At 68.0% G+C, this 54,368-nt stretch carries 60 protein-coding genes and 1 tRNA gene (1 of these 61 running past the window's edge); 31 read left to right on the forward strand and 30 right to left on the reverse strand.

The genetic code is table 11. The features are described from left to right. The first annotated feature begins 57 nt into the window (after nt 1-57). Nucleotides 58-480, forward strand: coding sequence for a holo-ACP synthase (locus tag ACFXN1_RS35395; RefSeq protein ID WP_354834180.1), 423 nt, complete (start codon nt 58-60; stop codon nt 478-480). Nucleotides 481-501: 21 nt separating this feature from the next. On the opposite strand, the gene ACFXN1_RS35400 is transcribed toward ACFXN1_RS35395, so the two are convergent. Next, nucleotides 502-1,140 (reverse strand): TetR/AcrR family transcriptional regulator, encoded by a 639-nt coding sequence (locus tag ACFXN1_RS35400; protein WP_230329926.1) that lies wholly within the window; start codon nt 1,138-1,140, stop codon nt 502-504. Between the two features lie 292 nt (nt 1,141-1,432). Here ACFXN1_RS35400 and ACFXN1_RS35405 point away from each other — a divergent pair, with 292 nt between their 5' ends. Then, nucleotides 1,433-2,752 carry a hypothetical protein gene (locus ACFXN1_RS35405; RefSeq protein WP_379436837.1) on the forward strand — a complete coding sequence of 440 codons (1,320 nt, stop codon included), beginning with the start codon at nt 1,433-1,435 and terminating at the stop codon, nt 2,750-2,752. Nucleotides 2,753-2,813: 61 nt separating this feature from the next. On the opposite strand, the gene bcp is transcribed toward ACFXN1_RS35405, so the two are convergent. Then, a complete protein-coding gene (gene bcp / locus ACFXN1_RS35410; RefSeq protein ID WP_357010875.1) occupies nt 2,814-3,287 on the reverse strand; it encodes a thioredoxin-dependent thiol peroxidase in 474 nt (157 codons plus the stop codon). A gap of 140 nt (nt 3,288-3,427) precedes the next feature. Here bcp and ACFXN1_RS35415 point away from each other — a divergent pair, with 140 nt between their 5' ends. Beyond that, the gene (locus tag ACFXN1_RS35415; protein ID WP_354834192.1) at nt 3,428-3,652 is read left to right on the forward strand and encodes a DUF3618 domain-containing protein; all 225 of its coding nucleotides are present in this window, start codon (nt 3,428-3,430) and stop codon (nt 3,650-3,652) included. A 185-nt stretch (nt 3,653-3,837) separates the two neighbouring features. On the opposite strand, the gene ACFXN1_RS35420 is transcribed toward ACFXN1_RS35415, so the two are convergent. Beyond that, nucleotides 3,838-4,140 carry an excalibur calcium-binding domain-containing protein gene (locus ACFXN1_RS35420; RefSeq protein ID WP_364621204.1) on the reverse strand — a complete coding sequence of 101 codons (303 nt, stop codon included), beginning with the start codon at nt 4,138-4,140 and terminating at the stop codon, nt 3,838-3,840. Nucleotides 4,141-4,530: 390 nt separating this feature from the next. Here ACFXN1_RS35420 and ACFXN1_RS35425 point away from each other — a divergent pair, with 390 nt between their 5' ends. Further along, nucleotides 4,531-4,995, forward strand: coding sequence for a MarR family winged helix-turn-helix transcriptional regulator (locus ACFXN1_RS35425; RefSeq protein ID WP_379436839.1), 465 nt, complete (start codon nt 4,531-4,533; stop codon nt 4,993-4,995). Here ACFXN1_RS35425 and ACFXN1_RS35430 read toward each other — a convergent pair. Beyond that, nucleotides 4,992-6,038, reverse strand: a complete 1,047-nt coding sequence (locus tag ACFXN1_RS35430; RefSeq protein ID WP_379436840.1) for a crotonase/enoyl-CoA hydratase family protein — start codon at nt 6,036-6,038, stop codon at nt 4,992-4,994. The two genes, ACFXN1_RS35425 and ACFXN1_RS35430, sit on opposite strands and share 4 nt — an antisense overlap. Nucleotides 6,039-6,090: 52 nt before the next feature. Beyond that, complete coding sequence (locus tag ACFXN1_RS35435) at nt 6,091-6,405, reverse strand: hypothetical protein (RefSeq protein ID WP_357010865.1); 315 nt, start codon at nt 6,403-6,405, stop codon at nt 6,091-6,093. A gap of 165 nt (nt 6,406-6,570) precedes the next feature. Between ACFXN1_RS35435 and ACFXN1_RS35440 the strand changes: the two genes are divergently transcribed. Beyond that, a complete protein-coding gene (locus ACFXN1_RS35440; RefSeq protein ID WP_379436842.1) occupies nt 6,571-7,428 on the forward strand; it encodes a GNAT family N-acetyltransferase in 858 nt (285 codons plus the stop codon). A gap of 16 nt (nt 7,429-7,444) precedes the next feature. Here the strand turns inward: ACFXN1_RS35440 and ACFXN1_RS35445 are convergent, their stop codons facing one another. Continuing rightward, nucleotides 7,445-7,891: a MarR family winged helix-turn-helix transcriptional regulator gene (locus tag ACFXN1_RS35445; protein ID WP_379400848.1), complete on the reverse strand. Its 447-nt coding sequence runs from the start codon at nt 7,889-7,891 to the stop codon at nt 7,445-7,447. Between the two features lie 78 nt (nt 7,892-7,969). On the opposite strand from ACFXN1_RS35445, the gene ACFXN1_RS35450 reads away from it, so the two are divergent. After that, nucleotides 7,970-8,344, forward strand: coding sequence for a cupin domain-containing protein (locus ACFXN1_RS35450; RefSeq protein WP_379400849.1), 375 nt, complete (start codon nt 7,970-7,972; stop codon nt 8,342-8,344). Nucleotides 8,345-8,431: 87 nt separating this feature from the next. Continuing rightward, nucleotides 8,432-9,253: a thioesterase family protein gene (locus ACFXN1_RS35455; RefSeq protein ID WP_379436844.1), complete on the forward strand. Its 822-nt coding sequence runs from the start codon at nt 8,432-8,434 to the stop codon at nt 9,251-9,253. A gap of 122 nt (nt 9,254-9,375) precedes the next feature. Here ACFXN1_RS35455 and ACFXN1_RS35460 read toward each other — a convergent pair whose 3' ends face one another. Then, entirely contained in the window at nt 9,376-10,287 is a 912-nt protein-coding gene (locus ACFXN1_RS35460) for a LysR family transcriptional regulator (protein WP_379436846.1), read from the reverse strand. 61 nt (nt 10,288-10,348) lie between these two features. Between ACFXN1_RS35460 and ACFXN1_RS35465 the strand changes: the two genes are divergently transcribed. After that, nucleotides 10,349-10,699 (forward strand): DoxX family protein, encoded by a 351-nt coding sequence (locus ACFXN1_RS35465; RefSeq protein ID WP_379400852.1) that lies wholly within the window; start codon nt 10,349-10,351, stop codon nt 10,697-10,699. A gap of 81 nt (nt 10,700-10,780) precedes the next feature. Here the strand turns inward: ACFXN1_RS35465 and ACFXN1_RS35470 are convergent, their stop codons facing one another. Beyond that, nucleotides 10,781-11,641 carry an EI24 domain-containing protein gene (locus tag ACFXN1_RS35470; RefSeq protein ID WP_379436847.1) on the reverse strand — a complete coding sequence of 287 codons (861 nt, stop codon included), beginning with the start codon at nt 11,639-11,641 and terminating at the stop codon, nt 10,781-10,783. A 114-nt stretch (nt 11,642-11,755) separates the two neighbouring features. Between ACFXN1_RS35470 and ACFXN1_RS35475 the strand changes: the two genes are divergently transcribed. Then, nucleotides 11,756-11,938 (forward strand): hypothetical protein, encoded by a 183-nt coding sequence (locus ACFXN1_RS35475; protein ID WP_379400854.1) that lies wholly within the window; start codon nt 11,756-11,758, stop codon nt 11,936-11,938. A gap of 418 nt (nt 11,939-12,356) precedes the next feature. Here ACFXN1_RS35475 and ACFXN1_RS35480 read toward each other — a convergent pair whose 3' ends face one another. Both ACFXN1_RS35480 and ACFXN1_RS35485 read right to left on the reverse strand, forming a co-directional pair. Next, complete coding sequence (locus tag ACFXN1_RS35480; protein WP_379388808.1) at nt 12,357-12,566, reverse strand: cold-shock protein; 210 nt, start codon at nt 12,564-12,566, stop codon at nt 12,357-12,359. 168 nt (nt 12,567-12,734) lie between these two features. After that, a complete protein-coding gene (locus tag ACFXN1_RS35485; RefSeq protein ID WP_379436849.1) occupies nt 12,735-13,277 on the reverse strand; it encodes a DUF5994 family protein in 543 nt (180 codons plus the stop codon). 238 nt (nt 13,278-13,515) lie between these two features. Between ACFXN1_RS35485 and ACFXN1_RS35490 the strand changes: the two genes are divergently transcribed. From ACFXN1_RS35490 to ACFXN1_RS35500, 3 genes are all read left to right on the forward strand, one after another. After that, nucleotides 13,516-13,953 carry a DUF5994 family protein gene (locus ACFXN1_RS35490; RefSeq protein ID WP_379436850.1) on the forward strand — a complete coding sequence of 146 codons (438 nt, stop codon included), beginning with the start codon at nt 13,516-13,518 and terminating at the stop codon, nt 13,951-13,953. 147 nt (nt 13,954-14,100) lie between these two features. Next, nucleotides 14,101-14,550 (forward strand): DUF5994 family protein, encoded by a 450-nt coding sequence (locus ACFXN1_RS35495; protein WP_379436852.1) that lies wholly within the window; start codon nt 14,101-14,103, stop codon nt 14,548-14,550. A 133-nt stretch (nt 14,551-14,683) separates the two neighbouring features. Beyond that, nucleotides 14,684-15,418, forward strand: coding sequence for a TetR/AcrR family transcriptional regulator C-terminal domain-containing protein (locus ACFXN1_RS35500; RefSeq protein WP_379400859.1), 735 nt, complete (start codon nt 14,684-14,686; stop codon nt 15,416-15,418). On the opposite strand, the gene ACFXN1_RS35505 is transcribed toward ACFXN1_RS35500, so the two are convergent. Both ACFXN1_RS35505 and ACFXN1_RS35510 read right to left on the reverse strand, forming a co-directional pair. Further along, nucleotides 15,387-15,824: a DUF5994 family protein gene (locus tag ACFXN1_RS35505; protein ID WP_379436853.1), complete on the reverse strand. Its 438-nt coding sequence runs from the start codon at nt 15,822-15,824 to the stop codon at nt 15,387-15,389. The two genes, ACFXN1_RS35500 and ACFXN1_RS35505, sit on opposite strands and share 32 nt — an antisense overlap. Next, the gene (locus tag ACFXN1_RS35510; RefSeq protein WP_379436855.1) at nt 15,821-16,567 is read right to left on the reverse strand and encodes a TetR/AcrR family transcriptional regulator C-terminal domain-containing protein; all 747 of its coding nucleotides are present in this window, start codon (nt 16,565-16,567) and stop codon (nt 15,821-15,823) included. The genes ACFXN1_RS35505 and ACFXN1_RS35510 overlap by 4 nt, the downstream gene beginning before the upstream one ends. Before the next feature lie 158 nt (nt 16,568-16,725). On the opposite strand from ACFXN1_RS35510, the gene ACFXN1_RS35515 reads away from it, so the two are divergent. The 5 genes from ACFXN1_RS35515 (at nt 16,726) to ACFXN1_RS35535 (ending at nt 21,242) form a co-directional block, all read left to right on the forward strand. Then, entirely contained in the window at nt 16,726-17,982 is a 1,257-nt protein-coding gene (locus ACFXN1_RS35515; protein WP_379436856.1) for a fatty acid desaturase family protein, read from the forward strand. Nucleotides 17,983-18,480: 498 nt separating this feature from the next. After that, nucleotides 18,481-19,128 (forward strand): NUDIX hydrolase, encoded by a 648-nt coding sequence (locus ACFXN1_RS35520; RefSeq protein ID WP_379400863.1) that lies wholly within the window; start codon nt 18,481-18,483, stop codon nt 19,126-19,128. A 25-nt stretch (nt 19,129-19,153) separates the two neighbouring features. After that, nucleotides 19,154-19,276: a hypothetical protein gene (locus tag ACFXN1_RS35525; protein ID WP_379436858.1), complete on the forward strand. Its 123-nt coding sequence runs from the start codon at nt 19,154-19,156 to the stop codon at nt 19,274-19,276. Nucleotides 19,277-19,366: 90 nt separating this feature from the next. After that, nucleotides 19,367-20,239 carry an SGNH/GDSL hydrolase family protein gene (locus ACFXN1_RS35530; RefSeq protein WP_379436859.1) on the forward strand — a complete coding sequence of 291 codons (873 nt, stop codon included), beginning with the start codon at nt 19,367-19,369 and terminating at the stop codon, nt 20,237-20,239. A gap of 169 nt (nt 20,240-20,408) precedes the next feature. Further along, the gene (locus tag ACFXN1_RS35535) at nt 20,409-21,242 is read left to right on the forward strand and encodes an SAM-dependent methyltransferase (RefSeq protein WP_379436861.1); all 834 of its coding nucleotides are present in this window, start codon (nt 20,409-20,411) and stop codon (nt 21,240-21,242) included. A gap of 17 nt (nt 21,243-21,259) precedes the next feature. Here the strand turns inward: ACFXN1_RS35535 and ACFXN1_RS35540 are convergent, their stop codons facing one another. Then, nucleotides 21,260-22,525, reverse strand: a complete 1,266-nt coding sequence (locus ACFXN1_RS35540) for a PucR family transcriptional regulator (protein WP_379436862.1) — start codon at nt 22,523-22,525, stop codon at nt 21,260-21,262. A 261-nt stretch (nt 22,526-22,786) separates the two neighbouring features. Between ACFXN1_RS35540 and ACFXN1_RS35545 the strand changes: the two genes are divergently transcribed. Both ACFXN1_RS35545 and ACFXN1_RS35550 read left to right on the forward strand, forming a co-directional pair. Next, nucleotides 22,787-24,124, forward strand: a complete 1,338-nt coding sequence (locus tag ACFXN1_RS35545; RefSeq protein WP_379463780.1) for a cytochrome P450 — start codon at nt 22,787-22,789, stop codon at nt 24,122-24,124. Between the two features lie 24 nt (nt 24,125-24,148). Next, nucleotides 24,149-25,558 carry a wax ester/triacylglycerol synthase family O-acyltransferase gene (locus ACFXN1_RS35550; RefSeq protein WP_379436865.1) on the forward strand — a complete coding sequence of 470 codons (1,410 nt, stop codon included), beginning with the start codon at nt 24,149-24,151 and terminating at the stop codon, nt 25,556-25,558. A gap of 99 nt (nt 25,559-25,657) precedes the next feature. On the opposite strand, the gene ACFXN1_RS35555 is transcribed toward ACFXN1_RS35550, so the two are convergent. Genes ACFXN1_RS35555 through ACFXN1_RS35570 form a run of 4 tightly spaced genes read right to left on the reverse strand, consistent with a single transcriptional unit; the run spans nt 25,658 to nt 30,349 of the window. Continuing rightward, entirely contained in the window at nt 25,658-26,680 is a 1,023-nt protein-coding gene (locus ACFXN1_RS35555; protein ID WP_379400869.1) for an NAD-dependent epimerase/dehydratase family protein, read from the reverse strand. Further along, on the reverse strand, nt 26,677-28,395 hold the full coding sequence (locus ACFXN1_RS35560) for a fatty acid CoA ligase family protein (protein ID WP_379436866.1): 1,719 nt from the start codon (nt 28,393-28,395) through the stop codon (nt 26,677-26,679). Before ACFXN1_RS35560 ends, ACFXN1_RS35555 begins: the two co-directional genes overlap by 4 nt. Then, nucleotides 28,392-29,312 carry a hypothetical protein gene (locus ACFXN1_RS35565; RefSeq protein ID WP_379436867.1) on the reverse strand — a complete coding sequence of 307 codons (921 nt, stop codon included), beginning with the start codon at nt 29,310-29,312 and terminating at the stop codon, nt 28,392-28,394. The genes ACFXN1_RS35560 and ACFXN1_RS35565 overlap by 4 nt, the downstream gene beginning before the upstream one ends. Next, nucleotides 29,309-30,349 (reverse strand): 3-oxoacyl-ACP synthase III family protein, encoded by a 1,041-nt coding sequence (locus ACFXN1_RS35570; RefSeq protein WP_379436869.1) that lies wholly within the window; start codon nt 30,347-30,349, stop codon nt 29,309-29,311. The genes ACFXN1_RS35565 and ACFXN1_RS35570 overlap by 4 nt, the downstream gene beginning before the upstream one ends. Nucleotides 30,350-30,741: 392 nt before the next feature. On the opposite strand from ACFXN1_RS35570, the gene ACFXN1_RS35575 reads away from it, so the two are divergent. The 3 genes from ACFXN1_RS35575 to ACFXN1_RS35585 are packed head-to-tail and all read left to right on the forward strand — an operon-like array spanning nt 30,742 to nt 35,834. Then, nucleotides 30,742-32,115: a cytochrome P450 gene (locus ACFXN1_RS35575; protein ID WP_379463781.1), complete on the forward strand. Its 1,374-nt coding sequence runs from the start codon at nt 30,742-30,744 to the stop codon at nt 32,113-32,115. 2 nt (nt 32,116-32,117) lie between these two features. Next, nucleotides 32,118-34,310 carry an MMPL family transporter gene (locus ACFXN1_RS35580; RefSeq protein WP_379436872.1) on the forward strand — a complete coding sequence of 731 codons (2,193 nt, stop codon included), beginning with the start codon at nt 32,118-32,120 and terminating at the stop codon, nt 34,308-34,310. A 48-nt stretch (nt 34,311-34,358) separates the two neighbouring features. Then, nucleotides 34,359-35,834, forward strand: coding sequence for a flavin-containing monooxygenase (locus ACFXN1_RS35585; RefSeq protein WP_379436873.1), 1,476 nt, complete (start codon nt 34,359-34,361; stop codon nt 35,832-35,834). A 114-nt stretch (nt 35,835-35,948) separates the two neighbouring features. Here ACFXN1_RS35585 and ACFXN1_RS35590 read toward each other — a convergent pair whose 3' ends face one another. Continuing rightward, entirely contained in the window at nt 35,949-37,409 is a 1,461-nt protein-coding gene (locus ACFXN1_RS35590; protein WP_379436875.1) for an FAD-dependent oxidoreductase, read from the reverse strand. Further along, nucleotides 37,394-37,549 carry a hypothetical protein gene (locus ACFXN1_RS35595; RefSeq protein ID WP_379436876.1) on the reverse strand — a complete coding sequence of 52 codons (156 nt, stop codon included), beginning with the start codon at nt 37,547-37,549 and terminating at the stop codon, nt 37,394-37,396. The genes ACFXN1_RS35590 and ACFXN1_RS35595 overlap by 16 nt, the downstream gene beginning before the upstream one ends. 458 nt (nt 37,550-38,007) lie before the next feature. Between ACFXN1_RS35595 and ppgK the strand changes: the two genes are divergently transcribed. Continuing rightward, nucleotides 38,008-38,847: a polyphosphate--glucose phosphotransferase gene (gene ppgK / locus ACFXN1_RS35600; protein ID WP_379436878.1), complete on the forward strand. Its 840-nt coding sequence runs from the start codon at nt 38,008-38,010 to the stop codon at nt 38,845-38,847. Between the two features lie 230 nt (nt 38,848-39,077). Here ppgK and ACFXN1_RS35605 read toward each other — a convergent pair. Further along, nucleotides 39,078-39,153, reverse strand: a tRNA-Lys gene (locus ACFXN1_RS35605). A gap of 328 nt (nt 39,154-39,481) precedes the next feature. Here ACFXN1_RS35605 and ACFXN1_RS35610 point away from each other — a divergent pair. Further along, entirely contained in the window at nt 39,482-40,684 is a 1,203-nt protein-coding gene (locus tag ACFXN1_RS35610; protein ID WP_379436879.1) for an Ig-like domain-containing protein, read from the forward strand. 94 nt (nt 40,685-40,778) lie between these two features. Here ACFXN1_RS35610 and ACFXN1_RS35615 read toward each other — a convergent pair whose 3' ends face one another. Both ACFXN1_RS35615 and ACFXN1_RS35620 read right to left on the reverse strand, forming a co-directional pair. After that, the gene (locus tag ACFXN1_RS35615) at nt 40,779-41,171 is read right to left on the reverse strand and encodes a hypothetical protein (protein WP_379388761.1); all 393 of its coding nucleotides are present in this window, start codon (nt 41,169-41,171) and stop codon (nt 40,779-40,781) included. A gap of 135 nt (nt 41,172-41,306) precedes the next feature. Next, the gene (locus ACFXN1_RS35620) at nt 41,307-41,954 is read right to left on the reverse strand and encodes a cyclase family protein (RefSeq protein ID WP_379436881.1); all 648 of its coding nucleotides are present in this window, start codon (nt 41,952-41,954) and stop codon (nt 41,307-41,309) included. A 111-nt stretch (nt 41,955-42,065) separates the two neighbouring features. Here ACFXN1_RS35620 and ACFXN1_RS35625 point away from each other — a divergent pair, with 111 nt between their 5' ends. Beyond that, the gene (locus ACFXN1_RS35625; RefSeq protein WP_379436882.1) at nt 42,066-42,770 is read left to right on the forward strand and encodes a hypothetical protein; all 705 of its coding nucleotides are present in this window, start codon (nt 42,066-42,068) and stop codon (nt 42,768-42,770) included. Nucleotides 42,771-42,821: 51 nt separating this feature from the next. Here ACFXN1_RS35625 and ACFXN1_RS35630 read toward each other — a convergent pair whose 3' ends face one another. Further along, nucleotides 42,822-43,655 carry a class I SAM-dependent methyltransferase gene (locus ACFXN1_RS35630; protein ID WP_379436884.1) on the reverse strand — a complete coding sequence of 278 codons (834 nt, stop codon included), beginning with the start codon at nt 43,653-43,655 and terminating at the stop codon, nt 42,822-42,824. A gap of 86 nt (nt 43,656-43,741) precedes the next feature. On the opposite strand from ACFXN1_RS35630, the gene ACFXN1_RS35635 reads away from it, so the two are divergent. Beyond that, nucleotides 43,742-44,164: a helix-turn-helix domain-containing protein gene (locus ACFXN1_RS35635; protein WP_379400883.1), complete on the forward strand. Its 423-nt coding sequence runs from the start codon at nt 43,742-43,744 to the stop codon at nt 44,162-44,164. 50 nt (nt 44,165-44,214) lie between these two features. Here the strand turns inward: ACFXN1_RS35635 and ACFXN1_RS35640 are convergent, their stop codons facing one another. After that, complete coding sequence (locus ACFXN1_RS35640; protein ID WP_364621118.1) at nt 44,215-44,697, reverse strand: MarR family transcriptional regulator; 483 nt, start codon at nt 44,695-44,697, stop codon at nt 44,215-44,217. Nucleotides 44,698-44,802: 105 nt separating this feature from the next. Here ACFXN1_RS35640 and ACFXN1_RS35645 point away from each other — a divergent pair, with 105 nt between their 5' ends. The 4 genes from ACFXN1_RS35645 to ACFXN1_RS35660 all read left to right on the forward strand — a co-directional run bounded on the left by ACFXN1_RS35645 (nt 44,803) and on the right by ACFXN1_RS35660 (nt 47,553). Then, nucleotides 44,803-45,423, forward strand: a complete 621-nt coding sequence (locus ACFXN1_RS35645) for a DUF4386 domain-containing protein (RefSeq protein WP_379436885.1) — start codon at nt 44,803-44,805, stop codon at nt 45,421-45,423. After that, on the forward strand, nt 45,392-45,649 hold the full coding sequence (locus tag ACFXN1_RS35650; RefSeq protein ID WP_379436887.1) for an SDR family oxidoreductase: 258 nt from the start codon (nt 45,392-45,394) through the stop codon (nt 45,647-45,649). The genes ACFXN1_RS35645 and ACFXN1_RS35650 overlap by 32 nt, the downstream gene beginning before the upstream one ends. Before the next feature lie 132 nt (nt 45,650-45,781). Then, nucleotides 45,782-46,648: an RNA polymerase sigma factor SigI gene (sigI, locus tag ACFXN1_RS35655; protein WP_379436888.1), complete on the forward strand. Its 867-nt coding sequence runs from the start codon at nt 45,782-45,784 to the stop codon at nt 46,646-46,648. Nucleotides 46,649-46,683: 35 nt separating this feature from the next. Next, entirely contained in the window at nt 46,684-47,553 is an 870-nt protein-coding gene (locus ACFXN1_RS35660) for a hypothetical protein (protein ID WP_379436890.1), read from the forward strand. A 26-nt stretch (nt 47,554-47,579) separates the two neighbouring features. Here the strand turns inward: ACFXN1_RS35660 and bla are convergent, their stop codons facing one another. Beyond that, entirely contained in the window at nt 47,580-48,449 is an 870-nt protein-coding gene (bla, locus tag ACFXN1_RS35665) for a class A beta-lactamase (protein WP_379436891.1), read from the reverse strand. Nucleotides 48,450-48,585: 136 nt separating this feature from the next. Next, the gene (locus ACFXN1_RS35670; RefSeq protein ID WP_379436893.1) at nt 48,586-50,364 is read right to left on the reverse strand and encodes a penicillin-binding transpeptidase domain-containing protein; all 1,779 of its coding nucleotides are present in this window, start codon (nt 50,362-50,364) and stop codon (nt 48,586-48,588) included. 154 nt (nt 50,365-50,518) lie between these two features. Between ACFXN1_RS35670 and ACFXN1_RS35675 the strand changes: the two genes are divergently transcribed. Then, nucleotides 50,519-51,424 carry a serine hydrolase gene (locus ACFXN1_RS35675; RefSeq protein WP_379436894.1) on the forward strand — a complete coding sequence of 302 codons (906 nt, stop codon included), beginning with the start codon at nt 50,519-50,521 and terminating at the stop codon, nt 51,422-51,424. On the opposite strand, the gene ACFXN1_RS35680 is transcribed toward ACFXN1_RS35675, so the two are convergent. The 4 genes from ACFXN1_RS35680 to ACFXN1_RS35695 form a co-directional block, all read right to left on the reverse strand. After that, nucleotides 51,373-52,326: a LysR family transcriptional regulator gene (locus ACFXN1_RS35680; RefSeq protein ID WP_379400891.1), complete on the reverse strand. Its 954-nt coding sequence runs from the start codon at nt 52,324-52,326 to the stop codon at nt 51,373-51,375. The two genes, ACFXN1_RS35675 and ACFXN1_RS35680, sit on opposite strands and share 52 nt — an antisense overlap. A 33-nt stretch (nt 52,327-52,359) precedes the next feature. Next, on the reverse strand, nt 52,360-53,211 hold the full coding sequence (locus ACFXN1_RS35685; RefSeq protein WP_379400977.1) for a thioesterase family protein: 852 nt from the start codon (nt 53,209-53,211) through the stop codon (nt 52,360-52,362). A gap of 142 nt (nt 53,212-53,353) precedes the next feature. After that, complete coding sequence (locus tag ACFXN1_RS35690; protein WP_379400892.1) at nt 53,354-53,836, reverse strand: adenosine-specific kinase; 483 nt, start codon at nt 53,834-53,836, stop codon at nt 53,354-53,356. A 110-nt stretch (nt 53,837-53,946) separates the two neighbouring features. Then, on the reverse strand, nt 53,947-54,368 hold the end of the coding sequence (locus tag ACFXN1_RS35695; RefSeq protein WP_379400893.1) for an amino acid permease. It continues 1,087 nt past the right edge of the window; only the last 422 of its 1,509 coding nucleotides appear in the window; its start codon lies off the right edge, out of view — the gene reads right to left on this strand; it ends in the stop codon at nt 53,947-53,949.

The following is a 54,368-nucleotide window of genomic DNA, read 5'->3' on the forward strand; positions in this document are numbered from 1 at the left end:
CTTGTATGTTCGCAGCCAATTCGACTGCACGCACAAGGAATCTAGGAGTCCCGCACTGTGACGATCCTGGGTATCGGCCTGGACTTGGTCACCATCTCCGAGTTCGCCGAACAACTGGAACGCACCGGAACCACCATGCTCCGGGAGAGTTTCACCGCTGGGGAACGGCGCTACTGCCAAAGCAAGGGCACCGACCCGGCCCGGAGTTACGCCATCCGGTGGGCCGCCAAGGAGGCGGTCATCAAGGCGTGGGCGACCTCTCGCTTCGCCCGCAGCCCGCAGATCGGGGACAACCCGTACCCGTTGATCGAGGTCGTGAACGACGCCTGGGGACGGCCCAGCATCAAATTGCACGGGCTGGCAGCGGAATTCCTGCCCCGGGTGCGAGTTCACCTGTCGCTCACCCACGATGGCGACACCGCCGCCGCCATGGTGGTGCTGGAGGATCCGGGCGAACTGGCCGATCTGATGCGCGACTGATCCGCAGGGGGAGGGTCGCGGTTACTCCGGATCGAAGGTGGTGCGCTGCCCGCCGGAGCGCGATTCCTTTTCCGCGATCAGCAGATACGCCACCATGAGGCGCTTGAGCTCGGCGACGGCGTCCTCATGGCTGAGCCCGTCCTGCACCGAGAAGTTCAGCATCGAGTACACGACGTGCACCAGCACCTGCGCCATCATGGAGCGGCGGCCGCGCGGGGTGCGCGGCATGAGCGGGCGCAGCATCTGCGAAACCGCTTCGGCGAACTCCTTTTCGTGGATCGCGCCGGTCGCGCGCGTGGACGGGGTGGACTGCATGGCCAGCCACACCTCGCGCCGCGACGGGTCGGTCATCCACAGATCGGCCAGGTGATCGACCAGCTGCGTCATGTGCCGCAGCCAGTCCATGGACGGGATCTCGCCGTGGAAATCGGCCAGTTCCTGCGAAACCGCTACCAGGTCTTGGCGATTCAGCTCGCAGACGATGACGTACTTGTTGGCGAAGAACTGGTAGAGGGTGCCGATCGGCACTTCGGCGCGGGCCGCGACCTCTTCGCAGGTGAACGATTCGAAGCCGACCTCGACGAGTAATTCCCGGGATGCCTGCAGCAGGGCGTCGAACTTGCGTTTTGATCGTTCCTGCGTCGGGCGGCGACGGGGCATCAGCTCCTGTGGATCGTCCTGCAGCTCCAACGCAGGGTCCGGTCGTCGCGTCGACCCGGTTCCCGTGCGTGCTTCCACGATGAACAGCCTACGGGTAGCGACACGCGCATGACACGCTGCGGTACTTCGTGTGTCATCGCATCCCACCCATCCACGCCGCGTTCGGCTCCGAAGACCCATCGCAGCTGCCTCCCAGCTGCGGATCTCTGCCGGCGCATATCGACTGTCCGTTCGCCAGTACGTCGACGTTGGAAGGCTGATTGTGGTTGCTTCTACCCCTGTTCGTTCCGCGGTGACCATCGGCGTCGCCACCGAGCGCGGCACGGTGCGCGCGGTGGCCCTCACCGAAGACGGCGACAAGGTGTCCGAGCGTGTGGTGCTCGAGCGTGTCGAACCGATCACCGGAGATACGAAGGCCGACTTGGCGGTCGCGGTGGAAGTGGCGCTGGAGGACATCGCCGACCGGATCGGTACGGGCCGTGAGATTCTCGGCGCGGCGGTCGCCTATCGGGATGCCGCCGAGCGCCGCGCGATCGTCACCAAGCTGGCCGCCGGCTCCTGGCGCGACGCCTCCCTGGTGTCGGCCAAGGCCGCGCATCTCGCGATGGCGCGCGCCATGACCTGGGTGGATGAATTCGAGGATCTCGCCATCTGCGAGGTGGTGCCCGGCTTCCAGGCCTTCTCGCTCATCTCGCCCGAGCGCAGCCGGGTGCTCGCCGCGGTGACGCTCACCGGCGGCGCGGCCACCGAGGAGGCCATGCGCACAGCCGTCACCGCCGCCTGGGACCAGTTCGACGCGGCGGGTGTGAAGCCGGACGCGGTGGTGCTGATCGGTTCGGCCGCAACCGAACCCGCGGTGGTGGCCGCCCTGGAGTCGGGCTTCGGCGCACCGGTCATCCCGTGCTCGGTGGCGGCGGCCGCACCGGCCATCGGCGCGGCCCTGGCCGCCCTGCCCGAGGCCGAGTTCGCGGGCGAGGCCGCCGACCGCATCCGCCGCGCCCGCGGTACCGCGGCCCTGTTCGCGGCGGCCAGCGTGCTGGCGGGCGGTCTGGTGGCGGGCGGGATCTATACCTCGGGCAGTGATTCCAAGAAGGTTCCGGCCCCGATGCTCATCGATTCCCGGGTCTCCGCCGACCCGCGCAACGGTGCCGAGCATCCGGCCGGCGAGGCACCGGCGCCCGCCGGAACCGACATCGGATCCGGCGGTCCCTTCGTCGACGGGCTGCCGGTCGGCCCGGTCGATCCGACGGATGGGGTTACGCCGAACAACTACGGTCAGCCCGCGTACGGTCAGCCCACACCCGAACTGCAGCCCAGCGATATGGTGACCATCGATCCGGCCACGCTCAACTGGGGTCCGCGCGGCGACGACCCGCGGACCGGCGGAAAACCCAGGCCGCTGATCAAGGCCCGCCCGGAGCCGGAGGTCGCCTCGAATTCGGGGTCGATCATCCCGGCCCCGACCCACGCGGTCGGCGCACCCACCGAATCCGGGCTGTTCCCGGGCGAACTCGCGCCCCCGCCGTTGGACACGACCGAGTTCTCTTCCTGGTGGGACAACCACTGGCGCATGATGCTCCAGTGGGCCGCACAGGCGTTGCCGAAGGTGTAGCGGCTTCCCTTTCCCGAGAAATCCCGGCCCGAATCAGGGCCGGGATTCCGGGTTTTCGCGGTCAGACCGACAGGTCGCGGCGCAGCTTGGCGACGTGCCCGGTGGCCTTCACGTTGTACTGCGCGACCTCGATCTTCCCGTTCTCGTCGACCAGGAAGGTGGACCGGATAACGCCGGTGACCTTCTTGCCGTACATCATCTTCTCGCCGAACGCGCCGTAGGCGGACAGCACCTCCTTGTCCGGGTCGGACAGCAGCGGGAAGGTGAGCTGCTCGGTGTCGCGGAACTTGGCGAGCTTGGCCGGCTTGTCGGGGGAGATGCCGACGACCTCGAGGCCGGCGCCTTCGAGATCGGCCAGGTTGTCGCGGAAATCGCAGGCCTGCTTGGTGCAGCCGGGCGTGCTGGCGGCCGGGTAGAAGTAGACGATCACCTTGCGCCCGCGGTAGTCCGACAGCGAGACGTCCTTGCCGTCGGCGTCGGGCAGGGTGAAGGCGGGCGCGGTGTCGCCGGGACTGAGTCGGTGATTCTCGGTCATGCCGCCACGCTAGTCGACGGGCTCGAGCCGGTGTTGGCGATACACTCCTGAACAGGTCGGCTCGCATGCGCCTGTGTCGCGCGAACGGCCCCGAGACGACAATGCCGCCTTCCAGCGCGGTTTCCAGACAGGAGTGTGACGTGGCGAGAGATACCGAGGCGATCGAGCGGGAGATCGAGGCAGCACGCAACCGGCTCGCGAGCACCCTCGATGAACTCGCGGTCCGCGCCGATCCCCAGCGGCTGGCCGACAATGCCAAGCGGTCGGTCCTGGCGAAGCTGAACGAGCCCAAGATCAAATACAGCCTCATCGGCGCCGGCGCCCTGGTCGCGACCCTCGTCGTGGTCAAGATCTTCCGCCGCTGAGCAGCGCCGGCTCTCGGACACTCAGGGGTCACCCCTGAATCCCGAACCCGAATATGGCCCGGTCCAACAGGACCGGGCCATATTCGTATCGCTGGGTCCCCAATGCCATGCGGCCCGGTCCGAAAGGACCGGGCCGCATTGGCTTTTGGGGTTTCAGGGGCGTGTCCCTGAGAGCCCGAGAGTTGTCAGACGGTGGGGCAAGCCATTCCGGTGCCGTCCGGGTCCAGGTGCGGGCTGTAGCCGGGCTGGCCGCGGAACAGCGGCGCCACGCCGGCCGCGCGGGCCTGGTCGCAGTTCTCGTAGACGGGTCCGCCGGCCGAACCGGTCTGGGACAGGCCCGCCGAGCCGGTGGCGGCGGAGCCGGTGTCGATGGCGGAGGAACCGGTGCCGGAGGAACCGGTGGGGACGTCGGCGAGGGCGACGGTCTGGGCTGCGATGGTCGTCAGTCCTGCGACGCTGGCGGTGACGAGAAGCCGGCGAACGTTCATGTATTCCTCAATGTCGGCGCAATAGGGGTGGCAACTGGCCCGGTTCGGCGCGGATGTGCCACCGCCGCCGCAAGCGCTTGCGGCGCGGTGACCGGTCCGGGCTCGGCGTCGAGTTTTCTGGCGCAACGTTGCATTGTCAACCGGATGGGCTATTCATCCAGGTGAATTAGGGGATTTGCCCCGAATGCCGGAACCTCTTCTGCCGGTGGGTGTCTCATTCGCCCCGGTCGGAAATGCGCTCGCGCATTGACGATTTCCGCCAGAACTACGCAAATTGGACGGTCAGTACTGTACGGCAGAACGATGCTCGATGGCCGCGCGGATTCGCCGTGAAGTTCCTGAGTATCTTCTTGGTGTCCGTGTCAACTATTCGCCGATACTATGGATGCCATGACACGCTGGCTGACCGATGCGGAACAGACGACCTGGCAGGCCTACATTCGCATGCGGCAACGCCTGGACGCCGCCCTCGCCGCCGGGCTGGCCCAGGACGGACTGTCGACCTCCGACTACGAGGTGCTGGTCGCGCTGTCCGCGGCCGGTGGCCAGCTGCGCGCCAAAGAACTCGGCGTGGAGATCTGCTGGGACAAGAGCCGCCTGTCCAAGCATCTGTCGCGGATGGCGACCCGCGGCCTGGTCGATCGCTGCCAGGCCGTCGACGACGCCCGCGGCCGGGAGGTGCGGCTGACCGATGCCGGACGCCGGGCGCTCGAGGCCGCCGCCCCCAATCACGTGGAGCTGGTGCGGCGGCTGTTCATCGACGAGATGACCGCCGAGGAGGCGGCCGCGCTGCGCTCGCTGGCCGAACGGGTCGTCGCCGAGGTCGAGCGCACCGACGTGGAGGGCATCGCCTAGTCCTCGGGCCGCTCGAACTGGGCGCGCTTCCAGTCGCCGAACGGTTCGTCGCGCTCACGGACGGCCTCGCGGAAACCGGCGGTGGCCGAACGCAATTGGAAGGCGTAACCCTCGCGGGTGTGCCGCGAGATGCCATCGAACACGGTGCTGACCATGCCGGAGTTCGCCACGCCCTGATTGAGCAGCGCACTGTTGAGCGCCAGCTTCGCCATCACCAGCTGATTGATCGGCACCCGCGAAATGCGTTCCAGCAGTTCCTCGGTGCGTTCGTCCAGCTCGGCGGACGGCGGTGCCTCGATGGCCAGGCCCCACTCCAGCGCCTGCTTGCCGCTGAGGCTGTCGCCGGTGAACAGCAGTCGCTTGGCGCGCTGGTCGCCGACCCGGTGCGCCCACATGCCCGCGGCCGGAATACCCCAGGTCCGGGTGGGCGGGTAGCCGAAGCGGGCGTCCTCGGCGCAGATGATCTGGTCGGCGAACAGTGCGATATCGGTGCCGCCGGCGATGGCGAAGCCGTGCACCTTGGCGACGGTCGGCTTGTTGGCGTGCAGCAGGCTGGCGAAGCCGCGGTTGAAACGCGACATCATGGCGTAGTCGACCATGGGATCCCAAGTGCCCCAGGGATTGTGATTGCGCGCCTGCACGACCGGGTCGAGCACGGTGCCCTCGGTCGGCTGGGCGCCCTCGGCCGGGGCAACGGTGCCGGCCTCGTGATTGTACTCGGCGAAGATCGACAGGTCGTAGCCGCCACAGAAGCCCTTGCCGCGCCCGCTCACCACGATGACGTGCACGCGCGGATCCAGATCGGCCCGCTCGACGGCGGCGGCCAGCTCGATCGGGGTGTCGGCGGTGATGGCATTGCCGCGTTCGGGCCGGTTGAAGGTGATGCGGGCGATGCGGCCGGTCACCTCGTAGGTCAGCGTGCGGCCGGTGTATTCGTTCACCGGTTCCGGGCGGCCCGCGAACAGCGAGTCGTCACCGCCGGTCAGATCGTCGCGCCAGGCAGCCGGGCGGGTGCCGGAGTGGTTCTCGTAGTCGGGGGACACTCAAGCAGTGAACCCCGGTTCATTTCTTGCTGTCAAGGGTTTCCGGGTGTTCCTACTCCCAGGGTTTGACCGGCGGTTTCACCCAGAGGATCTTCTCGTCCAACCGCTCCCGGCGAGCCTGCGGATGCCCCGGATTGCGCTCGGCCCAGGCGTCCTTCTCGCCGAGCAGCCCGGCCACCACCTGCCAGGTCTCATCGGTGCTGGGCGGATTGGTGTCGGCCGCCCGCGCGAGCTTGCGCCGTTGTGCGGCGGGCAGTTCCAGCAGTTCGGGTCCGCTGATGCCGCGCGCCCAGAGATAGGCCGCCAGCCGCCGGGCCTTCTCCTCCCGGCTGCGGCTGGCGTGATCGGAGTGTGCGTAGTCGGCCATATCTTCCTCGAACTCCGCGCAACCCCGCAGGTCGCGGGCCATGTCTCCTCGACCCTACCGGAGCGCCGGGGCCGGCTCGCCGGGCGCTCCGCCGGGATCGAGGGCAAGCCCGCCGTGTCCTCGAATCTCCGGGAGTCACAGAGCTTTTGCGGTTACCGTGGTCGCATGCCGGATGCCGTGCGTATCGATGGTCTGGTCATTGCCCGCGCCACCCCGGCGGAATGGGCCACCGTGGTGGAGTGGGCTGCCGCCGAGGGGTGGAACCCGGGGCTGCGTGATGTCACCGCGTTCTTCGCGCAGGATCCCGACGGGTTCCTGCTCGGGCGGGTGAACGGGGAGCCCGCCACCGCGGTCTCGGTGGTCAACTATGGCGACGACTACGCGTTCTTGGGTTTCTATCTGGTGCGCCCGGACCTGCGCGGGCGCGGGTTCGGCCTGGCCACCTGGGAAGCCGGGCTGAAGCACGCGGGGGAGCGGGTCGTCGGGCTCGACGGAGTTCCCGCGCAGCAGGACAACTATCGGCGCAGCGGGTTCGAACTCGCCTACAGCAGTGCGCGATTCGTGGGCGTGCCGCGCCTGCCGCTGCCGGATGACACGGTCACCGCGCTCGCGCCGGCGGATTTCGCGGCGCTGCAACCGTACGACTCGGCGTGCTATCCCGCGGATCGGCCGGTGTTCCTCAGCGCCTGGCTCGCCGAGCCGGGGCATCGGACCTTCGCCCGCATTGTCGACGGCACGGTCACCGGCTACGCCACCCTGCGTCCGGCCCGGGATTCGCTACGGGTGGGCCCACTGTTCGCCGACACCCCCGGCGACGCGCATCAGCTGCTGGCCGCGCTCGCCGCCCACGCGGCGGGTATGCCGCTGGCGGTGGATGTCCCGCTCGTCAACGAGCCCGCGGTGCGGTTGATGGAGGCGGCCGGGTTGACCCCGAGCTTCGAGACCGCGCGGATGTACACCGGGCCCGTCCGGGCGTATCACCGGGAGCGGGTCTACGGTGCGACCTCCCTCGAACTCGGCTGAGCGGTAGTGGAATTCGTCACCAGGCCGACGGGCGCACCCGGCCGGGCGTGACGACTCGCGTGAGGGCATTGCGCAGTTCGACCGTGGCCGCCGGTCCCAGCGTGGCGGCCCACCGCTCGGTGAAGCGGGCCGCGGCGGCGTCGGCGGCGCGGGTGCACGCCCACCCGCGTTCGGTGAGTGTGACGAGCTTGGCGCGCGCGTCGTGCGGATGCGGATTGCGTTGCGCGTAGCCCTTTTTGACGAGTTCCTCGACCAGCTGGCTGGCGGCCTGCTTGGTCACCCCGAGATGGTCGGCGATCTCGCCGACCGTCGCGCCGTTCGGCGCCATGCGCACGAAGGCGAAGCCGTGGGTGGGCCGGATGTCGGTGAATCCGGCCGCGACGCACCCGGCGTTGATGGCGTCGGTGACCTCCGCGGCGGCCGCGAGCAGTAGCAGCGGCAGGTCCTGTGCGTATCCGGGCATGTCTGGAATCTTGGCACTTGACAAAGAAGTCAACAAACTTGACTATATAGTCAAGCCGCTTGACCAAGGGAGATGGCAATGCCTGTAATCCACGCCGCCGACGCCCAGTCCCACGAGATGCACGGCTCCCGCTTCACCCCGCTGGTCCGCCCCAGCACCGGCAGCAGCGAACTGTGCCTGTGGCGGCTGGAGGTCGCGCCCGGCACCCAGGGTGTCCCGCACCGCGTGCTCCGTGAGGAGGCGTTCGTCCTGCTCGCGGGCTCGATCACGCTGACCATCGACGGCGAGGCCGCGCGGCTGGCACCCGGTGACGCGGCGGTGGCTCCGGCCGGATCCACCATCCGCCTGGACAATCCGGATGACCGGACCGCCGAAGTGCTCGTCAACGCGCCCGTCGGTTTCACCGGCGAGCTGCTCGACGGCACCGTCGTCAATCCGCCGTGGGTGAACTGATCATCCGCTGATTGGGACGTGGGTCTTCCCTCCCGTTTCTGCAACGTGTTCTAATTCGGGAGCTCATCAACCGGTAGGGGAGGCACCATGGCCGCGTTCTTCACCCACGAGAACGGTCGCTTCACGGCGACTCGTATGGCGGTCAGCGCCTGGTCGTCGGGACAACTCGCGGGCACCGCCGTCTGCGGCCTGCTGGCCCACGAACTCGAAACGCACCGCCCCGGACCCGATTTCGTGCCCGCCCGCTTCACCGTCGACCTGTTCAGTCCGGTCCTGAACGAGCCCATCGAACTGCGCAGCTCGATCGTCCGCGACGGCAATCGAATCCGGGTGGCCGATGCCGCCATCATCCAGCACGATCGCGTGCGTGCCCGCGCCACCGTGCAATTCCTGGTCGCCACCGCCGAGCCGCCGGGCCGGATCTGGCAGCCCGCCCAGGACCTCCCCGCCCCCGCGGCCCGGCTCGACGGCCCCGAGGGCAGCCCGCCGCTGTTCAAGTCCGGATCCTTCGACTGGACCCACGATTTCGCCTCCGGCGTCAATCCGCACCGGAAGGCGGCCTGGAACAACGTCCCGTCCCTCATCGAGGGCGTGCCCATCACCCCGTTCGAGCGCGCGGCCTTCGTGAGCGACTCCACCAACCTCGTCTGCAACTGGGGCACCGAGGGCATCGGCTACATCAACACCGATGTCACCATGACGCTGTCCCGCCTTCCCGAGGGGGTGGAACTGGGTCTTCAAGCCCGAGACCACGTCTCCTCGAACGGCATTGCCGTCTCCACGGCGACTCTCTACGACCGCAGTGGCGAGCTCGGCGTCTGCACCATCACCGCGCTGTCCAATGCCGGCCGTCAGGTCGATATGGCCGCCTTCGCCGAAGCTCAGGCCTTCCCCGCCTCCGCCAACTGACCGGTCCGGGTCGATGTGCGTTGGCGCACATCAGCGCCCGAACGAGCCGACCGGGTCCGATCCGACTCGGCTCCAAGGGAATACGGTTCGGGCCCGGCAATCCGCCGGGCCTGAGCCGGTTTTCACGCGGTGCTCGCGGGCGGCGTCTGCCGGTGATCGAGGCAGCTGCGGACGAAGTCCTGTACGACCGGATCGGTGTCCGCGCCGGGCCGCCAGGCCACGCCGGCCCGGCTCGGGCTCACCCCGCTGACCGGGCGGTAGACGATGCCGGGACGCGTGTAGAAGCGTGCCGCGGATTCGGGCGCGAGGGCGATCCCGTCACCGTTGGCGATGCAGATCAGCCAATCGTCGGGGTGTTCGGTGACCGCGCCGATCCGCACCGGATGTCCGTCGCGCTCGTCGGCCGCCAGCCAATAGTCGCGCCACGCACCTGTTTCCGGCGGGGCCGCCACGAACGGCTCGTCCCATAGTTCACGGAACGGGATCACTTCGCGGGTGGCGAGCGGGTGCGAGGCGCGTAGCGCGACCCAACGCGGTTCGGTCAGCAGCAACTCCACCCGGAACCGCTCCTGACCGGGAAATGGCAACCGCAGCAACGCGACATCGACCTCTCCGGCGGCCAGCCCCGCAGTCGGGTTCGACCAGGCCGCCTGGCGCATCTCGATACGCCATTCCGGACGGCGGCGGACGAAATCCGCGATGATGAGCTGGGTGGCCTCATTGGCTCCGCCCGCGATGAACCCGACCCGCAGCACGCGCGCCGCCGCGCTCGCGGCGCTCATCGTCTCGGTCAGCGCCCGATCCCAGCTGGTCAGTACCTCCGGCGCCCACTGTGCGAGCGCCCGCCCCGATTCCGTCAGTGCCATACCGGATTTCGACCGCGTGAACAGCCGCACCCCGAGCTGGTTCTCCAACTGCTTGATCTGCTTGGTCAGCGCCGGCTGCGACACGAACAACCCCTCTGCCGCGCGGGTCAGATTCCCTTCCCGGGCCACCGCCGCGAAATACCTCAGCAACCGCGTGTCCACATCCATGCCATCAGGTTATAGATGCAGGTATTGGACGCGGAAAGTCGCAGTCGGCCAGCATCGTTGGGTGTCCATCGCCTATCTGGTAATCACCCTCGTCACGATCGCAATCAACGGTGGAATGGCCGTCGCCGACTTCGCCCGGGCAAAGTTCGTCCTGGCCAATTCGGCCGAGGTGAACTTCCCCGCGTCCTGGATCCCCCTTGCCGGCACTGCGAAAGCGGCCGGCGCCCTCGGCCTCCTACTCGGCCTCCTCGGCGCCCGCCCCCTCGGCATCGCCGCCGCCCTCGGCCTGGTCCTCTACTTCATCGCCGCAATCGTCGTCCACATCCGCGCCCGGGTGCTCCACAACATCGCTTTCCCTGCAATGTACTTCGCCTTCGCCGCAGCATCCCTGACCTTCGCCCTCGCCCGATAACGCCATCCCGACTCCGGCGTTGCGCGCAGCCGGCTTCCGAGTCAGGTCGAACACCTGCGCGGCCGCTGCGAGTCGGTTCGCTCAGACGTCAGTGTGGTTTTCGGCGAGGCGGTTCGGTTCATGGAGTAGTTCGCGGGTCAGGAGAGTGGCGCCCGCGACGGCACCCGGCATGAGGAATACCGCGACCAGCGGCACCAGAAAGGCCAGCCCGAGGGGAACGCCGAAGCCCCATGCCAAGCCTTTGCGGGCGCGGAGCAGAGCCAGCTGCTCGCGCAGGTGAACCGTGCGTCGCTGGAGTGCAACCGAGGTGAGCTCCTGCGTGAGGAAGAACCCGGTGACGAACACCGCGACAACCGGAATCACAGTCTGACCGACGACGGGGACGAACCCCAGCACGAACAACAGCACAGCCCACACCATGGCCCGCACCAGAATCCGAACACTGTCACGAACCGACACCCACAACTCCAGCCACCAGGAAAGCCCAGACTCCGGCGCAATCCCATCCGGCGAGACCGACCGATCAACCCGCTGCGAGACCACGTCATAGAAGGGCGCCCCGATCACCAAAGTCACGGCGGTGAACGTCAGTACGGCAGCCAACACCGCAAGCGCGACCAGCGCGATGCTCAACGCCCCGCGAAACAACCCCGCCCACGGACTCGGCCAGTGATCCGCAAACGGCGTCACTGTCTCGGTCAGATCTCCACCCCACGCCATCACCGCGATCAACGCCCCCACGTACAACACCAACGTCACCAGCGCCGGCACGATCCCGAACCCGAACTCCCGCGGCCGCCGAGCCACCCACCGCTGCCCCCGCACAAAATATGTGAACCCAGCCCCGAAATCGCGCATCCCCGAACGATACTGGCGCCGCCCTCGATTCCCGCCCGCCTGCCGCGGCAAACGATTGAACCACCGTCGTTGGTTTCCATCCATTCAGCCGCGGCGAATCCGGCGACGTCGCCTGCCGGCCCGTGCGAGGATCACAGACGGCTTGGCGCTCAATGACTTCGACAGGATCGATATGACCCAGACTTCGGCAGGATCGAAATGACGCGAAACCAGCTGTCTGCCGTCCAATCACTGGCGGTGGTTGGATTTCTGCTTTTGATTCTCGGGGTCGCGACCTTCTCGCTGGCGTACACCGCCGCCGCCGAGGTCTTCGGCGGCCTGGGGATCATCTCGATGATCGGGGCCGCGATCACTTGGGCGACCCTCAAACCCCCGAAGTAGCACCCCGTCATACCCAACTGCAGCACGAGGGATCCACCAAGCCGATAGTGGCCCTCGGCGCGGACCCCAGCGGCTGCGCCCCGCCGACCCGGGTGTGGGGCTGGACATAGTTGATGGCGGCCGGGTGCGCGCACCGTTATGGTGTTCCTGCGACGTGGGGAAGTTCCTGGATCTATAGCTGGGGGCCGAGTTGAGTTCCTCCGCGTCGTCCAAATACTCAGCAAACCTTCGATCGCACAGGTCGGGGGCTTGATTCATGTGCGGGCACAACCGATGAAGGGCTGCGTTCCGCAGTGGCGGAGCCCCGGCAGATCTTCTCTCCAGTGTGCTCGTCGGTTCGGTCGTGGGTGATCGGCAACCCGAACCTCTGGAATGCCGCGAACATGGCGTTGCCGGCCACGCCCGCGGCCGGGAACTACTACCCCGTCACGACCACGACGTTTTCTGCCTGTGGTCCTTTCGCCCCCTGCACCACGTCGTACTCGACCCGGTCGTTCTCCTGCAGCGACTTGTACCCAGTGGACTGGATCGCGCTGAAGTGGACGAATACGTCCGGTCCACCCGCATCCTGCGTAATGAACCCGAATCCCTTGTCGGCGTTGAAGAATTTCACAGTGCCTGTTGCCATTGGCCGGCCCCTTCACATCGGACGAGTGGACCGCTCGAGCCTACCGGCCAACTCGTACCTGCACCGGCCGGACACGGCGAAGTGGCGGCCCTTCGCATCGCCGTCGGCCGCTGCAGCGTCCCGGCTCGAGCGCGATTCCGCCAGTGACCCGCAGTTTGCTCGTGGGCATCAGTTCGGTGATGTGGTGTGATCGGCCCAGTGGAGGGCCGCGGCCTTCCTTCCGGCGCGTTCCCGGCGGCGGCGAATGCCGAGTCGGAGTAGTCCGTCCACGGTCGGGTTGCTGTTCGCCGCGGCCGCGGAGTCCATCGCCGAGCACGCGTCGCTCGGAGCGGTCTCGGGCGGCACCACCAGCAGGACGAGCCTGCGGTGGCGCGGCGTGCCGGTCAGTTCGACCGTGTGCGCCGGGGTGTAGCCGTGCCAGTCCAGCCGTACCGGCTGCCCGGCGACGGTGAGCGGGCCGGTGGGTGTGTCCCAGTCGATCAGGTAGTACTCCACTCGCAGGACCGAGCCGAGGCGCGCCGCGAGGATGGTGATCAGGCCGGGGAGCTCGGTGACGAGATCGCCGGTGTAGGGCCACCAGGCTCCGTCGACGTACCCGGTCTTCGGGGCTGCGGGTTTCAGCAACACGCGTGGAGTGGGTTCACCCAGCCCTGGTCGGCCGTCGATATCGGCGCGGGTCGGCTGTGGTGTGCGGGTCATTTGCGTCGTCATGGTGTGACGTCGTCCTGTCTCGGCCTCGAACGGGCCGGTTCTCCGAGAATCAGCTGCCGAAACGGTCTGGATACGACCGGATGCGATACACCGCCGATGTGATCAGCCTACGCCGAACACCGTCGGTCTGATTTGTAGACCTACATCGTTGACACCATCGCATGACCGGCGTCTACTGGAGGTACGAATACGGCGTGGCCGGGGGCCGGCTCCCGGGCGCTGAATCAGGAGTTCTGCCATGAAACAGCTGCGCATCCACCGTCATCTCGCCCACCATCGCGCCGGGCCCGGGTACACGCCCCGCCTCGAACTGAGGCCGAAGGACCGGCCCGCGGAATACCTCGACGGTGCGTGGTGGCCCCGATCCACGGACCTCGTCACCGAACTGCCCGATCTGCTGGCGGTACTCGCGGTCCGGCTGGGCCCGGTACACCGCATTGTCTACGACCAGCGGAGCTGGCTGCCCGCGCCCGGACGCATCGCCATCGACGGCGTGCAGATCCAACTCGACGCCTTTTCCTTCGAGCTGGGCAACACCATGTACGTCCTCAGCGGCGCTGACGACATGCTCGTCCTGCAAGTGATCGCATCGACCGCCGATCCGGATATCGCGCACACCACGCTGAGGGCGGCCGTCGCCCGGCGTCCCCGGCCGGGCGTGCACGACATCGAGTGATCGACGCCCACGCGGCTGCGCGCGAATCACCTGGCAACGCAGAGGAATCCGCATTGTCGCCGAGGGCGAATCGCTGGCGTCCGCGGCACCGTACGCCCCGTCCCGTGAACGCCTCGACGGCCACCCTCCGGAAGCAGGCCCTAACTCATGATCCCCTTTGTAGGTGCGAGACGCCCGTTCATCGGTCCCGTCTCCGATCGCGTCCAGCCTTTCCCAGCGCCGACCCGCACGCCCCGGCTGATGTTGCGGGAGCGCGGCGCCGCCAGCGGCGACGTCGACGGCGCATGGTGGCCCTGGACCGCCAACCTCACTGCCGAACTGCACGATCTGATCAGCGCCGTCACTCCGCGCATGGGGTCGATAGCCCGCATCGGATTCGACTGGAATGCACGGAGTCTGGCCCAACGCCGCATCGATCACGACGACGGCGTCGAGCTGCGCGGCCCCGGTATCGACCAGCCGCCCACCGTCATGCGACTGATCGGAACGGACGGCAGCCAACTGACCCTCCTCGTCATCCCGTTCGACACCCCGGTCCATCGCGCCGACGAGCAGATGCGGCAGGCGGCGCGGTGTAGAGCACCCTCGCGCCGGTAATCCGCGGAGATACCGCCGACCTGGACCGAAGCGCGCGCCCGCCGCTCGGAGGCGCGGTTTGCGTCGCAATGTCAACGGTGTCTGTCTACGATCGGGCGATCGGATACTCCGATGGGAATGGAGGATCTCCCGCATGGCCGAACGCCCTGCCGGTCGCAAGCCCACCCGATCCGCGAACCGGCAGTCGGATCCGAGCATCGTCGCCCGCGGTGGCGGCACGGTCACCCGGGCTGTGGTGTTGACCGCAGCGCTCGAGCTGATCGATCGTGACGGCGTCGACGGGTTGTCGATGCGACGCCTGGCCGAAGCTGTGGGGCGTGATCCGATGGTCATATACCGGCACGTGGCGAGCAAGGCCGCGGTGCTCGACGGCGTCGCCGAGATCGTGTTCGCACAGCTGTCGGTCGATACCGAGGACACCGATTGGATCGGCCAATTACGGGTCGTCGCACGGGATTTCCGTCAGCTGGCATTAGCTCATCCGCGGGTGGTTCCGCTGCTGGTGACCCGGCCACTGGCCACCCCGCTGGGCCTGCGCCCGGCGTCGGTGGTTCGTCCCCTGGAGGACATCCTCGAACTGCTCACCCGCGCAGGGTTTTCCGGCGCCGACGCGCTGCATGTCTACCGCGCCCTGTTCGGATTTCTCTACGGGCATGTGCTCAACGAGCTGCAGGAGATCGTGGAGCGACCCGAGGAGACCGACGAGGTGCTGCGCCTGGGACTGTATCGCCTTCCGCTCGCGGAGTTCCCGCTGGTGCGGGGACTCGCGCCGGTCCTGGCCGCCTACGACGGCGCCGCCGAGCTCGAACGCGGCCTCGATATCCTGCTGACCGGTCTCACTGCGACGCTGCCCGATCCCAGGCGTTGACATCCGCCTGCGCCCCGCCCTCGGATTCCCAACGCTGTTGTACGGCGACCATGTCGATGTCCTCGACCGGGGTGATGACACGAAGGATGAGCCGGGTGCCGATGTCGGCACCGTGAACCTCGAGGATGCGGGCGGGCATGCGCCGGTAGCCATCGAGCCGCACCTGCCGCCCGTCGAAGTCGAGTGTGCTCGGTGCGGCGGCCCATTCGCAGAGGTGGTGGATCACTCGATGGATCGGACCGAGCCGACGGGTGAGCGCTGTGAGCAGGTCCGGAAGCTCGGTGGCGAGGTCGCGACTGTGCGGCCACCAGAATCCGTCGACGGCCCCGGTGCCGCCGGTGTCGAGCGCGAGCCGCAGCTGGTGGGCCGGCCCTGCCGGTCGATCTGCGTTGTGTTGCGGTGTCATCCTCCACGCTTCCTTCCCGGCCGGGTCGCGGCCGCGGACATGGTGGTGGTGAGGCCGGTGAGCAGGATGTCGAGGCCGCGTTCGAGCTCGGTCGCGCCGTCGTAACCGGCCAGGTCCGAGGCGAGACCGCGCAGCAGGGGGAATTCGCCGATCGGGAGGTGATACAGACCCAGGCGCAGCAGATCGTCGGTCTCCTCGGGGTGTTCGACGAGTTCCTGGAGTTCGTTGAGGATGTGCCCGTTCAGGAATCCGAACAGCGCCCGATAAATGTGCAGCGCGTCGGCGCTGCTGAAGTCGGCTCGGGTGAGCAATTCGAGGATGTGTTCCAGCGGCCGCAGGGTGCCCAGGGGCCGTAGTGCCAGTGGCGTGGCCAGGGGAAGGGTGACCAGCAGCGACACGGTGTTCGGGTGAGCGACGGCAAGCTTGCGGAAATCGCGTGCGACACTGCGTAATTGGTGGCGCCAGTCGGAGTCGGTGGGGTCGACGGTCAACTGTGCGAGCACGAGCTCGGCGACCCCGTCGAGAAGTGCGGCCTTGTTCGCGGCATGTCGGTAGAGGACCATCGGGTCCCGGCCGAGCGCCTGCCCGAGACGTCGCATCGAGAGCCGCTCGACGCTGTCGCGGTCGATGATCTCGAGCGCGGCGGTCAGCATCGCGTCTCGGGTCAGGGGGTCGTTCCGGGTGTTCGTCCGATTCGCCGGGTGGGCGTGGGCGCCGGTCGGGCCGGCTCTGGTTCGATTCATCGCTTCAGCGCCTCTGCATCGGAGTGGAATACCTACGCTGTCATTCTACGTCGTAGACATAGTCTGTAGTAGCAATCTAAGCTGGAAGAAGACCGGCATCGTCGCAAGGTTGATGGCTTGTCCGAGGCAGCTGCCCCGGCGAACAGGGGGCATGGCGAATGGCGATTACGCAGGTCGCGGTCTACGCGCACTTGACCGCGGCGGATGTCGAGGCGCTCAGCCGGGAGCTCGACGCGATCCGCCGCGACATCGAGGAGCGGCTCGGCGCCCGAGACGCGGCCTACATCCGTCGGACAATCGCGTTTCAACGCATCCTCGACCTGGGATCACGTCTCGTCATCTCCTGTAGCAGAACGAATCTCGGCGTGGCGCTGGGTGTCGTGGCACTGGCGGGCGCGAAGAGTATCGAGAACATGGAGATCGGCCACAATGTGTGCCACGGCCAATGGGACTGGATGAACGATCCGGAAATCCATTCCAGCACATGGGAGTGGGACATGGCCGGTGTGTCGTCGCAGTGGCGGTACTCGCACAACTACCGCCATCACGTGTTCACGAATGTGCTCGGCGTCGACGACGATATCGGCTTCGGCGTGATGCGGGTGACTCGCGACCAGCCGTGGCGGGCGCGACTGCTGGTGCAGCCCCTGCAAAACCTTTTTCTAGCAGTAACTTTCGAGTGGGGGATCGCCCTGCATGGCCTGTACTCCGAACGTGATCGCGCGGCGACCGGAGCCGAGAAGGCTACGCACACCAGGGAGTTGATCCGCAAGATCGGCCGGCAGACGGGGAAGGACTATCTGCTCTTCCCGGCGCTGAGCGGACGGCGCTGGCGTCGCACCCTCGCCGCGAACACGGCCGCCAACACGTTGCGCAATCTGTGGGCCTATGTCGTGATTTTCTGCGGTCATTTCCCCGATGGCGCAGAGAAGTTCACGTCCGCCGCGATCGAGCACGAGACCAAGCCGGAATGGTATCTGCGGCAGATGCTGGGCACCGCGAACTTCGATGCCGGACCGGTGCTGGCCTTTCTGAGCGGGCACCTGTCCCACCAGATCGAACATCACCTGTTTCCCGACCTGCCCAGCAACCGCTATCCCGAGATCGCTCAGCGGGTCCGCGCCCTCTGCGACAAATACGACCTGCCCTACACCACCGGGCCACTGCCGCGGCAGTACCTGCTTGCTCTGCGCACGATCAACAAGCTCGCCCTTCCGGACGCCTTCCTGACCGCCACCTCCGATGACGCTCCCGAGACCTGCTCGGAAAGAAGATTCGGCTCGCTCCCCGAGCACGGTGTCGATTCGTCCCCGGGCCGCCGCGGGCTTCGCACCGCACTCGCGGAACGGACCCGTCGCCGCCCGTATCGGAGCGGCGCGAGCGGGACGCGCAGCTACCCCCGGGGCGCGGTGTGATGACAGCGTCGGTACGCGGATATCCCTTCCGCAGTGGGAGATTCGTCCCGCCCGGAACTTCCGGCAATAGCGCCCGGCGGCGAGGCGGACGGGTAGGCTCGACCGTACGCCGGGCCGCTCGCGGATCGCATCGATGCGGGCAGTCGGATCATCCCGAACATGCGGCGGCCGGATCGGATCCCATACATGGGTGTATGCGGTATAGCGAGACCGAAATCGCTTGTCGTGCAAGCTATGTATCGCATTCGAGAGGTTTCCATGTCCGAAGATCTTCTCGGTTCTCGCCCGTCGGCGACGAGGCCGAGGTGCGACCCGCCGCCAGGAATCCGGGTCGGCGATCGCGATGTCGGCCGGTGCTCGCGACCGTCCACGAAATCGTCAGGGTCGGCTGAGCCCGGTTCGCGCGGAGCTCCTGAATCGCCGATCGCCTCGTAGACCTGATCGCGAGTCCGGGAACGGGCGTTGACGATGGGCGGCGGGGCGATCTAGGTTCGGCAGATGCCGGTCGACGAGGACAGCAGCGGGTACCGCTGGAGCGATGTGCCCGCGGACCGGTTACGGCAGGAAATGACCGAGGCGTTGGGTGCGTTTCCTCGTCGAGCCGTCGATCCTGACGGCCGCAAGCCCGCCGCGGTCGTGATCGCGATAGTCGATCACGGTGGGGAACAAGGATTTTGGCTGACCGAGCGGTCGTCGGGGCTGCGGGCTCACGCCGGGCAATTGGCCTTGCCCGGTGGCAGGCTGGATCCGGGGGAGGACTCGGAAACGGCGGCATTGCGCGAGCTGCACGAGGAATTGGGAATCGCTCTGCCCAGATCGGCGGTGCTCGGGCTGCTCGACGATTACCCGACCCGTTCCGGCTATGTGATGACCCCCGTGGTCGCGTGGGTCGGCGACGCATCGGCTCTCACCCCCAACCCCGCCGAAGTGGCTGCGGTGCACTGGATTCCACTGTCCGACCTCGATGTCACCCCTCGCTTCGCCCCGGTCCCCGGTTCCGACCGCCCCACCATCCAGCTACCCCTGCTGGGCGGCCACCTGCACGCCCCCGCTGCCGCGATCCTCCACCAGTTCCGCGAGGTCGCCATGCACCGCCGCCCCACCCGCGTCGACCATATGGACCAGCCCCGTTTCGCCTGGGAATGAGCGGAATCGATCGGACCCAACCGATGTGGCCATCATTATTACGGCAGCGCTGCCATCGTGGGCGCTGGCCAACGCCCACCGCGCGGTCGGCCTGGCGGCCTTCGCCGAAAGGCAAGCCTTCCGCGCCTCCGCAAAACTGAACCGGTGATAACGATTCGGTCGCTTGACCTATCGGTTGCCGGGTCATCTCGTACGGTCTGTGGCTATTCGCCCGAGCTCGACCGCGAGGATCTATATCGTGAATCTGAAATACTGCTTGTCCACTGTTGCGATCGTCGCTGCGGGGACCCTCGTCAGTATCGCCCCCGCTACCGCCGACGCCGGCACGAAGTATGTGGCGCTGGGGGATTCGTACGCGGCGGGAGTCGGGATCTCCAACATCCTCGACAAGACCTGCTCACGCTCCGATCGCAACTACGCCCACCTGTTCGCGGCGGCACGCGGTTACAGCCTCACCGATGTCACGTGTGGCGGCGCGACGACCGACTCGGTGACCAGCACCCAGCTCTCCGCCGTCACCGCCGACACCAATCTGGTCACCCTGGGTGTCGGCGGCAACGACATCGGCTTCACCGACATCGTGAAGGACTGTGTGACGGCGGGAACCCTGGGCACGGGATCCGGGACGGGCAGCGCCGTACTCCAAAATCTCGGAACGGGAATCGCCAGCGGTAGTGCCGAGGCGCTGCTGGGGTGCAAGAACAAGTACGACGCCTCGATGCCGACCCGGCTGTCGCAGGCCTCGGCCAGGGTCGCGAAACTGGTGTCCGACATCAAGACCCGAGCCCCGCAGGCGCGGGTCGTCCTGGTCGGTTACCCGCACATCCTGCCCGACAACGCGGCCCTGTGCGCCGGGCGGCAGCCGGTGCTGCCCGCCGATGTCGACTGGGCGCGTGACACCGTCGTCGGCGGATTGAACACCATGCTGCGTTCCCAGGCCGGCACCGAGTACTTCAGCACCTACGAGATCTACAGCGGTCACGATGTCTGCGAGGAGATCCCGGACCGCTGGGTCAACGGCACCTCGGTCGACAATGGCGAAGGCGCGCAATTCCATCCGAATCAGTACGGGCACGCGGCCACCGCGCAGAAGATGGCAGCCACGCTCTGATAGCCTGCGCCGGGGCCTCCCTCGTCCCCTCCCCGCCGCCCGGGCCGCAGCGCCCGGGCTGCCGTGATCGTCGATGGCAAAAAGCAATTCGAGCAGACCCGGGTCAGGGCGGTGAGCTCGGATCTACGATGATCGAGGTCGAGGGTTGGATGCATCGAGGGGAGCGCGGATGTCCGGGCCGGCACCTGGTTACCCGAGCGCGATACCGGTCGGAGTGGACGCCACGCGCGCCAGCATCGCCCGCGTCTACGATGCGGCGCTGAACGGCAAGGACAATTTCGAGGTCGATCGCCGGGTATTGGATCAGGTCCGCACGGTGGCCCCCGGCGTCGCCGAATTGGCCTGGGCCAACCGGGATTTCCTGATCCGTGTGTGCCGCTTCCTGGCCAAGGAAGCGGGCATCGACCAGTATCTGGATCTGGGCTCGGGCCTGCCCACCACCGAGAACACCCATCAGGTGGTGCAGCGCGTCAAGCCGGATTCGAGGGTCGTCTATGTGGACAACGACCCCATGGTGCTGGCCCACGCCCACGCCCTGCTGGTCGGCAGTCCGAACACCTCCATCGTCACTGCCGACATCTTCCGTCCGTTCGAGGTGTTGAAACACCCCGAGGTCCGCGACGAACTCGACTTCACCCGCCCGCTGGCGATGTTCCAGATCGGGACGCTGCACCACTATCCGGCCGACGATGCCGCCGCCCTCATGCGTACCTACATCGACGCACTGCCCTCGGGTTCCTATGTCGCGATCGCCCATTTCCATGATCCGGAGGCCGCCGAGTACAGCGATCTGGCCCGCAAGATGGAGGAGAAGTTCGTCCAGAGCCCGATGGGCTCCGGTCGCTTCCGCACCCGCGCCCAGATCCAGGCCCTGTTCGGTGACCTGCAGATGATCGACCCGGGCCTGGTGCTCTGCGACGACTGGTGGCCCGACGGCCCCCGCCTCGCCCCCCTGAACGCCGTGCGGCACTGCATCGTCGGCGGCGTCGGCTTCAAACGCTAGCTGGTGCGCGCATTTCGTCACATGGCCGCTCCGTCACCGGGATCCGGAACGGCGGGGGCCGGGTAGAGGTGGTGGATGGTGAGGGCGGCGGCGAGCAGCCGGGAATCGTTGGGGTCGCTGGGATCCAGACCGGTCAGTTCGGCGACACGGCGGAGGCGGTAGCTGAAGGTGTTGGGGTGGACGTGAACCACCGCGGCGGCGGCCTTGCGGTCGGCGGAGCCGTGCCGGATGTGGGCGTCGAGGGTTTCGAAGAGGTGGGGGTGGCACAGGATCGGGGCGATGCGTTCGGCCAGGCGGTCCCGGGCGGGGCCGGGGCGGGTCAGCTGGTATTCGAGCAGTAGATCGTCGAGGCGATAGGCGCCGGTGGGGCGGCCGAGCAGGCGGGCGAGTTCGGCCAGATCGGTGGTCTGCCGCGCCGCACCGGGCAGGTCGGCACGGTCGATGCCCCGACATTCGGCGAGGAAGACGTCGACGCCGAACTGTTCGGCGAGGCTCGCCGCCAGGCGTTCGAAGGGGCCTGTGCCGATCTCGGGGACCGGACGAGATCTGCTGGGCAGCAGGGCGATTCCGTTCGATCCGTCGAAGGTATTGAGGACCGTCGTCCCGAGCAGCGCGTCGAGTGCCTGCTGGAACTGCCGGATCCGGCGGCGGGTGACCATGGTGTCGGCCACCAGGACCAGCGGGTCGGGGCGCAGGTGGAAGGTGAGGACGTCGTAGCGGTCCGCCAGCGCCATGTCGGCGCGGGCCGCCAGTTCCTCGACCGGCGCGCCACGCAGCAGGGCCGAGCACAGGGCGCGGCGCGCCTCGCGTTCGACCGTGTAGATGGACTGCTCGACGTCGGAGTGCACCTCGGAGATGGTGATGGTGATGTGCATGAGCGCCTCGAGCACCCGCTGGCCGATCGCCACGATATCGGGCAACTCGTGCGGCTCCGCGGTCGCGGCGACCTCGTCCCAGACATAGCGGGCGCCGCCGAACAGGCCGGTCATGAGCTGGCGCACGGGGATTCGGTCCTCGGCGTGCCGCTCCACCACCGGGACGACGTACTCCGCGACCTCTTCGGCGGTGATCACGCGCCGCTCCTCGATGGCCCGGATGAACGCCACCGTCCCGGCCAGCAAGCTGGGCATGACATCGGCGAAGTGGTCCTCGGGCAGATTCTCGAGGCCGGGCACCGCGCCCAGTGCGGCTTCGAAGATACCGGCGGCAATCTCCGGGAGCCGCGGCAGCAGGCGGGCCAGGACGGGCGAGTCATCACCCAGTGGGGGAACGAGGGCGAGCATCTGCCGATTGTCACCAAGAACAGACTCGAGCACCAAGGAGTGTGTGCGAAATACCAATCGGCACTGCATCATCCCTGGTCGCCATGACACCGAACGGTTGCTTGGCAAGGTGCGGTCACTTTCACTCGATTTCAGGTCAATTAGTTTCGCGAGACCAAATCGCACCGCATTTCTTGTCTCCGAATGCAAAGCAGTTCTTCATCTTTCGCATTCGAGCCAATTCGCGGTTAAGCTCCTGTAGTGTCCCTCTCGACTTCTCGAATGGTGTCAGTGGACGATCTACCGGGGCCCAGAGGATGGCCACTGGTCGGCAATCTCCCGCAATTGACACCCTCCCTGCTGCATCGCCAATTCGATTCCTGGAGCGACGAATACGGGGCGTTGTACCGGGTCGGCATGCCCGGTCGGCGCATCGTGGTGGTGAGCGATCCCGAACTCAATCGGGAGATCCTGCGGGACCGCCCCGGCGGCTTCCGGCGGCAGTCCGCTATCGAGTCGGTCATGGACGACATGGGCTCCAACGGCCTGTTCTCCCTGGAGGGCGAGGCATGGCGGCGGCGGCGCAAGCTGGCCATGCCCGCCTTCAACGCGACTCACCTGCGCGGCTTCCAACCCACCCTGGAGACCATTACCGAACGCCTGCGCCGGCGCTGGGAACGCCGGTCCCCGGCGGATGTGCGCGCCGAATTGACCCGCTACACGGTCGATGTCACCGCGAAACTGACCTTCGACTACGACATCAACACCATCGAAGAATCCGGCGACGTCATTCAGCGCCATTTGGAGCTGATCTTCCCCATCCTGAATCGCCGGCTCGCCACGCCGTTCCCGTACTGGCGCTTTGTGAAGCTACCCGACGATCGGGCCCTCGAGCGCGCATTGGCGGCCCTGCGGCAGGATCTCACCACCGTCATCGCCCGTGCCCGCGCGAATCTCCCCGAGCGGCCCACGAATTTCATCGAGGCGTTGCTGCTGGCGCAGGACGGCCGCGGCTCGTTCACCGATGACGAGCTGTTCGCGGAGGCGCTCACGATCCTCATCGCGGGCCAGGACACCACCAGCAATGCCATGGCCTGGCTGCTCTATCACCTGGCCGGGAAACCCGAAGTGCAGCAGCGGATTCGGGAGGAGATCGCCGAGATCCCGTCGGTGCTGGACCGGCAGCCCTACCTGGAGGCGGTCGCGGCCGAATCCATGCGGCTGCAGCCCACCACGCCCCTCATCGGCATGGAAGCGATCGTCGACCGGACCATCGCCGGGGTGCACATCCCGGCTGGAACCTGGGTCATCGTCAATGTCCAGCACGCCGGCCTGCAGGCGGAGAACTTCAGCGAGCCACACACTTTCGATCCCGATCGCTGGCTGAACGAGGGCCCCGGCAATCACCGGCCCGACGCCTCCACCCCGTTCGGCTCCGGCCCCCGCTTCTGCCCGGGCCGCGGCCTGGCCATGCTGGAGGTCAAGAGCGTCACCGGCATGGTGTGCCGCAACTTCGACATCGCGCTGCCGGCGAACAGCGAACCACCGAGGGACCGTTTCCATTTCGCCGTCATCCCGACCGGAATGCGGCTGGATATCACACCCCGGTCGGCCCACTGACCCCCGAGCACGAAAGGATCGCGCATGGCGATCAAGCGGCTGTCGGCCACCGACGGCGTCTGGCTGTCCCTCGAATCACCCGATATGCCGATGCATGTCGCATTCCTGCTGGAGTTCACCGTCCCGGACGGGGACGCGGCCCGCTTCGTCCGGCGCTGGCGCGCACAGGTCGTCGCGCCGATCGCGGTGCCGCAGCCGTGGAATCTGGTGCCGGTCGGCGGTCCGCTGACCCGCCTGGTGGCCCTCATGCGCGAGGCCGCCGAGGTCGATCCGGCCGACCACATCCGGACCTGGCAACTGAACCGGCCCGGTGACCGCCGCGAACTCGTCGAGCTGGCCGCCCGCATCCACCGCGAACAACTCGATGCGACCCGGCCGCAGTGGGAGATTCACCTGGTCGAGGGCCTGGCGCCGGACCGCTTCGCCCTCATTCTCAAGGTGCATCACAGCCTGTTCGACGGCGCGTCGCTGATGCGGCTGATCACCGACACCTTCTCGACAGATCCGGCCGATCGGGACACACGGAATCTGTTCACCGTCGGCCGCGTGAATCCGAATGCACCGCAGCCGGTTCCGTCCGCGAGTCGGTTGCGGACCCTGCTCGCGACGCTGCGGGGCGTGCTCGAACTGGTGCGCGGCATCGGCACGGCGGGCCGCGACGCCCTGCGCCGCGCCCGCGGCCGGACCCCGGCGCAGCGGGCCTACCAGCAGCCGGCGTCCATCTTCGACGGGCCGATCACCGGCCGCCGGGACCTGTCCCTGCGCCGCTACGACCTGGGCCGGTTCAAGCGGCTGGCCAAGGCCGCCGACTGCACGATCAACGACATCGTGCTGTATCTGGTCGGCACGGCCTTGCGCGACTACCTGACCGAACATGCGGAGCTCCCCGCACGCCCGCTCACCGCCGGAGTCCCCGTGGACCTGCGGGAAGGCGACGACGACCGGGTGGGTACCCGCGCGGGCATGATGTTCACCGCGCTGGGTACCGATATCGCCGACCCTGCCGAGCGCCTGGCTGCGGTCCGCGCGGCCATCCGCGCCGCGAAGCAGGAGATGGCGGGCCTCCCGGCCAATACGGTCATCGGCTACGGCCTGGCCGTCACCCTGCCGTGGATCATGGGACTGACCTGGGGCCGCACCAACACTCCGGCCTCGCATCCGATGGGCATCTCCAATGTTCCCGGACCGCGAACTCCGTTGTACTGGAACGGCGCCCGGCTGGAGTCGCTGTACCCGATCTCGCTGCTCATGCACGGCAACCCGTTCAATGTCACCTGTGTGGGCTACCTCGACGCGCTGCACTTCGGCGTGCTGGGGGCGGCCGACAAGCTGCCGGCGATGGAGTACCTGACCGACGGTTTGGACGCCGCTCTCGACGAGCTGACCGCGCTGCTGTTGCCCGCGGAGGAACGCGCCCTGCCGTCTGCGGGGTGAGACGAAACGACAACGCTCCCGGTCCATTCCGGACCGGGAGCGTTGCGCTGTTCTGGTGAGCAGACCAGGACGGTGGGGGAAACAGGACGGCAGAGTGAATCAGGACGGAAGTGCGGACAGTCCGCCGATCGATTCCGCCCACGCCACATAGCGATCCAGCCCGTCGCGCAGGGAAATCGTGGGAGCATAGCCGAAATCGCGCCGGGCCGCGCCGGTGTCGTAGGTGCTCGACACCGTGAGCGCCGCGACCGTCCAGCTGGACAGCGGGGGTGCGACGCGCGACTGCAGCCCGGGGATCTTCCAGACGGTGTCGAAGACCGCGATGATGCCGTCCAGCACCGGTTTCGGAATGGTCCGGGTCGGCGGTGTCAGGTCGAAGGCCCTCGCCAGATCGCGGGCGAAGCCCCACAGGTCGACATCCTCGGCGTCGGCCAGGAAATAGGGCTTCCCGGCCACCGCGTCGGACCGCGACGCCTGTACGCACGCGCGAGCGGCATGCTCGCAGTAGGTGATCGACACCAGCACCGGCTTGCCGCCCGACAGATCGGGTAGGCGGCCGGAACGAATCTTGTTCAGCAGCAGCGTCATCCAGCCGCCCGAGCGCGGCCCCCAGATCATCCGGGGACGCAGCGCGCAGGTGGTGAAGTCGGGCCCGTTCGCCGCCAGCACCTCACGCTCGGCAATTGCCTTGGTCTCGACGTAGTAGCTCTTCGGGTTGCGCACATAGGGTTCGGACTCGTCGATGCCGAACCGCTCGCGATCGTATTCGGTGGCCACACTCGGGCTGCTGACGAAGACGAAACGGCCCGTGCCGGCGCGCCGCGCGGCATCCATGAGCCGCCGGGTGCCCTCGACATTGGCCTCCCAGAACTGGTCGCGGTGGCCGGTCTCGGCCACCCGGCCGGCGCTGTGGTGCACCACGTCCACGCCCTTGCAGGCGGCGGTGAGCGACTCCGGGTCGCCGAGGTCGCCGTGCACGATCTCGACCTCGGTCAGCGAGCGCAGATAGCCGAGATCGGCGGTGGGGCGGGCGAGTACGCGCACCTGGTCGCCCGCGGCCAGGGCCTGGTCGACGATGTGGCTGCCGAGGAATCCGGTGCCGCCGGTGACGAGGACTTTCATCGCTGTTTTCCTTCACTGTCGTAGCCGAGGCGGGCGCCGGCCCACTCCGACAGCACCTCGCGGCCGATCTTGGCGTTGTGCCGGATGTCGACCGGGAAGCCGTCGTGCCGCAGGAAGGTGCGGATCGGCGCGGTGATCTCGTGGGACTCGGCCAGTCGCCGCAATTCCCGCTCGATACGGGGGCCTGCGCCGCGATCGACGCCCGCGCGCGGCTCGTAGCAGAGCACCGGCACCTGCGCGCCGGCCCGGCCGACGCCGACCAGCGCAGTGCGCTGGACATCCGGGTGGGTATTGAAGATCTGTTCGCACTGCACGGTGAACAGATCCCCGGCGCCGGTGCGTACCCGCTGGGAGATGCGGCCGCAGAACCACAGTCGGTCGTCGGTGTCCCGCCGGGCGAGGTCGCCGATGCGGTGCCAGCGGCGCAGCGTGCCGTCGGGTAGCCGTTCGTCGATCTTGGCGCGCGCATCGGCGGCCGGGTTGCCGTGGTAGCGCTGACTGACCTGCGGTCCGGTGGCGACGATCTCGCCGATTTCGCCCGGCACGACCTCCAAATCGTCTGTCCAGAACGGTATTTCGTCATCGGTGATGCGAATGATCCGCACTCGGGTATCACTGTCGGACTCCGGCAGTGCCCGTCCCACGCAGGTGCCGGCCCCGTCGCGGGTCCGCTCCCGCAGCGTTTCGAGCTCCGACCACTCCAGGGTGGTCAGCGGAAGCGCCTCGGTCGCACCGTAGGTGGTGAAGACCCGGGCCCGCGGCCCGAGCGCGTTGCGAACCGCGACCAGCGCCTCCAGGTTCGCGGGCGCACCCATCGAAATGACCGTGGTGAGGCTGGGCAGCTCGATTCCGGTCCGGTCCAGATAGGCGCCGAGGGGGCCCAGCAAGGCGGGCGAGGCGGTCAGATCGGTGATCCGGAAGGCGCGGGCCACCTCGACCAGCAGCGCGGGATCGGCCTGCGACACCTTCACCGGATCCACCGGCCCGAGCACCACGTGCGCGCCCTGCATCAGATCGAACAGCCCGAACAGCGGCACCGTCGCCAGTGAGACGAAACCGTCCGCGCGATCGTGCAGATCGGTGACCACCCGCAGCGAGGCGGCGAAGCCCGCGCGGGTGAACTCCACCCCCTTGGCGGGGCCCGTGCTGCCGGTGGTGAACGCGATCATCAGCAGATCCCCGGGCGCGTGGGCGACCGCGACCGGCTCGCCCGCGCGGCCACGCTCGGCCAGCTGCGCGAGTGTGTAACCGCCCCAATAGGAGCGAGCGCCCGCCGTGACGTGCACGCGCACCGAGCGGAAGGTGCGACGCGCGGCGATCCGGATCAGGTGGGCCTCCGGGACGCCGATGAACGCCTGTGCGCCGACACTGCGGAAGCAGTGCAGCATGCGATTCACGCCCATGCCCGGGTCCACTACCACCGGCACCGCGCCCACCCGGAACAGCGCGAAGATCACCGCGAACAGATCCGGGTCGGGCCGTACCATCACAATCGTCTTGACGCCCTTGGTGATTCCGATCTCGGCGAAGGACCGCGCGTAGGCGTCGATCCGCTCGCCGAGGTCGGCGAAGGTCAGCGCGTCGAAGGCGGCGCCGACGCCGACGCCGCCCGCGCCGCCCGGAGGCCGGGTCCGGTAGCTGACGGCGGGCAAATCGGCGTACTTCTCGATCTGGCGCGCCAGCAGCAGATCCGGATCGTCGAGTACGGGATTCACGCGGCCCCTTCCACTCGGTAGCTCACGCACCCGGCCATCGGACCCGAACCCGCCGCCAGGAATACCAGCTCGGCGCCCGGCGTCAGCGCGCCCTGCTCCCGAAGTTGGTGGTAGGCGATGGCCAGGCCCGAGCTTCCGGCGTCGCGGTCGCCGGTCATCGCCTGGTAGCCGCGGGCGAATCCGAATTCCTCCGCGAGGCCGCTCGCGAGTCCGGGCACCGGGTTATTGGTGACCAGAACGGTATTGCCCGTGTCGATTTCGGGCTGATCGGCCAGGTAGCCGCGCAGCGTATCGGCCGCCGTCGCGGTGATCACCGTGTCGTAGTCCGGCGCGACCTCGACCGTAATCGTCTGCTGCCCGGCGTTTCCCATGGCCTTCAGGTCCAGATATCCGGCGACGCCCGGATTCGCGCCCGCCGCCCGGTCGCGCACCGGGGAAATACGTAGCGGGCCGAAACCCGTCTCCCGGTCCACCCCCTTGCTCAGCAGCCAGGCCGAGCCGACGGTCGCGTACCGGAAGTCGTCCGGCCGGTGGGCGATTCCGCCCGGGTGCGCATCACTGCCGACGACCAGCACCCGTTGCGCGGTGCCATTGGCCAGCAGCGCGGTCGCCGCGTGCACGGCGTTCAGCACCCCGCACGCGCCATTGCGCAGGTCGAACGAGAAGGTGGAGCGGCCCGATCCCGCCTCGTAGTCCAGGTGCATGCGCAGCCCGAGCTGGATGAGCGCGGAGTTCGCGGGCTCGACCACATTGCCGTCCCGATAGATGCCGACATTGACCAGGACGTCGATATCGCCGGGCTCGATTCCGGCCCGCTCCAGGCATTCCCGGCCCGCCGCCACGGCATGGTCGATGGATCCCGCGGTGGCCGGGGCGGCGCTGATCGCGGATTGTTCGATGACAACAGACATGCTCATCCCACCAGAGAATCGAGAGTGGCCGACATGACGCCGAAGATCATTCCGGAGGCGGTCGGCACCACGCAGATCTTGGAACCCTTCGGTATTTCGCCCCGCGATATGTAGTCGTATATCGCGAGGAAATGCGTGCTGGCGCCGGTATTCGCGTATTTGTGCACGGTCGCCAGCCGCGGCGGCATTTCCGCCTCGTGGATCTTGGCGCCGGATTCGGCCAGCTTCTCGGTGAAGGCCGCCCCGAGTTGATGGAAGACGATGAAATCGAACTTCTCGTCGGCGAAGGTGGTGCCGCGCTTGACGAGCCGATCGCGGTGCAGTTTCGCCCAGGTTTCCCGGCGGGGGGCCGCCTGCATGGTCATATTGTCGGTCAGCATGATCATGTTCTCGGAGGCGTCGCTGGGCTTGGCAATACACAGCGGCGAGAATTCGGCGCAGGTGATCATGTCCACGTAGTGGATGCGGTCGTGTTCGTCCTCGGCACGGTCCACGATCACCGCGACGGCGGCGTCGGCCAGGGTGAGCGCCGGGAACTGCAGATCGCGCGCGTCCTTCGCCTCGGCGAGTGCGCCCTCGGTGACCGGGGAGATGATCTCCGCCGTCACCACCATGCCGGTGCGCACCAGACCGGCGCGAATCATGTTCTCCAGCAGGTAGATCGCGGTCATGGTGCCACCGCAGGCATTGACGACGTCGTAGCCCATGGCATGGTCCGCGCCGATCCGGCGGGCGATCTCGTGGGCGGCGGCGGGCTCGAACACCATGTGGAACCCGTCGTGCACCGTGGTGCCGGCGCTGATGATCACATCGAGGTCGGTGGCCTCGTACCGCGAGCGCGCCAGGCAGTCCTGCGCGGCGCGTGCGCCGAGGGAGAGGCTGTCCTCGCCCGCGGACCGGTCGACCATGCGCCGGGTGCGGATTCCGGTGATCCGCTCGACTTCGAATTGCCCGCCGCTCGACATACGGGCCAGTACTTCGTCGGTGGTGTATTCGCGCTGGGGGAGAGCGGCTCCCAGCGCACCGAGGCGCGCGGCACTCACAATCGTGACTCCCGATCGTAATGGGATGGATGGAACCGGCGAGTGGGCCGTCCATGTGAATCGAACGAGGCGAACAGTGGCTCGGTTCGGATTCCCCGGACGCTAGAGACGAGCACCATACGGTGTCAAGGAAACTCGGTCCCGAGAGCGACAGACATCACCCGGAGGCGGTGTCATATCAAATGTCACTGCTCCCGGAAAACCAATAGCGACAACGGATTTTGGCTCCGGAGACAAAGACGAAAGTCCGGTTGCGACGGCATGGAATTCCTGGTTACGCTGGCCGAAACCGGCACCCCTCCGGCAATCGACAGTCGGGCCATCGCCCGCAATCACCAAGAGTCCGCGCGTCGTCGCGCGATCCGGCCCGCCAGATTTGGAGCACCTTCGCGATGACATCCACCGCCACCATTACGCCGATCGCGCATCGCGCGGCACCCACCGCGCCCGGCGCGGTCCCGCTGCTCGGCCACTGGCCCCGGTTCGGCCGCCGGCCCTACCGATTCCTGTCCACGCTCTCGTCGGTGGGACCGGTTGTGCGCGTGCGGATTCCCGGCTACGACACCTATGTCGTCACCGATCCCGAGCTGGTCCGCGAGGCGTTCGTGGCGCTGTCGGACCAGGGGCTGATGATCGAACGCGCCGAGGCGCTGCTCGGTGAGGGCGTGACCGTGCTCCAGGGCCAGCGGCATCGGCGCGAACGGCGCATGATCGCACCCGCCTTCGCGAAGTCCCGGATCGCGCGCTACGCGGCGGTCATGACACGGCTCGGGGCGGAGCGCGCCGCGTCCTGGCGCAACGGTGATTTCCTCGCGGTCAACGAGCAGATGCACGACCTGGCGCTGCGCACCGTGGCCGGATCGCTGTTCACCGGCGAACTCGGTTCCGAGACAGCCGAACACATCCACCGCCTGCTGCCGCCGGTCATGACCCTGCTCTCCCGGCGCGTCACACGGCCCGCCTGGATCGACCGGCTGCCGCTGCCCGGCAATCGCCGGTTCGACCGCCTGGTGGTGGAGATGAAGGCGGCCACCGGCACCATTATCGCGGCGTACCGCGCCGAACTCGCCGCGGATCCGGACCTCGATCACGGTGATCTGCTCGACACGCTGCTCAAGGCCCGCGACGAATCCGGGGATGCGCTCACCGACTCCCAGGTGCACGACGAGCTGATCAACTTCCTGGTCGGCGGCACCGAGGCCATCGGGGCGACGCTGGCCTGGGTGTGCCACGAGCTCGGGCAGAATCCCGAGGTGGAGGCCGCGCTGCACGCCGAGGTGGACGCCGTGTTGCGCACGGAGGGTGACACGCGGGCCGCGGAGTTCGGCGACCTGGCCGAGCTCGAGATCACCAAGCGCATTGTGCTCGAGACGCTGCGCAAGTATTCGCCGTGGCTGACGGTCCGGCACGTGCCCACCCCGTACACGCTGGGAGGTATCGAAATCCCCGGTGGCAGTATGCTTTTCGTCTGTCCCGTGGCAGTGCATCGAGATCCCGTCGTGCATCCCGATCCGCAGCGTTTCGATCCGGACCGGTGGCTGCCCGAGCGGATGGCGGACATGTCCAAGGGCGCGCACATCCCGTTCGGCATGGGCGCCCGGCAGTGCCCCGGAAACGTGTTCGCGCTCACCGAGATCGCCCTGCAGGTGGCGACCATCTGCGCCCGCTGGCGGCTGCGGCCGGTGCCGGGTATTCCGGTGCGGGAGACCGTGATCGGCGCGCTGGTGCATCCGGAGAAGTTGCTCATGCGGGCCGAGGCGCGCTGACCGTGGTGCGATTCGTAGTGCGCAGGCATCGTGCGGTGCTGGTCGTCGCCGGGGTGTTGGCGGTGCTCGCCGGACTGGCGAGCACCACGCTGTTCGGCAAGCTGCAGGGTGGCGGATACTTCGACCCGAGTGCGGAATCCAGCACGGCCGCCGGTGCGCTGCGGGACCACTTCGGCCAGGGCGCGCCGAACCTGGTGTTGCTCGTGGACGCCGGCCGGACCATCGATGATGCCGAATCCACGCATGCCGCAACGGAACTTGTGCGGCGTCTGCAGGCCGAGTCCGATGTCTCCGGGGTGATGTCGTACTGGACCTCGGGGCACTTGCCCGCGCTGCGCGACAAGACCGGCCGTCAGGGCCTCATCGTCGCGACGATGATGGGCGATGAAATGCGGATCGACCACCGGATCGCCGATCTGGCACCGGAATTCGGCGGTACGCACGACGGGATCGAAGTCCGGGTCGGCGGGTACGCCATGATGATGCACGAAACCGTGCAGCAGGGGCAGAAGGACGTGGCCGCCGGTGAGGCCGTGGCGTTTCCGCTGACCCTGATCGCGCTGCTCGTGGTCTTCGGGACCGTGGTGGGCGCGGCGCTACCGCTCATCACCGGAACCGTCACCACCATGCTCACCATGGGTGTGCTCTGGTTGCTGGCAGAGTTCACCGAATTGTCCTCCACCGCCACCAATGTGGCCTCGCTGCTCGGGCTGGGCCTGGCGATCGACTACAGCCTGCTGATCGTCAATCGGTATCGCGAGGAGCTCGCCACGGCCGCCGATCCGCGCGCGGCGCTGATCACGACCATGGGGTCCGCGGGGCGGACCGTGGCCTTCTCCGCGCTGACCGTGGCCGTCGCGCTGTCGTCCATGCTGATCTTCCCGCTGCTGGCGGTGCGGTCGATCGGGTATGCCGGGATCGCGGTGGCGCTCACCGCCGCCGTGGTCTCGCTGACGGTCTTGCCGGCGATTCTGCTGGTGGCGGGCGATCGCATCGACAGGTTCCGGATCGGCCGGAAACGCGTGTCCGGCAGCGACTCCCGCGCGCTGGACCAGGGCTTCTGGCACCGGCTCGCGACAATGGTCATGCGGCGGCCGATTCCGGTCGCCACCGTCACGGTGGCGTTGCTGCTCGCCCTGGGGCTGCCGTTCCTGCGCTTCCACCCCGGTTTTCCCGACTATCGGTCCATGCCGGCGGGGTCGTCCGCGCGGCAGGTGGCCGAAACGGTACAGCGCGATTTCGATGCGGCCGAACTCAGCGGACTGTTCGTGGTGCTGCCGGACAGCAAGACCGGGGTCGCCGAGTACGCCGTGGCGCTGTCATCGCTCGACGATGTCGCACGCGTGGATACCGCGACGGGCAGCTACATCAGGGGCGCGCTCGCGATACCCGCCACCACCGCCCATCACCGGTTCGAAACCGGCAATGCCGCTTACCTTTCCGTGGTGCCCACCACCACGGACCCGCGGACGGTGGACGCCGTCATCCGCGCCGTCCGCGCCACTCCTGCACCGTCGCGGGCGCTGGTCGGCGGGGTGGACGCGGCCAATATGGACGCCATCCACGCCCTGACCGCGCGAGCGCCCTTCGCGCTCGGTTTTGTGGTGATCGCCATGGCGCTGCTGCTGTTCCTGCTGACCGGCAGCGTGCTGGTGCCGGTGCTGGCGCTGATCCTGAGCGCGCTGAGCCTGACCGCCACCTTCGGCGCACTGGTGTGGATCTTCCAAGAGGGCAGGCTGTCCGGGCTGCTCGGGTTCACCCCCACGGGCGACCTGTCGGCGGTGGTGCCGGTCATGCTGTTCGCCGTCGCCTTCGGGCTGGCCATGGACTATCAGGTCTTCCTGCTGGCCCGCATCCGTGAGGAGTACGAGAGCACCGGGGACGCAACGGCGTCGGTCGCGATCGGGCTGGAGCGGATCGGCCGCATCGTCACCGCGGCCGCGGTCCTCATTTCCATCGTGTTCCTGGGCTTTCTCGCCTCCGACATCACCTTCATGAAGGCCTTCGGCATCGGGCTGCCGCTGGCGGTGCTGGCCGACGCCACCGTGGTGCGCGGATTCCTGCTCCCGGCGATGCTGCGCCTGGGCGGACGCTGGACCTGGTGGGCTCCGCGACCGCTGCGCCGCTTGCACACCCGATTCGGGATGCGCGAAAGCAGCGCCGCGCCCGCCGAAGTCGCGGCCGTCTCCGCCTGACGATTCGCCGCCCATCACTACTTCTCATTCACGAACCGAGGTGCCCGCATGTCCGAGTCCCCCTCCGGCCCCGACCGTTACGACGTCGCCATCATCGGCACCGGATTCAGCGGTCTGGCTGTGGCGATCAATCTCCGCCGCCTCGGCATGGACGACTTCGTCATGCTCGAGCGGGCCGACGCCATCGGTGGCACCTGGCGGGACAATGTCTATCCCGGATGCGCGGTCGATGTGCCCTCGGTGCTGTATTCGTATTCGTTCGCACCGAATACGGAATGGACGCGCCTCTACGCGCCCCAGCCCGAGCTGCGCGCATACACCGAGTCGGTGGTGGATCGCTTCGACCTGCGACGGCATGTTCAGCTGAACAGCGAAGTGGCCGACGCGGATTTCGACGAAGCCGCCGCGGAATGGGTGATCCGGCTGAGCGACGGCCGGACGGTGCGGGCGCGTGCCGTCGTCATGGGGTACTTCTCACTGCACACCGCCGCCATCCCCGACATCCCGGGCCGCACCGAATTCACCGGCCCGCAAATGCATTCGAGCACCTGGGATCGAGACTTCGAGCCGGCCGGCAAGCGTATCGCCGTGGTCGGTGCGGGCGCGAGCGCCGTGCAGATCGTGCCCGCCCTGGCGCGCACCGCCGGAGGGGTGGTGTCCTTCCAGCGCACCGCCGCCTGGGTGCTGCCCCGCGGCGATCGCCCCATCCCGCCGGCGGTCCGGAGCCTGTTCCGCCACATCCCACCGCTGCGGCTCGCCGCCCGCGGCTTCGTCTTCGCCTTCCTGGAGGCGCTGCACTTCGCCGAGTTCCATCCCCGCCTGGTGCGACTCTACGAGCGAATCTGCCTGGCCGCCTTGCGGCATCAGGTTCCCGATCCCGAGGTTCGCCGAAAGCTGGTCCCCGACTACCGCTTCGGCTGCAAGCGCCCGATGGTGTCCGACGAGTACTATGCCGCCTTCGCCCGGCCCACCGTCGACCTCGTCACAGAAAAGATCATCGAGATCACCCCCACCGGCCTGCGCACCGCAGACGGCGCCCACCACGAAGTCGACGCCATCGTGTGGGCCACCGGCTTCCACGTCCAGGACTCCATCGCCCGCTTCCCCGACTTCCGCACCGAAACCACGTCCACTCGAACGAAATTCACCGAGGACGGCTTCACGGCCTACCGCGGCATAGCCTTCGCCGGCCTCCCCAACCTCTTCGCCGTCACCGGCCCCAACACCGCCCTGCCCCACACCTCCCAATTCCTGGCCATCGAACCCACCGCTCGCCTCATAGCGCGCACCATCACCCACATGCACACCCACGCCGTCCCCCGCTACACCCCTGCACAATCCGCCGAACGCGCCTGGGTATCGCGAGCCCGCACTCTCCTCAGCACCCGAATCTGGTCCACCGGCGGTTGCACCAGCTACTTCGTAGACCCCGAAGGCACCAACACCCTCACCTACCCGGGCGGCACCTGGACCCTCCGCCGCGACCGCCGCCACCTCCGCCTCGAGGACTGGCAGCAGGTCTGAGCATGACCACGCTCACCCTGGTGAGGTCAGGAGGAACCGCTTGTCGGCGTTGGCACCCTGACTATGCAGGGCCTGCCTGTCGGCCGCGAAGCCGCCTTTCGACAGGGTTGGGGCTCAACTCTTTTGGGTCCAGAAGGCTAGGGTGTCGCGCCAGCCGTGGTCGGCGGCGGTGCGTCCGGCCCAGGCGATGTAGCTGTCGGGACGCACCAGCAGGGCGGGGCCGGTGTCGGTACGTTCGGCTTGGATGAGATTCGTTGCGACGGGGGCGGCGCCGCGTTCCCGGATGAGGACGAAGCCGGGTGTGCGCTGTAGCACGGTGAGCCGGTCTCCCCGCAGGGGAGTCTCCGTGGCGCGGGTTCCGACCAACGGAGACTGGCCGCGGCCGGACGGGTAGCGCAGGGTAACTCCGGCGAAGCTGCCCGCGATCGCGTCCGAGATCGGGCCGAAGCCAAGCACTTTCGGGGCGATGCGGTCCCGCATCCAGCGCGCGACGCGCGGTTTCACCGTGACCGCGCGCATCATCGCGCCGCTTTGCCGCAGGACACGGCGGCCGATAGGGTGGCGTTCGGCGTGGTAGGTGTCGAGCACCGCGTCGTTCGCGCCGCCGAGGACGGCGTCCAGTTTCCAAGCGAGATTGGCGGCATCCTGGATGCCGGTGTTCATGCCCTGCCCGCCCATCGGGGAGTGCACGTGTGCGGCGTCGCCTGCGAAAAACACACGTCCGGAACGGTATTCGTGGATCTGGCGCTCATCGCAGTGGAAGCGGGAACACCAGCTGATCTCGGCTACGCCGACATCACGTCCCATCGCCCGCGTGAGCACGTCCTCCACCTCGTGCTCGTCCACCGGCTCGGAGTCCGGCAGCTGGTTGCGGCGATCCCAGGTCATCGACCGGTACCAGCGGGAGCCGGAACCGTCGCCGTAGGGGACGAGGAATCCGAAGCAGTCGTGAGTGTCGCCGAGCGTCAAAGCCACACCGGCTGGTCCATTGGTGAGGAGCACATCGGCCAGCACTACCGAGGACAACACCGACTTGCCCGCGAATTCCACCCCGAGCAGGGTTCGGATGGTGCTGTGGGCACCGTCGGCGGCCACCAGATACGGTGCGCGCCAACGGGTTGTCTCGGTGTCCACCGGTGCGTCCTTGTGCTGGGTCGTCACCGTGACACGGTCGCGATCCTGCACCAGGCCGACGACCTCGACACCGCGGTGGATATCCGCTCCCTGTGCTTCGGCATAGCGGGCCAGGGCCTGGTCGACATTGGTCTGCGGCGTGATCAGCCCGCAGCGGTACCGCGAGGGCAGATGAGTCAGATCGACCTTCGCGCCCGCGAACAGGTTCACCGCCGGTGTGGTGCTGCCCTGTGCGAGTAGATCCTCGGCCAGACCGCGGGCGTCGAGGATCTCCAGGGTGCGAGCCATGGTCGCGAATGCCCGGCTGGCCGGGTTGATCTGCGGCCATCGCTCCAGCACGGTCACCGACCGTCCGGCGCGAGCGAGATCACCGGCGGCCGTCATACCGGTGGGGCCACCACCCACCACGATGACATCGGCAGAGTTCACAGGCGTGTCCACGACTGCTCCTCGATCGCGGCGATTCCGTGGCAGGCCATCGGAGTGTCTTCGGCGTCAGCCGCCGAACCGAGCATTCGATACGCCAGACCGAGCAATCGTGCCCGATGCCGCTCGAACATTTCGACCGCCCCTGCCGCCATACCGCAAGCATGACAGGGGCACAGCCAGTCATACGCCGGCTTTACCCGCCTCACCGCCGATCTCGATCCCGAGACCATCGAGGCCACCGTGCACGCCTACCAGCACAGCAGCATGCAGAAGGGTGCGCACGCACCTATGCCGGGGTCGCCCGCTTTTGCAGGTAGCAGGAATATCGGTCCGGGGGAGAGAATAGAAGCTTGATGTTATGTGCACCATCAATATTGGGGGTATGTCCCTGACATGCGCCGTGTCCGTTCAGCGGGGTGCCCGAAGCGGGCAGTGCCGTTGTGAATGAACTCTTTGCGCCCTTTTGTTGGAATACGGGCAGCCTCCCGAAATCTCTGCCTCGATATCCGATTCGTGACCAGGGGACTCGATGAAACCCACAGTAACGACCAGCCCGGAATCTGTGGGGCGAGCCGACCCCGGGCCGCCGCCGCCACGTACTGGAGTGTCCATGACCGGTACCACTGCTTCGGTCACCGAAACGCCGAGCCAGGGGCCGCATCGCTGGGGCTTCGGCATCGACGTGGGCGGTAGCGGCGTGAAGGGTGGCGTCGTCGATCTCGGCACCGGGCGGCTGATCGGCGACCGCTTCAGACTCCCGACCCCGCGGCGGGCTACTCCGGAGGCTCTCGCCGATACGATCCGAGAGGTGGTGAAGCACTTCCAGTGGGACGCGCCGCTTGGTGTCACCTATCCGGGCGTGGTCAGTGGCGGCGTAGTCCGTACTGCCGCGCACCTCGACAAGTCTTGGATCGGAGTGAACGCCCAAGAGGTGATCAGCGCCGAACTCGGCGGACAGCCGGTGACCTTGCTCAATGACGCCGACGCGGCGGGATTGGCCGAAGTCCAGTTCGGGGCCGGCAAGGACAAGGACGGCGTCATTGTGCTGCTGACGTTCGGCACCGGCATCGGTTCAGCGGTGATCCATGACGGGGTGTTGTTGCCCAACACTGAATTCGGTCACATCGAGGTCGGCGGAATGGAGGCCGAGCTTCGGGGCGCCGTGTCGGTCAAGGAAAGGCACGCCTGGAGCTACAAGCGGTGGGCCCCGGAGGTGACGAAGGTGCTGGTCGCCATCGAAAACGCGATGTCGCCCGACCTGTTCATCGCTGGTGGCGGGGTCAGCCGCAAGGGCGACAAATGGATTCCGTTGCTGAAGAACCGCACGCCGGTGGTGGCCGCCGCGTTGCAGAACACTGCGGGGATCGTAGGGGCAGCAGTGGCTGCGCGTGCCGATCCAACGCACGCAACCAGCCCGCTCGGCGGCAGCGGTCGTCTTCGCTGGGATTGATTGATCAGCGGGGCCCGGCCGTTGTGGTGCCCGGGTGGCAAATGGTGCAATGCGTCGGCCCCCGATGGAAACGGGCAGTTGTGGTCTGCTTCCGCGCCGAACTCTCTGGGCCCGAACGGCGCTCGACGCAACAGCATCTGATCGGAGCGGTTGGTGTGTGGCGTAGTGTGCAGTGCCAACGAGAAAAGCCCCTCCCGTTCAGCATTGCTGCTGTTGGAAGGGGCCTTTCGTGGTGCGCCATCAGGGACTCGAACCCCGAACCCGCTGATTAAGAGTCAGCTGCTCTGCCAATTGAGCTAATGGCGCGTGTTACTCCCCAGGGGGCTTGGGCTTTCGCTTGGGCCGCTCTGCGGTGCGAGAAGAACATTAACAGGGTGGAGTGCGGAAAGTGAAATCGGGTATCTGAGCTGCGGGTTTGTGGAGGGTTGGGGAGTTGTTAACGCGGCGGGGGTGATCACGGATGTTTCGGACGAAGCCCCTGTGGCCGGGACGCTTGGTTGGAAGCCGGGGTGGTTGTGACTGCCAGGGCGGGGGTCTCGGTCGGATGGGGTGGGCGTGGTGATCGAACAGGCGTGGTCGGGGCCGGGAGTAGTGCGGTGGCCGGTTGTGCACCGAGACGTGAAGCGGGGTTGCGATGAGTGAAGGTCGGGGGCGGCGACGGCTGCTGGGTGTCGGGGTGGTGGTGTCCGTGCTGACGTTGGCGCTGGTCGGGTGCTCGTCGGGGGGTAAGGGTCAATCCTCGACGGTGGCAATCGATTCCAATCCGATCGGCGAGCTCATGAAGCCGAAGCTGATCTCGCCGGTGAAGGACGGCGACAAAGGGGTGTCACCGGGGGAGCTGACATTGAAGGTGGAGGACGGCCAGCTCGCGACCGTGGCGCTCACCGGTCCGGACGGCAAGCCGGTACCCGGCGAGCTGGCGGCGGACGGCCGTTCGTGGCGGCTGACCGAGCAGCTGGGATTCGGGCGCACCTACAAGTTGAGCGTCGACGCGATCGGCCTTGGCGGGGCGACCAATTCGACTATGAGTTTCACCACTATCTCGCCCAATAACCGCACCCACCCGTACCTGTTGCCGGCGGAGGACGACGTGGTCGGTATCGGCCAGCCGGTGGCCGTGCAGTTCGACGAGAACATTCCGGATCGCAGGGCCGCCCAGGCGGCGATCAAGATCACTACCACGCCCGCGGTGGAGGGCGCTTTCTACTGGGTCAACAATCGCGAGGTGCGCTGGCGGCCGCAGAACTTCTGGGCCCCGGGCACCAAGGTCGACATCGCGGTGAACGCCTACGGCCGGGATCTCGGCAACGGCCTGGTCGGCGACAGTGACATCCACTCCAGCTTCACCGTCGGCGACGCCACCGTCTTCAGCGCCGACGACGACACCAAGATGGTGACCGTCGAGCGCAACGGCGAGGTGATCAAGACCATGCCGACCTCGATGGGCAAGAACTCCACGCCCACCGACAACGGTGTCTACATCGTCGGCGACAAGTTCGACAAGATCATCATGGATTCCTCCACCTACGGCGTCCCGGTGAGCTCGCCGGCCGGGTATCGCACCCCGATCGACTGGGCGACGCGGATCTCCTACTCCGGCATCTTCTTCCACTCGGCCCCGTGGTCGGTGGGCGCACAGGGCTCGGTCAACACCAGCCACGGCTGCCTGAATCTGAGCCCGGCCGACGCCAAGTGGGTGTACGACAACGTCAAGCGCGGCGACATCACCATCGTCAAGAACACCGTCGGCGGCACGCTGTCCGGTCTGGACGGGCTGGGCGACTGGAACATTCCGTGGGAGCAGTGGAAGGCCGGCAACGCCGACGACAACCGCTGATCCCCGACGCCCGCCGCTGATCGCGGACGCGCCGAAGGGGCATCAGCGTGTTCGCCGATGCCCCTTGGGACGCGCTCGATCTCGGGGGTGGGGGTCAGCCGATGGTCCCCGGCCCGATGCCGCCGCCGCCATTGAGGTTGCCGCAGCCCAGTCCCGCGTAGCCCGCGAGCGCCGCCGCGCTGCCGGCGACGGTGCAGCCGCCCTTCGAGGAGCCCGTGGTCGCCGAACCGGTCGCGCCGCCGAGCTTGATGGCGGAGGACCCGAAATTGACATCCGACTCGATCGGGTTGCTGTCCGCGGTCGGGTCGGTCGTCGTGCCCGGCGTGGTGGTCGTGCCCGGCGTGGTGGTGCCCGGGGTGGTCGTCGTGGTGCCGGGCGTGGTCGCGGTCTGCGAGGCGTCGGTGAGAACGATCTCCGCAGACGCGGCGGGCGCGGCGGGCAGAATGGCCGCAACGGCTAGCAAAGTGGTTACGGCATAGCGGTTCACGTGCGAAGTCCTTCGGATCGAGCATGGGTCGGGGCCCCGACTCCCCGGTGTCCAGAGCAGTGTACGAAGATCGCGTGACCCGCGCCGCAAAATGCGACACACTGGTGTTTCTGTCACACTCCGAGACGCGCTGTCTCAGCCGCCGAGACGCGCCACGGCCCGCGCCGGAGCGCCGTCCGCATCGGGCAGGTTGAGCGGGAACATCGACACCTCGACCCGCTCCCCGGCCTGCTGCGCCGCGAGCACCTCGCTCAATCCGGTCAGATTCTCGGCGATGACCGCGTTCGCCCCACACAGAATCCGGTGCACGGGGATCTCCTCGGTGGGCGTCGGGTCGACACTGAGCGCGTCGATCCCGACCGTCCGCACGCCCGCCGCGATCAGATACTCGGCCGCCTCCACGGTGAGATGCGGATGGTTCAGGTACGCGTGGGTGCCCCAGTGCTGCGACCACCCGGTGGCGATGAGCACGATCTGCCCCGCCGCCACCCGGTCCGCGAAGTACTCCCGCCCGATCACCCCGCCCGCCCCGGCCGCCCGCGCGTCGATGACCACGCCCGGACCGGTGAACCGGTCCAGCGGCAGCTCGTCCAGCGCCGGCAGCGAGTCGTCGATATGCCGCGGCGCGTCCACGTGCGTGCCCGTCTGCGACCCGAGATCGAGGTGCAGCACGTTCACCCCGTCGGCGGCCACGGTGAGCGCGGGCCGGATGGTGACCTCCGGATCGCCGGGATACACCTGCATACCGGACCGAATCGGTACCGAAAGATCGATGATGCGCACTTTCCGCCTGCCTCCCTGTGGATTTCACGCGATGATGACAGTCAGCAAGATCGAATACAGTCGCCGATGAGGAATTCGAGAATCGCTATGTCTGCCATACATATTGCCGTGTTGAACCGCAGTACCGTACTGACCGACGCGCAGGTTTCTGCCGTGGTCCCGGCATTGCAGACGCAGGTGCACCGGGACTGGGCCCCGGTGTGGGGGAGTGACGCCGACCTGAGTTTCGTGGCGACCGGCGCGCAGCCCCCGGCCGGCGCCTGGTGGCTGGTGGTCTCCGACGACGCCGATCAGGCCGGTGCGCTCGGCTACCACGACCTCACGAATGAGGGTCTGCCGATGGGAAAGGTGTTCGCGCGCAGCGACATCGATGCCGGCCTGCAGTGGACGGTGACGGCCAGCCACGAGCTGCTGGAGATGCTCGGTGACCCCGATATCAACCTGGCCGCCTACGTGTTCTCCACCGCCACCGCTGGACGCATCTACGCCTACGAGGTCGCCGACGCCTGTGAGGCGGACCAGTACGGGTACGCGATCAATGGAATCCAGGTGTCGGACTTCGTGTTTCCCGCCTGGTTCGAGAACTTCCGCAAGGCGGGCAGCACCCAGTTCGACTACGGCAATCACATCACCGCGCCGTTCCAGCTGCTGCCCGGCGGATACATCGGCGTGTTCGACATCAATGGCGGCAGTGGCTGGCACCAGCTGACCGCGGAGAGCAAGCCCGCGCGGTACACCATGCGCGCCCGGGTCGGCAGCCGCCGCGAGCGCCGCCGCACGCCCCGCGACCAGTGGCTGCTCAGCGAAGTGCGATGAGATCCGCCAGTTTCCGGAGGTCCGGCCGCGGCAGGGAGCTGTCGCGACCGGTCAGTGAGCCCGGGCGTCGAGCAGCCAGCAGGCGGCGGTGAAGCGGGCCTCGTCGCCGTGCACGAAGGGTTCGAAGGCCGCCCGCACGGTCTCGATGACCCGCTGCCGGGTGGCTTCGTCCACCTCGAGCAGCGCCAGGCCGACCGGTCCCAGCCGCGAGACGTAACCGACGAGCGCAGGTTCGGGCATGACGCAGTCGACATCGAGCGGGCGGATGTCGATATCGGCCCAGCCGCTCGCCGCCAGCATCCCGGCCACGTGATCGTGGTCGGCGAGGGCGAATTGGCCTGGTGAACCGGGGATTCGGGGTTCGAGATTCGGCAGCAGCGGCGCCGCGGCGCGTTCGGCCGCGGTGAAGAACGGATTCGCCTCCGGACCGCGCCAGACGATACAGCCGAGCCGGCCGCCGGGCCGGGTGGCTCGGCGCAGGTTGGTGAAGGCGGCGACCGCGTCGGCGAAGAACATCACCCCGAACCGGGAGGTGATGAGGTCGTAGGCGGCGGTTTCGAAGGGCTGGGTCTGGGCGTCGGCGCGAATGAAGTCGACGGGCAGGCCTGCCCGCTCGGCGTTGGCGCGGGCGGCGGCGATCATCGGTTCGGCGATGTCGACGCCGGTGCAGTGTGCGCCGGTCTCCCGCGCGAGGGCGAGGGTGGTACCGCCGGTGCCGCAGCCGACGTCGAGGACGTCCCGGGCCCCGGTGTCGCGCGTCAGTGTCACCAGGATGTCCTGGAGCGGTCGCATCACCTGGGCGATGAGGTCCTGGGCGTCGACCCAGGCATTGCCGGAAGCGCCGTTCCAGCGGGCGGATTGGTCATTGTCGAGCGGTGTCGTCATGGTTGCTGTCCTTCGTCGGTGGACGGGCCGGAGAGCTACACTGTCCCAATTCAAGTCGGCTCGAGGTCAAGCTCCGAGGTGATCCCGTGAGCAATCTGGATATCGCCGAGGTCGTTCGCCGATCGGGCGTCCCGGCCTCGACACTGCGCTACTACGAAGAGCGGGGCCTGATCGCCTCGACCGGCCGGCGTGGGCTTCGCCGCCAATTCGACGAATCCGTGCTGGAACAGCTGGCCCTGATCGCGCTCGGCCGCACCGCCGGTTTCTCCCTCGACGACATTGTCGTCGCCTTCGGTCCCCAGGGCGACCTGCGTGTGGACCGTGCCGCGCTCCTCGGCAAGGCGGACGAATTGGACCGCACCATCACGCAATTGACCGCGGTGCGCGACGGCCTGCGGCACGCCGCCGCCTGCCCGGCCCCGAGTCACGCGGAATGCCCGACCTTCCGGCGCCTGCTGCACGAGGTCATGGCGGGCCGGATCGCCACCATCGACGCGCTGACGCCGTGACAACCGCTGTGCCGCACCGTATCTGAGCGATCCCACGGCACGGCGGGGCGTCACTCCGTCTTGTAGCCCGGATGCACGCCCGGGGTCAGTCCATGGTCGGCGGCCAGGCGAACCAGCAGCCCGGACAGCTGTGCTTGTTCCTCCGGCGTCAGCGACCGGCACATGTGCTCCTCGGCCTCGCGGGCGACCGCGCCCAGTTCGACGAGGGTGGTTCGTCCCTTCGCGGTCAGGAACAGCGCATGCTGCCGCCGATCGTCGGGATTGCGTTTGCGCTCGATGATTCCGCGTTCCTCGAGCTTGTCGGCGAATTGGACGAACCGGCTGGGCGGCATGCCCAGTTCGTCGGCGAGCTCACGCTGGTTGCGGCCCGGCTGCACGATGAGCATCCGGAGCAGTCCGGCCTGCGCCGGCGTCAGGTCCAGGGTGGCTGTGCGCTCGGCGAATCGATTGGCCGCATAGGCGCCGATCTGGGCCAGCAGGAACCCGACGGCCGTCACGGCGCGCTGCGGCGCGACCTCATCTTTCGCATCCATGCCGGAATGGTAGCAGTGGGAAAATAATAGACGATTGACAATCATTACAGTCTGTAATCATTATTGGGTCAGCACGGTTCGCCCCGAGATTGAGGATCACCGCTGATGAGCACCACCATCGCTCGCACCAACCCCGCAGTTCTCGCCCCCGTCGCCGCGTTCGCGGCGCTCACCATCGCCTACGTCGCCACCAACGCCCGCACCCCGCACCCGGACGCGAGCGGTGCGGATGTGCTGGCCTACACCACCGCGCATGCCGGGCTCATCGATGCTGGAGCGCTGCTGCTGGTGTTGTCCGCCGCGCCGCTGGCCATTGCCGCCGGGCTCATCCAACAGGTGCTGCGCGGTCCGTCCATCGCCACCATCGGCGGTGCGCTCGCCGCCGGCGGGCTCACCTTCAGCGCGCTGTTCTCCTGGGCCGGCGGGAGGCTGAACGGTGCTGCCGCACCGGAATTGGCCCGCGCGATCGCCGATCTGGGCTTCCTGTCCGGCGGCCCGGCCTACGCGGCCGGCTTCGGGCTGCTGGCCGTCGGCATCGCGATTCCGGCGCTGCTGGAACGGAAGCTGCCGACCTGGCTGATCTGGTGTGGATTGGCCGTCGCCGCCGCGGCCGCGCTGTCCACGCTGGCACTGATCGTCTCCGGGTTCGCCTTCCTGCTGCCGGTGGTCCGCTTCGGCGGTCTGCTCTGGCTGATTGCCGTGGCAGTCGTACTGTCCCGGCGCTGAACCGCCCGGCGCTCTGCCGATTCACCTGCCGCTCAACCTGAAGACCGAGAAGGTCGCCACCCACATGCCCGAGGTGGTGCGGCAGCAGGTGGCGGCGTTGCATCCGCTGCGGCGCATGGGATTGCCCGCCGATGTGGCGCAGGCCGCGCTGTTCCTGGCCTCGGATGCCTCGTCCTACCTGAGCGGCATCACCATCGATGTGGCGGGCGGGCGCATCACCAATTGAACCGCGCCCCAACCGAATCGCGTCATCAACCGAGCAGCGCGCCGATCGAGCGGCGGTGGCCCATCCCGGGTCACGCCGCTCAGTGTTTCAGGCGGCCGGTAACTTTCGGCGGGCATGTCCCGTCATATGGGTATGAGCACCGAAGACCGGCCGGACGACGCGTTCACCGGAGCCTGGCGGCGGCATCGCGCGTACGTGGTGGACCTGGCCTTCCGGCTGCTGGGCGATATCGGCGCGGCCGAGGACGCCGCGCAGGAGGCGTTCACCCGGCTGGCCCGCATGCGACCCGGCGAGGTGAGCGACGAGCGCGCCTGGCTGACCGTCGTCACCAGCCGCCTGTGTCTCGACGAATTGCGCAGTGCGCGAGCGCGTCGCGAGCAGGCCGGGGATCCGGGGCAGCTGGAGGCCGAGAAACCGGTCGCACACGCCGTGCCCCTCGACCCGGTCGACCGCATCACCCTCGACGAGGAGGTGCAGCTGGCGCTGTATCGCATGCTGCAGCGCCTCGCGCCCGCCGAGCGGGTGGTGCTGATCCTGCACGATGTGTTCGCGGTGCCGTTCGAGCTGGTCGCGGACACCGTCGGGCGGCCGGTCGGCACCTGTCGGCAGCTGGCGCGCCGGGCTCGCATCAAGATGTCGGAGGCGCGGCGGCCCGGCGGCCCGGTGGCCCCGGCCGAGCACCGGGCGGTGACCGAGCGGTTCATCGCCGCCTGTGCCGGTGGGGATCTGGACGAATTGCTGGCGGTGCTGGATCCGGAGGTCTGGGGCATCGCGTCGTTCCGGCCGGACTCGCCGATCGTGGCGCGGCCGAGCCGGGGGCCGGAGATGGTGGCCGCCAATATGATCGCGTTCTGGGGGCCCGGGGTCACGCTGGTCACGCATTCGGCGTTCGGGCGGCCCGCCCTGCTGGCCTACCGGGATCGGGAGCTGTTCGGCGTGCTGGTGCTGACCATTGCGGGCGATCGGATCGTGAGCATCGAGGCGACCGTGGATGTGTGAGGTAACTTTCCGGGCGGGCGTCCCGTCTTGAATTCATGACTCACAACAGGATTCGTGCGCGGCACGGAAAACTCGCGGTAGCGGCGCTGTTCGGGATGATGCTGACCTGGAGCGCGCCGGCCGCGCACGCCGATCGGGCTGCCGATGTGGACCGGTACCTGGGTGTCTGGAACTACGATCAGCCCAACCGCGCGGATGCCACCGATATCGCCTCGGTCGGGCAGTTCGGCCTCGGGCTGCTGACGTTTCCGCAGGTCGGGACGGTGGATTTCGCGAGGAGTGCGGATGGGGACATCACCGGCCACACCGATCAGGGCTGCACGTGGCACTTCCGGGTGAACGGCGACGCCCTGGATCTGACCAGCACCGACCAGTACTGCTTCAACTCGGTGATCGGCTCGGGCTACAACATCTACTACTGGCACGTCACCGTGCACGACGGGCATGAGCAGGAGGTGATCCGCGCCAACAGCTATCTCCCGTACGGCACTTTCGATTTCGAACTCGCCAATGGCAAGCGGACCAGAGCCGACGCCGCCGATCCGGGTGACGCGGCACGGTTGTTCACCGGCTCCTGGGCGTACGACCCCACGAATCTCGCCTACCTGAACAACCTCACCTCCCCGGGATACCAGCCGAAAACAGGTGTGGTGCAGATTGATTCGAGTGCCGGACCGCTGACCGCCCACACCGACGACGGCTGCTCGTGGACCCTGGACGCCCACGGCAACACCGCCGAACTCGCACCCGCCGGCCAGACCTGCCAAACCCCCGGTGGCACCGTCACCATGTCGTTCTGGTCGATGGCCAGCGATGGCACGCACCTGATCTCCATCATGAACAGCACCGACCCGCAGGGCGATTCGTCCTTCCTCGCCAGCGGCAGCTCGACCCGGCAGCCCTGACCCGCGCCGGCTGCCGGGCCCGCGGGCTAGCGGACGGCCCCGACGGCCGCCTTGGTGACGGCTGCGACCAGCGAACTGTCCGGAGTGGCGGTCTGCTCCGGTTTGTCGGTCAGGACGGCGATGACCAGCGGTGCGGAACTGCCTGCGGGCCAGGTGATGGCGACGTCGTTGGCCGCTCCGTGGCCGTCACTGGTGCCGGTCTTGTCGGCGGTCTTCCAGTCGGCGGGGACTCCGGCCCGGATGCGGTCCTTACCGGTGCTGGTGGCCAGCAGCCAGTCGGTCAGCTGGGCGCGCTCGGGTGCGGCGAGCGCGTCGCCCAGCACCAGGGCGCGGTAGTCGGCGGCCAGGGCGGCGGGGGTGCTGGTATCGCGTTGGTCGCCTGGGATATTGGAGTTCAGGTCCGGTTCCCAGCGATCCATGTGGGTGACCTGATCGCCGATCGACCGCAGGAAGGTATTGAGACCCTCCGGGCCGCCGATCAGCTTCAGCACCTGGTTGCCCGCCGTATTGTCGCTGATCGTGATGGCCGCGTGGCAGAGCTCGCGCACCGTCATGCCCGAGTCGACCCGGGTCTTGCTGATGGCGCTGCCGCCGATCACGTCGTCGGCGGTGAAATGGATGACCTGGTCCAGGAATCCGCTGGCGAGTGGGTGCGCGTGCAGCAGCGCGCCGCAGGCCAGGCCTTTGAACGTCGAGTCGAAGCCGAAGCGCTCGTCCTGGCGATGGCCGAAGGATTTCCCGGTGCCGGTGTCGGTGACGAATACACCCGCGCGGGCGCCGTGGTCGCGCTCGAGCGTCTCGATCGCCGTGTCGGTACTGGTGACCGAGGTGGAATTGCTCTGGGCAGCTTCGCTTTTCGTCGCCGACGTGCAGCCTGCCGCGAGTGGTGTCAGCAAGAGGAGCGAAATCAGGGCACGGTGTTTCAGGGTCGACAAAACAAGCCTCTCAATCTTTTTCGAGTGCTGAAGGTGTATTCGGCTCGCGCCGTATGGAATTGGTGTCGAGGAGAAACGGAATCGGTGTCGTGGGGAGTCAGTGCGGGGCGCGCAGCATGCGGCCCGCGGCCTGCACGGCGGGCTCGGAGCTGCCCGCGTCACTGATGAAGACGGCGAACGCGAGATCCCCATCGATGCCGACGAACCAGCCGTGCGCGTGCTTGTCGTCGATGTACTCGGCGGTGCCGGTCTTGCCGAGCAGACCGGGAATATCACGCAGTTCCGTGGCCGTGCCGCCCGTAATCGTTTCCCGCATCATGGATTTCACCTGATCGGCAATCCCCGGCGGCAGCGCGGGCGGCTGCCTGTCGGGCTTGCCGGGCTGGCCCTGGACCACCGTCGGCGGTTGGACCGTGCCCTGCGCCAGCGCGCCGGCCAGCAGCGCCATGCCGAACGGCGAGGCGGTCACCTTGCCCTGCCCGATGCCCTCCTCCACCCGCAGCGCGGGCGTGTTGGCGGTGGGCACCTTGCCGGTGACGGTGGTCAGTCCGGGCGTCACATAGTCGATGCCGAGCCCGAGCTGGGCGGCGGCATTGGTCAGCCCGTCCGGTGCGAGCTGGACCGCCAGCCGGCCCATGGTGGTGTTGCAGGACTTGGCGAAGGCGGTGTGCAGCGGCACCTGGCCGAGGTCGAAGTTGTTGTCGTTGGGGATCTCCCGGCCCTCGATGTTCTCCTTGCCGGGGCAGGCGACCATGGAGTCGGGAGTGACCTGGCCGGCCTGCAGCGCGGCCGAGACGGTGACCGTCTTGAAGGTCGAGCCCGGCGGGTACAGCCCGGTCAGCCCGATCGGTCCCTGCGCGTCACCGGCCGCGTTCTGTGCCATGGCCAGCACGTTTCCGGTCGACGGTTGCACCGCGACAATGGCCGCCGGGGTGGTGATCGGGGCCAGCGCGGCCTCGGCGGCCCGCTGCAAACCGATATCGAGGGTGGTGTGAATATCGGTGACCGGCTTGGGATCCGGACCGCCCACCCGCTGCGTGCCGTCACTGCCCTGGGCGCGCACGGCCCAGCCGGCGGCGGCGTCGGCCTGCTGCTGCCACAGGTCGGAGAGGCCCGAGAAGGTCGGGGAGGACAGGGCCTTGTCGACGGCCAGCAGCCGGGTCTGCTGGGCGGTGGTCACATTCGCGAGGTTCGTGAGGGCGGCTTGGACGGTGGCGTAATCGGATTCGCGCAGGGTGACCGCCGTGATCGGCTTGCCCTGGGCCGCGGCCAGATCCGATTGCAGACTCGCGGCCGTGACATCCGGTGCGACCGGTTGCAGTGCTGCCGCGACGGCCGCCGGGTCGGCTCCGGGCGCGACGTTGACCAGCGTCACCACCTGCTGGGTGAGCAGATCACCGCCGGCGCTGTCGAGGACCTTGGCGGGGTCGGGGTAGACGAGGCTGTAGGACAGCGGGCCGACATTGAGGCCGGGCGCAACGGTCGCGGGATCCCACTGGATCTTCCAGTCGCCGCCGGACTGCGTGGCCCGGCCCGAGGTGGTGTACGTCCACTCGTTCTTGCCGTCCTTGCCCAGCTTCCAGGTGGCGGCCAGCGTGAAGGTGCCGCCGTCGTCGGTCTTCTCGACCTTGCTCGCCGCGAAATGCACCTGCTTGCCCAGGCTGTCGTAGAGCGGGCCGAGCGCGGCGGAGGCCTTGGCCGGGTCGCTGGTGGCGTTGGCGGCCGCCGGTACGTCGTCGCGGTTCAGGGCGTCCGCGAAGCCGTCGACCGTCTTGGACAGTCCGGACGTGGCATCCGATCCGGAGCATGCCGTCGCCGTGACCAGCATGGCCGCGGCGCAGACACCGGTGAGGGCCTTCCTGCTGAACTCTGCCATGACAGCCACCCCAACATGGATCACCGGTGGCTGTCCAAGACCAACACGGATGAGAACCGATATAGCAATCGATATCGTCGCAGCGTGCGGGGTGTCTTGGAGCGGCGTCACGGGCGGTTGACGGGCCGATCGGGGCACCGGGAATGCTGGGGGAGTGGACGAGATCTTCCGGACGGCCGGTGTCGAGGGCCGGGTGCATGCCCGCTGTTTCGATTGTGACGGCGAATTCGGCTGGGCCGCCGACGAACCGGCGGTGTTGTCCTCGGTGGTGAAAGTGCCGCTGGTGCTGGAGTTCGCGCGGCAGGTGGCGGCGGGGCAGCTCGATCCGGCCGATCGGGTGCGGGCCACGGCGGCGGACCGGCTGGGCGGCGTCGGCACCGCGGGCTGCCACGACGATGTCGAATTCAGCCTGCGCGACGCCGCCTACTTCGCGCTCACCGTGAGCGACAATACCGCCGCCGACCTGCTGTTCGATCGGGTCGGCGTGGAGAATGTGCGGTCGCTGGCGCGCGAGCTCGGGCTCACCGGCACCCGGATCATGGGCTCGCTGCGCGACATCCTCTACAGCATGGCCGAGGACATCGGGGCGCGTGACCTGTACGAATTCGCCCGGCGCTACCCGGAATCCAGCGCGGCGGAGGTGTTCGGCTCGCGGGCGGTGGATCCGCTGCGCACCACGGCCGGGACCGCGCGGGATATGACCCGGCTGCTGTGGCTCATCGGCGAGGATCGCGCGGGTTCGCCCGAGGTGTGCCGGTTCGTGCGGGATCTGATGCGGCAGCAGGTGTACGGGCATCGGCTGCCGTCGGCGTTTCCGCCGGGCACGGACATCTGGTCCAAGACCGGGACGCTGCCCGGGATCCGCAATGAGATCGGGGTGGTCGGGTATCCGGATGGAAGCCGGTACGCGGTCGCGGTTTTCACCGCGTCACACAGCCTGGCCGGGCGGCAGCCCGCGGTGGATCGGGCCATCGGCGCGGCGGCGCGACTGGCCGTCGAGCGCATCGATCACGGCCGGCCCGCGACCACATCCCAGGGCCGGCGCTGCGGCGTGTCTTGAATCGGGGCCGGCCGGGATGCGCCGTCACCCTGCACCACCGTGACGATGAGGTCGGCGAGTTCCCGGACCAGCGGGTGCGGGGCGGCGGCGGGCCAGGTCAGGGCGAGCCGCCAGGTCAGCGTGCCCTCGGGCAGTGGCCGCCACACCACGCGCGGCTCCTTCTGTGCCACCAGGCCCTGGTCGAAGGCGACGCCGCGGCCGGAAAGCACCATGCCGAGCACGAATTCGGGATTGCGGGCGTGCTGTACCGAGGTGGGGCGGAAACCGTGCTCCCAGCAGGTGCGCAGGGTGGCGTCGTAGAGGCCGGGCGCGGCGGCGCGCGGGAAGATCACCAGTCCGTGCCCGGCCAGATCGGCCAGGGTGAGGGCGGCCCGCGCGGCCAGCGGGGAATCGCGCGGCAGCACCACGCCCAGCGGGGTCTCCACCGCCGGGCCCGAATCCAGGCCGACCACATCCACCGGGTACTGCAGCAGCCCCGCGTCCAGTTGCCGATCCGCCAGCAGCCGCACCTGTTCGGCGGTGGTCAGCTCCTGGAGGTCCACCCGCACCTGGCGGCTCTCGAACGCGGTGAGGATGGCGGCCAGCACGCGGCCCGCCAGTTCGGGCGGCACGCCCACCCGCAGTGCGTCGATCTCACCCCGATGCGCCTTGCCGACCAGCGATTTCGCCCGCTCCCAGCGTGCGATCAGGTCCCGCGCCTCCACCAGCAGGATCTGCCCCGCCTCGGTGAGCTCCACCCGCCGGCTGTCGCGTTCCAGCAGCCGGGCCCCGATATCGCTCTCCAGCTTGCGGATTCGCTGGCTGAGCGCCGGCTGGGCGATCCGCAGCCGCTCGGCCGCCCGGCCGAAGTGCAACTCCTCGGCCACGGCGATGAAGTAGCGCAACTGACGCAGCGGATCCACCCGACCGACGATATCGGTTTCCTTATCGCCGGGTCAGGCCCGGGCGCGCACCTCGAGAATCTGCAGGCAGCGCCCGATCGGCCCGCGCTCGTCGTGCAGCACGGTCGAGCACATCCCGACCCCGTCCGGCCCGATCGACGTCTGCACCGCGAGCCCGATCCACTCGCCCTCCGGCAGCCGGAACAGGTCGATCGTCAGGTCGGTGTTCAGGAACGTCCACTGATACGGATCCAGCTGCGCCCCAATCCCATTGGCCACATCCGCCACCGAGAACACCCGCACCAGCGGTGAGATCTCCTCCCCTTCGACCACCTCGACGAGGGGCCGCACCCACACCCGCCGGGTGATGTCGTCACTCTCCACCGCCCGGATGTCCACCGACTTCACATACCCGACATCCCACCCGTCCGGCACGCCCCACCCGATCTCGGACGCCTCCGGCACCGTCGGCAGCGGCGCGTCGGCCGTATGCACCACCGACGAACTGTCCGACGTGGCAATCCGCCATGCCGAAGCCTTCGCCACCGCCCGCCGGCTCCCATCCGCCTGCGTCGCCACCAACTCCGCCCCCACCAACTCGACCCGCCTCCCCGGCCGCTCCACCCACGCCCGCACCTCGACCTCCCCCACCGGCACCGGCCCCAAAATCTCCATCGTCAACCGGGCAACCCGCGCCCCCTCCCGAGGCACACACCGCTCCACCGCCCGAGCCAGCAGCGCCGAAGGCGGCGCCCCGTGCTGCATGGAAGCCGCCCACACACTCACCGTCGACCCGGTAGCCCCAAACCGCTCGAACCCCTCATCCCCCACCCCCTGCGCGACGTAATAAGCCTTGGTCCCCGCCTCCTCCAAGTCCGCCCGCTCCACCGCTGTCACGTCATGCATCTGGGTCACCCAGCCAACGTATCAGCCCACGTCCAACCCACTAGACGCTGTACGACAAACGCCCGATTCCACTCCGCAATGAACGCAGCGCGAGCGCTGCTGGAATGCGAGAGCGGCGGTCGACTTCCCCGAGGTGGTGGGCTCAGAGTTTGTAGCCGATGGCGCGGAGGAGGTGGTGGCGGTCGGTGCGGTCGGTCTCGGTTTCGATTCCGAGGGGCGGTGCACCGTCGACGACGCCGATGATGCCGCGGCCGAGGGAGGTTTCGGCGATGAGGACCTCGACGGGGTTGGCGGTGGCGCAGAAGATGGTGCAGAGCTCGGGGATATGGCGGATCGCGTTGAGGACGTTCACGGGGTAGCCGTCGCGGAGGAAGACGATGAAGGAATGGCCGGCGGCCAGGGCTGTTGCGTTCTTGGTGGCGAGGTCGACGAGGTCGTTGTCGTTTCCGGACCAGCGGATCAGGCGGGGGCCGGAGGCTTCGCAGAAGGCCAGCCCGAAGCGGAGTTGCGGGCCGGTGCCGACGAGGGCTTCGTGCATGTCCTCGACGGTCTTGATGAAGTGGGATTGCCCGATGATGACATTGAGCTCATCGGGATTCTCGATGGGCACCGCTGTCAGTTCCATCGGGCTATCGTCCCTCGTCAGGCGGCCGGGGAACAAGATCAGGGAGCTGTCGGGGCGGGAATTCGGGCGAATTCCCACGGTGACAGCTCCCTGATCTTGTCGGGGCTGGGTCAGGACACGGGGTCGGGTTCGGGGGCTGGGATGGATTCGGCGGCGGGGGCCTGCTGCTTGCCGAGAATCGAGTGGCGGCGGCTGTAGGTGAAGTAGATGACGATGCCGAGGACCATCCAGATGACGAAGCGGAGCCAGGTTTCGATGGAGAGGTTCAGCATCAGCCAGAGACAGGCCAGGGCGGCGAGGATGGGGATGACCGGGACGAGCGGGACTCGGAAGCCGCGCTTCAGGTCGGGGCGGGTGCGGCGGAGGATGGGGACGCCGAGGGAGACGAGGACGAAGGCCACGAGGGTGCCGATATTGACCATTTCCTCGAGGGTTCCGAAGTCGACGAAACCGGCCAGGAGGGCGCAGGCGACGCCGACGATGACGGTCAGGCGGACGGGGGTGCCGTGCTTGCCGGTGTGGGCGAGGCTGC

Source organism: Nocardia sp. NPDC059154 (assembly GCF_042755705.1).
Lineage (GTDB): Bacteria > Actinomycetota > Actinomycetes > Mycobacteriales > Mycobacteriaceae > Nocardia.

Bases quoted from the DNA above. Each gene is read 5' to 3' on its own strand.
- ACFXN1_RS35440 (WP_379436842.1), top strand. From the start codon at position 6,571: ATGCCGGATGCCGTGCGTATCGATGGTCTGGTCATTGCCCGCGCCACC.
- ACFXN1_RS35400 (WP_230329926.1), bottom strand. From the start codon at position 1,140: ATGCCCCGTCGCCGCCCGACGCAGGAACGATCAAAACGCAAGTTCGAC.
- ACFXN1_RS35445 (WP_379400848.1), bottom strand. From the start codon at position 7,891: ATGCCCGGATACGCACAGGACCTGCCGCTGCTACTGCTCGCGGCCGCC.
- ACFXN1_RS35515 (WP_379436856.1), top strand. From the start codon at position 16,726: ATGGCGATTACGCAGGTCGCGGTCTACGCGCACTTGACCGCGGCGGAT.
- ACFXN1_RS35470 (WP_379436847.1), bottom strand. From the start codon at position 11,641: ATGGATGGAAACCAACGACGGTGGTTCAATCGTTTGCCGCGGCAGGCG.
- ACFXN1_RS35555 (WP_379400869.1), bottom strand. From the start codon at position 26,680: ATGAAAGTCCTCGTCACCGGCGGCACCGGATTCCTCGGCAGCCACATC.
- ACFXN1_RS35480 (WP_379388808.1), bottom strand. From the start codon at position 12,566: ATGGCAACAGGCACTGTGAAATTCTTCAACGCCGACAAGGGATTCGGG.
- ACFXN1_RS35630 (WP_379436884.1), bottom strand. From the start codon at position 43,655: ATGACGACACCGCTCGACAATGACCAATCCGCCCGCTGGAACGGCGCT.
- ACFXN1_RS35435 (WP_357010865.1), bottom strand. From the start codon at position 6,405: ATGGCCGACTACGCACACTCCGATCACGCCAGCCGCAGCCGGGAGGAG.
- ACFXN1_RS35550 (WP_379436865.1), top strand. From the start codon at position 24,149: ATGGCGATCAAGCGGCTGTCGGCCACCGACGGCGTCTGGCTGTCCCTC.
- ACFXN1_RS35540 (WP_379436862.1), bottom strand. From the start codon at position 22,525: ATGCTCGCCCTCGTTCCCCCACTGGGTGATGACTCGCCCGTCCTGGCC.
- ACFXN1_RS35585 (WP_379436873.1), top strand. From the start codon at position 34,359: ATGTCCGAGTCCCCCTCCGGCCCCGACCGTTACGACGTCGCCATCATC.
- ACFXN1_RS35510 (WP_379436855.1), bottom strand. From the start codon at position 16,567: ATGAATCGAACCAGAGCCGGCCCGACCGGCGCCCACGCCCACCCGGCG.
- ACFXN1_RS35660 (WP_379436890.1), top strand. From the start codon at position 46,684: ATGACTCACAACAGGATTCGTGCGCGGCACGGAAAACTCGCGGTAGCG.
- ppgK (WP_379436878.1), top strand. From the start codon at position 38,008: ATGACCGGTACCACTGCTTCGGTCACCGAAACGCCGAGCCAGGGGCCG.
- ACFXN1_RS35535 (WP_379436861.1), top strand. From the start codon at position 20,409: ATGTCCGGGCCGGCACCTGGTTACCCGAGCGCGATACCGGTCGGAGTG.
- ACFXN1_RS35640 (WP_364621118.1), bottom strand. From the start codon at position 44,697: ATGGATGCGAAAGATGAGGTCGCGCCGCAGCGCGCCGTGACGGCCGTC.
- ACFXN1_RS35460 (WP_379436846.1), bottom strand. From the start codon at position 10,287: ATGGATGTGGACACGCGGTTGCTGAGGTATTTCGCGGCGGTGGCCCGG.
- ACFXN1_RS35490 (WP_379436850.1), top strand. From the start codon at position 13,516: ATGAAACAGCTGCGCATCCACCGTCATCTCGCCCACCATCGCGCCGGG.
- ACFXN1_RS35450 (WP_379400849.1), top strand. From the start codon at position 7,970: ATGCCTGTAATCCACGCCGCCGACGCCCAGTCCCACGAGATGCACGGC.
- ACFXN1_RS35420 (WP_364621204.1), bottom strand. From the start codon at position 4,140: ATGAACGTTCGCCGGCTTCTCGTCACCGCCAGCGTCGCAGGACTGACG.
- ACFXN1_RS35495 (WP_379436852.1), top strand. From the start codon at position 14,101: ATGATCCCCTTTGTAGGTGCGAGACGCCCGTTCATCGGTCCCGTCTCC.
- ACFXN1_RS35645 (WP_379436885.1), top strand. From the start codon at position 44,803: ATGAGCACCACCATCGCTCGCACCAACCCCGCAGTTCTCGCCCCCGTC.
- ACFXN1_RS35575 (WP_379463781.1), top strand. From the start codon at position 30,742: ATGACATCCACCGCCACCATTACGCCGATCGCGCATCGCGCGGCACCC.
- ACFXN1_RS35690 (WP_379400892.1), bottom strand. From the start codon at position 53,836: ATGGAACTGACAGCGGTGCCCATCGAGAATCCCGATGAGCTCAATGTC.
- ACFXN1_RS35520 (WP_379400863.1), top strand. From the start codon at position 18,481: ATGCCGGTCGACGAGGACAGCAGCGGGTACCGCTGGAGCGATGTGCCC.
- ACFXN1_RS35500 (WP_379400859.1), top strand. From the start codon at position 14,684: ATGGCCGAACGCCCTGCCGGTCGCAAGCCCACCCGATCCGCGAACCGG.
- ACFXN1_RS35475 (WP_379400854.1), top strand. From the start codon at position 11,756: ATGACGCGAAACCAGCTGTCTGCCGTCCAATCACTGGCGGTGGTTGGA.
- ACFXN1_RS35685 (WP_379400977.1), bottom strand. From the start codon at position 53,211: ATGCATGACGTGACAGCGGTGGAGCGGGCGGACTTGGAGGAGGCGGGG.
- ACFXN1_RS35565 (WP_379436867.1), bottom strand. From the start codon at position 29,312: ATGAGCATGTCTGTTGTCATCGAACAATCCGCGATCAGCGCCGCCCCG.
- ACFXN1_RS35670 (WP_379436893.1), bottom strand. From the start codon at position 50,364: ATGGCAGAGTTCAGCAGGAAGGCCCTCACCGGTGTCTGCGCCGCGGCC.
- sigI (WP_379436888.1), top strand. From the start codon at position 45,782: ATGAGCACCGAAGACCGGCCGGACGACGCGTTCACCGGAGCCTGGCGG.
- ACFXN1_RS35595 (WP_379436876.1), bottom strand. From the start codon at position 37,549: ATGGCGGCAGGGGCGGTCGAAATGTTCGAGCGGCATCGGGCACGATTG.
- ACFXN1_RS35505 (WP_379436853.1), bottom strand. From the start codon at position 15,824: ATGACACCGCAACACAACGCAGATCGACCGGCAGGGCCGGCCCACCAG.
- ACFXN1_RS35425 (WP_379436839.1), top strand. From the start codon at position 4,531: ATGACACGCTGGCTGACCGATGCGGAACAGACGACCTGGCAGGCCTAC.
- bcp (WP_357010875.1), bottom strand. From the start codon at position 3,287: ATGACCGAGAATCACCGACTCAGTCCCGGCGACACCGCGCCCGCCTTC.
- ACFXN1_RS35610 (WP_379436879.1), top strand. From the start codon at position 39,482: ATGAGTGAAGGTCGGGGGCGGCGACGGCTGCTGGGTGTCGGGGTGGTG.
- ACFXN1_RS35545 (WP_379463780.1), top strand. From the start codon at position 22,787: ATGGTGTCAGTGGACGATCTACCGGGGCCCAGAGGATGGCCACTGGTC.
- ACFXN1_RS35455 (WP_379436844.1), top strand. From the start codon at position 8,432: ATGGCCGCGTTCTTCACCCACGAGAACGGTCGCTTCACGGCGACTCGT.
- ACFXN1_RS35485 (WP_379436849.1), bottom strand. From the start codon at position 13,277: ATGACGACGCAAATGACCCGCACACCACAGCCGACCCGCGCCGATATC.